This is a genomic window from Pseudobacillus wudalianchiensis (genome assembly GCF_001685015.1).
Taxonomy (GTDB): Bacteria; Bacillota; Bacilli; order Bacillales; family Domibacillaceae; genus Pseudobacillus; species Pseudobacillus wudalianchiensis.
The window spans coordinates 1-57,671 of the sequence record NZ_MAYT01000028.1; the positions used below are offsets into that span (position 1 = coordinate 1).

At 40.0% G+C, this 57,671-nt stretch carries 52 protein-coding genes (1 of these 52 running past the window's edge); 13 read left to right on the top strand and 39 right to left on the bottom strand.

What is annotated here, in order from left to right:
- Nucleotides 1-547: 547 nt before the first annotated feature.
- Entirely contained in the window at nt 548-2,554 is a 2,007-nt protein-coding gene (locus tag A8F95_RS15455; RefSeq protein WP_077247402.1) for a methyl-accepting chemotaxis protein, read from the bottom strand.
- A gap of 278 nt (nt 2,555-2,832) precedes the next feature.
- On the opposite strand from A8F95_RS15455, the gene A8F95_RS15460 reads away from it, so the two are divergent.
- Both A8F95_RS15460 and A8F95_RS15465 read left to right on the top strand, forming a co-directional pair.
- The gene (locus A8F95_RS15460; protein ID WP_065411367.1) at nt 2,833-4,008 is read left to right on the top strand and encodes a YhgE/Pip domain-containing protein; all 1,176 of its coding nucleotides are present in this window, start codon (nt 2,833-2,835) and stop codon (nt 4,006-4,008) included.
- 44 nt (nt 4,009-4,052) lie between these two features.
- The gene (locus A8F95_RS15465; protein ID WP_065411368.1) at nt 4,053-4,592 is read left to right on the top strand and encodes a PadR family transcriptional regulator; all 540 of its coding nucleotides are present in this window, start codon (nt 4,053-4,055) and stop codon (nt 4,590-4,592) included.
- A gap of 462 nt (nt 4,593-5,054) precedes the next feature.
- On the opposite strand, the gene A8F95_RS15470 is transcribed toward A8F95_RS15465, so the two are convergent.
- Nucleotides 5,055-6,329, bottom strand: coding sequence for a Y-family DNA polymerase (locus A8F95_RS15470; protein ID WP_095407480.1), 1,275 nt, complete (start codon nt 6,327-6,329; stop codon nt 5,055-5,057).
- Nucleotides 6,319-6,684, bottom strand: a complete 366-nt coding sequence (locus A8F95_RS15475; RefSeq protein WP_141676286.1) for a YolD-like family protein — start codon at nt 6,682-6,684, stop codon at nt 6,319-6,321. Before A8F95_RS15475 ends, A8F95_RS15470 begins: the two co-directional genes overlap by 11 nt.
- A 245-nt stretch (nt 6,685-6,929) precedes the next feature.
- On the opposite strand from A8F95_RS15475, the gene A8F95_RS15480 reads away from it, so the two are divergent.
- A complete protein-coding gene (locus tag A8F95_RS15480; RefSeq protein WP_245671392.1) occupies nt 6,930-8,381 on the top strand; it encodes an aminotransferase class V-fold PLP-dependent enzyme in 1,452 nt (483 codons plus the stop codon).
- A gap of 305 nt (nt 8,382-8,686) precedes the next feature.
- Here the strand turns inward: A8F95_RS15480 and A8F95_RS15485 are convergent, their stop codons facing one another.
- A complete protein-coding gene (locus tag A8F95_RS15485) occupies nt 8,687-9,268 on the bottom strand; it encodes an LOG family protein (protein ID WP_065411371.1) in 582 nt (193 codons plus the stop codon).
- Between the two features lie 361 nt (nt 9,269-9,629).
- On the opposite strand from A8F95_RS15485, the gene A8F95_RS15490 reads away from it, so the two are divergent.
- Nucleotides 9,630-10,268 (top strand): YitT family protein, encoded by a 639-nt coding sequence (locus tag A8F95_RS15490; protein WP_065411372.1) that lies wholly within the window; start codon nt 9,630-9,632, stop codon nt 10,266-10,268.
- 222 nt (nt 10,269-10,490) lie between these two features.
- On the opposite strand, the gene A8F95_RS15495 is transcribed toward A8F95_RS15490, so the two are convergent.
- Together A8F95_RS15495 and A8F95_RS15500 are read right to left on the bottom strand one after the other, a co-directional pair.
- Nucleotides 10,491-11,420 carry an NAD(P)/FAD-dependent oxidoreductase gene (locus tag A8F95_RS15495; RefSeq protein WP_065411373.1) on the bottom strand — a complete coding sequence of 310 codons (930 nt, stop codon included), beginning with the start codon at nt 11,418-11,420 and terminating at the stop codon, nt 10,491-10,493.
- 308 nt (nt 11,421-11,728) lie between these two features.
- On the bottom strand, nt 11,729-12,160 hold the full coding sequence (locus tag A8F95_RS15500; protein ID WP_065411576.1) for a ferritin-like domain-containing protein: 432 nt from the start codon (nt 12,158-12,160) through the stop codon (nt 11,729-11,731).
- Between the two features lie 318 nt (nt 12,161-12,478).
- Here A8F95_RS15500 and A8F95_RS15505 point away from each other — a divergent pair, with 318 nt between their 5' ends.
- Complete coding sequence (locus A8F95_RS15505; RefSeq protein WP_065411374.1) at nt 12,479-13,711, top strand: MFS transporter; 1,233 nt, start codon at nt 12,479-12,481, stop codon at nt 13,709-13,711.
- Nucleotides 13,712-13,795: 84 nt separating this feature from the next.
- Here A8F95_RS15505 and tlp read toward each other — a convergent pair whose 3' ends face one another.
- The 4 genes from tlp to A8F95_RS15525 form a co-directional block, all read right to left on the bottom strand.
- Nucleotides 13,796-14,032 carry a small acid-soluble spore protein Tlp gene (gene tlp / locus A8F95_RS15510; protein ID WP_065411375.1) on the bottom strand — a complete coding sequence of 79 codons (237 nt, stop codon included), beginning with the start codon at nt 14,030-14,032 and terminating at the stop codon, nt 13,796-13,798.
- A 123-nt stretch (nt 14,033-14,155) separates the two neighbouring features.
- Entirely contained in the window at nt 14,156-14,908 is a 753-nt protein-coding gene (locus A8F95_RS15515) for an ABC transporter permease (protein ID WP_065411376.1), read from the bottom strand.
- A complete protein-coding gene (locus tag A8F95_RS15520) occupies nt 14,905-15,606 on the bottom strand; it encodes an ATP-binding cassette domain-containing protein (RefSeq protein ID WP_065411377.1) in 702 nt (233 codons plus the stop codon). The genes A8F95_RS15515 and A8F95_RS15520 overlap by 4 nt, the downstream gene beginning before the upstream one ends.
- Before the next feature lie 160 nt (nt 15,607-15,766).
- Entirely contained in the window at nt 15,767-18,442 is a 2,676-nt protein-coding gene (locus tag A8F95_RS15525) for a YhgE/Pip domain-containing protein (RefSeq protein ID WP_065411378.1), read from the bottom strand.
- A 519-nt stretch (nt 18,443-18,961) separates the two neighbouring features.
- Here A8F95_RS15525 and A8F95_RS15530 point away from each other — a divergent pair.
- The gene (locus A8F95_RS15530; RefSeq protein ID WP_065411379.1) at nt 18,962-20,707 is read left to right on the top strand and encodes an AAA family ATPase; all 1,746 of its coding nucleotides are present in this window, start codon (nt 18,962-18,964) and stop codon (nt 20,705-20,707) included.
- Between the two features lie 79 nt (nt 20,708-20,786).
- Here the strand turns inward: A8F95_RS15530 and A8F95_RS15535 are convergent, their stop codons facing one another.
- The 11 genes from A8F95_RS15535 to A8F95_RS15580 all read right to left on the bottom strand — a co-directional run bounded on the left by A8F95_RS15535 (nt 20,787) and on the right by A8F95_RS15580 (nt 34,304).
- Nucleotides 20,787-22,208: an amino acid permease gene (locus A8F95_RS15535; RefSeq protein WP_425415009.1), complete on the bottom strand. Its 1,422-nt coding sequence runs from the start codon at nt 22,206-22,208 to the stop codon at nt 20,787-20,789.
- Between the two features lie 238 nt (nt 22,209-22,446).
- On the bottom strand, nt 22,447-24,216 hold the full coding sequence (gene xsc / locus A8F95_RS15540) for a sulfoacetaldehyde acetyltransferase (RefSeq protein ID WP_065411380.1): 1,770 nt from the start codon (nt 24,214-24,216) through the stop codon (nt 22,447-22,449).
- Between the two features lie 46 nt (nt 24,217-24,262).
- A complete protein-coding gene (locus A8F95_RS15545; RefSeq protein ID WP_218060678.1) occupies nt 24,263-25,630 on the bottom strand; it encodes an aspartate aminotransferase family protein in 1,368 nt (455 codons plus the stop codon).
- Nucleotides 25,631-25,964: 334 nt separating this feature from the next.
- Nucleotides 25,965-26,690, bottom strand: a complete 726-nt coding sequence (locus tag A8F95_RS15550; protein WP_065411382.1) for a GntR family transcriptional regulator — start codon at nt 26,688-26,690, stop codon at nt 25,965-25,967.
- 195 nt (nt 26,691-26,885) lie between these two features.
- Nucleotides 26,886-27,788 (bottom strand): selenium metabolism-associated LysR family transcriptional regulator, encoded by a 903-nt coding sequence (locus tag A8F95_RS15555; protein ID WP_065411578.1) that lies wholly within the window; start codon nt 27,786-27,788, stop codon nt 26,886-26,888.
- A 58-nt stretch (nt 27,789-27,846) separates the two neighbouring features.
- Nucleotides 27,847-28,938: a YeiH family protein gene (locus A8F95_RS15560; protein ID WP_077247403.1), complete on the bottom strand. Its 1,092-nt coding sequence runs from the start codon at nt 28,936-28,938 to the stop codon at nt 27,847-27,849.
- 204 nt (nt 28,939-29,142) lie between these two features.
- Nucleotides 29,143-29,286 carry a hypothetical protein gene (locus tag A8F95_RS22635; protein ID WP_176713731.1) on the bottom strand — a complete coding sequence of 48 codons (144 nt, stop codon included), beginning with the start codon at nt 29,284-29,286 and terminating at the stop codon, nt 29,143-29,145.
- A gap of 72 nt (nt 29,287-29,358) precedes the next feature.
- Nucleotides 29,359-30,150 (bottom strand): thermonuclease family protein, encoded by a 792-nt coding sequence (locus A8F95_RS15565; RefSeq protein WP_065411383.1) that lies wholly within the window; start codon nt 30,148-30,150, stop codon nt 29,359-29,361.
- 24 nt (nt 30,151-30,174) lie between these two features.
- Nucleotides 30,175-30,696 (bottom strand): lytic transglycosylase domain-containing protein, encoded by a 522-nt coding sequence (locus A8F95_RS15570; protein ID WP_245671401.1) that lies wholly within the window; start codon nt 30,694-30,696, stop codon nt 30,175-30,177.
- A 195-nt stretch (nt 30,697-30,891) separates the two neighbouring features.
- Nucleotides 30,892-32,400, bottom strand: coding sequence for a glycine betaine uptake BCCT transporter (locus tag A8F95_RS15575; RefSeq protein ID WP_065411385.1), 1,509 nt, complete (start codon nt 32,398-32,400; stop codon nt 30,892-30,894).
- A 335-nt stretch (nt 32,401-32,735) separates the two neighbouring features.
- Entirely contained in the window at nt 32,736-34,304 is a 1,569-nt protein-coding gene (locus tag A8F95_RS15580; protein WP_065411386.1) for a GumC domain-containing protein, read from the bottom strand.
- Nucleotides 34,305-34,555: 251 nt separating this feature from the next.
- On the opposite strand from A8F95_RS15580, the gene A8F95_RS15590 reads away from it, so the two are divergent.
- The 3 genes from A8F95_RS15590 (at nt 34,556) to A8F95_RS15600 (ending at nt 37,283) form a co-directional block, all read left to right on the top strand.
- Nucleotides 34,556-34,906 carry a DUF485 domain-containing protein gene (locus tag A8F95_RS15590; RefSeq protein WP_065411388.1) on the top strand — a complete coding sequence of 117 codons (351 nt, stop codon included), beginning with the start codon at nt 34,556-34,558 and terminating at the stop codon, nt 34,904-34,906.
- A gap of 5 nt (nt 34,907-34,911) precedes the next feature.
- Entirely contained in the window at nt 34,912-36,438 is a 1,527-nt protein-coding gene (locus A8F95_RS15595) for a solute symporter family protein (RefSeq protein ID WP_065411389.1), read from the top strand.
- A gap of 113 nt (nt 36,439-36,551) precedes the next feature.
- The gene (locus A8F95_RS15600) at nt 36,552-37,283 is read left to right on the top strand and encodes a L,D-transpeptidase family protein (protein ID WP_077247404.1); all 732 of its coding nucleotides are present in this window, start codon (nt 36,552-36,554) and stop codon (nt 37,281-37,283) included.
- Between the two features lie 46 nt (nt 37,284-37,329).
- On the opposite strand, the gene A8F95_RS15605 is transcribed toward A8F95_RS15600, so the two are convergent.
- From A8F95_RS15605 to A8F95_RS15635, 7 genes are all read right to left on the bottom strand, one after another.
- A complete protein-coding gene (locus tag A8F95_RS15605) occupies nt 37,330-37,851 on the bottom strand; it encodes a hypothetical protein (RefSeq protein ID WP_065411390.1) in 522 nt (173 codons plus the stop codon).
- A gap of 179 nt (nt 37,852-38,030) precedes the next feature.
- Nucleotides 38,031-39,143: an alanine dehydrogenase gene (gene ald, locus A8F95_RS15610; RefSeq protein ID WP_065411391.1), complete on the bottom strand. Its 1,113-nt coding sequence runs from the start codon at nt 39,141-39,143 to the stop codon at nt 38,031-38,033.
- A gap of 112 nt (nt 39,144-39,255) precedes the next feature.
- Nucleotides 39,256-40,485, bottom strand: coding sequence for a PucR family transcriptional regulator (locus A8F95_RS15615; protein ID WP_065411392.1), 1,230 nt, complete (start codon nt 40,483-40,485; stop codon nt 39,256-39,258).
- Nucleotides 40,486-40,824: 339 nt separating this feature from the next.
- A complete protein-coding gene (locus tag A8F95_RS15620) occupies nt 40,825-41,004 on the bottom strand; it encodes a hypothetical protein (RefSeq protein ID WP_049661710.1) in 180 nt (59 codons plus the stop codon).
- Between the two features lie 235 nt (nt 41,005-41,239).
- A complete protein-coding gene (locus tag A8F95_RS15625) occupies nt 41,240-41,833 on the bottom strand; it encodes an SCO family protein (RefSeq protein WP_065411393.1) in 594 nt (197 codons plus the stop codon).
- A 117-nt stretch (nt 41,834-41,950) separates the two neighbouring features.
- The gene (locus A8F95_RS15630; RefSeq protein ID WP_065411394.1) at nt 41,951-45,100 is read right to left on the bottom strand and encodes an AAA family ATPase; all 3,150 of its coding nucleotides are present in this window, start codon (nt 45,098-45,100) and stop codon (nt 41,951-41,953) included.
- A complete protein-coding gene (locus A8F95_RS15635; RefSeq protein ID WP_065411395.1) occupies nt 45,097-46,242 on the bottom strand; it encodes an exonuclease SbcCD subunit D in 1,146 nt (381 codons plus the stop codon). The genes A8F95_RS15630 and A8F95_RS15635 overlap by 4 nt, the downstream gene beginning before the upstream one ends.
- A gap of 211 nt (nt 46,243-46,453) precedes the next feature.
- Here A8F95_RS15635 and A8F95_RS15640 point away from each other — a divergent pair, with 211 nt between their 5' ends.
- Nucleotides 46,454-46,879, top strand: a complete 426-nt coding sequence (locus tag A8F95_RS15640) for a DUF2621 domain-containing protein (protein ID WP_049661704.1) — start codon at nt 46,454-46,456, stop codon at nt 46,877-46,879.
- A 224-nt stretch (nt 46,880-47,103) separates the two neighbouring features.
- On the opposite strand, the gene A8F95_RS15645 is transcribed toward A8F95_RS15640, so the two are convergent.
- The 3 genes from A8F95_RS15645 to A8F95_RS15655 form a co-directional block, all read right to left on the bottom strand.
- A complete protein-coding gene (locus tag A8F95_RS15645; RefSeq protein WP_425415016.1) occupies nt 47,104-47,595 on the bottom strand; it encodes a CcdC family protein in 492 nt (163 codons plus the stop codon).
- 87 nt (nt 47,596-47,682) lie between these two features.
- A complete protein-coding gene (locus tag A8F95_RS15650; protein ID WP_049661700.1) occupies nt 47,683-48,042 on the bottom strand; it encodes a response regulator in 360 nt (119 codons plus the stop codon).
- 102 nt (nt 48,043-48,144) lie between these two features.
- The gene (locus A8F95_RS15655) at nt 48,145-48,852 is read right to left on the bottom strand and encodes a cytochrome c biogenesis CcdA family protein (RefSeq protein WP_065411397.1); all 708 of its coding nucleotides are present in this window, start codon (nt 48,850-48,852) and stop codon (nt 48,145-48,147) included.
- Between the two features lie 129 nt (nt 48,853-48,981).
- Between A8F95_RS15655 and A8F95_RS15660 the strand changes: the two genes are divergently transcribed.
- Nucleotides 48,982-49,254, top strand: a complete 273-nt coding sequence (locus A8F95_RS15660) for an aspartyl-phosphate phosphatase Spo0E family protein (RefSeq protein ID WP_342669964.1) — start codon at nt 48,982-48,984, stop codon at nt 49,252-49,254.
- An 89-nt stretch (nt 49,255-49,343) separates the two neighbouring features.
- Here the strand turns inward: A8F95_RS15660 and A8F95_RS15665 are convergent, their stop codons facing one another.
- The 6 genes from A8F95_RS15665 to yneA all read right to left on the bottom strand — a co-directional run bounded on the left by A8F95_RS15665 (nt 49,344) and on the right by yneA (nt 53,850).
- The gene (locus A8F95_RS15665; RefSeq protein ID WP_049661696.1) at nt 49,344-49,559 is read right to left on the bottom strand and encodes a YneF family protein; all 216 of its coding nucleotides are present in this window, start codon (nt 49,557-49,559) and stop codon (nt 49,344-49,346) included.
- An 80-nt stretch (nt 49,560-49,639) separates the two neighbouring features.
- On the bottom strand, nt 49,640-50,086 hold the full coding sequence (gene sirA / locus A8F95_RS15670) for a sporulation inhibitor of replication protein SirA (protein WP_049661694.1): 447 nt from the start codon (nt 50,084-50,086) through the stop codon (nt 49,640-49,642).
- Between the two features lie 193 nt (nt 50,087-50,279).
- Nucleotides 50,280-52,286 (bottom strand): transketolase, encoded by a 2,007-nt coding sequence (tkt, locus tag A8F95_RS15675; protein ID WP_065411398.1) that lies wholly within the window; start codon nt 52,284-52,286, stop codon nt 50,280-50,282.
- A gap of 231 nt (nt 52,287-52,517) precedes the next feature.
- Nucleotides 52,518-52,751: a DUF896 domain-containing protein gene (locus A8F95_RS15680; protein WP_065411582.1), complete on the bottom strand. Its 234-nt coding sequence runs from the start codon at nt 52,749-52,751 to the stop codon at nt 52,518-52,520.
- A 113-nt stretch (nt 52,752-52,864) separates the two neighbouring features.
- Entirely contained in the window at nt 52,865-53,521 is a 657-nt protein-coding gene (locus A8F95_RS15685; RefSeq protein ID WP_049661690.1) for a YneB family resolvase-like protein, read from the bottom strand.
- A 5-nt stretch (nt 53,522-53,526) separates the two neighbouring features.
- Entirely contained in the window at nt 53,527-53,850 is a 324-nt protein-coding gene (gene yneA / locus A8F95_RS15690) for a cell division suppressor protein YneA (protein ID WP_065411399.1), read from the bottom strand.
- 156 nt (nt 53,851-54,006) lie between these two features.
- Here yneA and lexA point away from each other — a divergent pair, with 156 nt between their 5' ends.
- Entirely contained in the window at nt 54,007-54,624 is a 618-nt protein-coding gene (gene lexA / locus A8F95_RS15695) for a transcriptional repressor LexA (protein ID WP_049661688.1), read from the top strand.
- 271 nt (nt 54,625-54,895) lie between these two features.
- On the opposite strand, the gene kynU is transcribed toward lexA, so the two are convergent.
- Complete coding sequence (kynU, locus tag A8F95_RS15700; RefSeq protein ID WP_065411400.1) at nt 54,896-56,182, bottom strand: kynureninase; 1,287 nt, start codon at nt 56,180-56,182, stop codon at nt 54,896-54,898.
- A gap of 227 nt (nt 56,183-56,409) precedes the next feature.
- Between kynU and A8F95_RS15705 the strand changes: the two genes are divergently transcribed.
- Nucleotides 56,410-57,129 carry a CPBP family intramembrane glutamic endopeptidase gene (locus A8F95_RS15705; protein WP_065411401.1) on the top strand — a complete coding sequence of 240 codons (720 nt, stop codon included), beginning with the start codon at nt 56,410-56,412 and terminating at the stop codon, nt 57,127-57,129.
- Between the two features lie 161 nt (nt 57,130-57,290).
- On the opposite strand, the gene A8F95_RS15710 is transcribed toward A8F95_RS15705, so the two are convergent.
- A protein-coding gene (locus tag A8F95_RS15710; protein ID WP_176713732.1) for a GGDEF domain-containing protein crosses the window boundary here: on the bottom strand, nt 57,291-57,671 show its end. It continues 1,164 nt past the right edge of the window; 381 of the gene's 1,545 nt are visible here — the last part of the coding sequence; its start codon lies off the right edge, out of view — the gene reads right to left on this strand; its stop codon occupies nt 57,291-57,293.

Below are 57,671 nucleotides of genomic sequence, written 5' to 3' on the forward strand. Positions count from 1 at the left end.
CGTTATCAGCGACAGCTATATTATAATAACAATTATCGACACAAAAGTCAACTACTTTTTTATTTTTTAAAATTGCTAGAACGACTGTTTTTAACAGCCGACAATCAATATAACATGCAGCTAAAAATAAAGTCAATCACATTTTTACTATTTTTATTTCCCAATAACGATTATACATGTGATTTTTTATGATGTCTCTATCAAGCCTACCTGCCTTTTTATCTCCTTTAATTTTTTGAATTAGAAGATCTAAACCACCAATTGATTGAATTCTCAACTGTCAGTACATAAGTAGACATTCCTTATAAGTTTTCTGCCATTCTTCTACCTAATGATCACCTTCTAATTTTAATGGATGATCTGTTTCTACCAGTTTCTCTTTCGATCCTGTTAGTTGGTTTGCTAATGAAATACAGGCATTACAAAGCCCTCTCACTTCATTCTATGAGAGGGCTTTTTTGCATTATCTATTTTCATCACTTATTCTGCTTTCTAACGGGATAGGCAACCCCTTAGTGCCTTATAGCAAAACTGGCTGGCCTATTAGTTATATCTTAAATCTGCTAATGGCTTGTTGAAGCTGATAGCTAAGATTTGTCAGCTGTTCAGCTGATTCTGCAACCGTTTGAATAGTACGCAGCTGTTCAGTGGTAGAAGCACTGACTTCTTCACATGCCGCTGCAGTTTCTTCAGAAGTAGCGGCCATTGTTTGAATCGTTTTAGCTACCTCTTCTTTATGACTCTCTACTTTTTGAACTTCTGTATAAACTGAATCAATAGCTTGCTGCATATCGTCCATTAGTAATGATAATTTTTCAAATGTAGTATCGGTGTCATGAACAACGGTTTCTTGATGCTGGAAGGTTTCACTTGTTTCTATCATTTGTTTGGTTACTCTTTGAGAACCTTCCTGCAGTTCTCCAACAGTTTCTTTCACTTCTTCTGTAGCCCGAGCTGATTGTTCTGCCAGTTTCCGTACCTCTTCTGCCACTACAGCAAATCCTTTGCCATGCTCACCTGCCCGTGCCGCCTCAATGCTGGCATTCAACGCCAATAGGTTGGTTTGGGCAGACACCTCTGTAATGGTTTCCATGACTTGCCCAATGGCTTTAATCTTAGTATCCAATTGACCAATAACTTCAGCCATCGACTGTAAATTCATTTTCCAATCATCAAATGATCCCCTTAACTTCTGCATTTGTTGACGTCCATTCTGGTTCATCCCATTTGCTTGATCGGCAATATTTGTCATAGCAGCTGATTTTTCACTAATCATATTAATTTGGCTGCCAAGACGCTCTGAATTCACACTTACTTCTTCCGCATCTTCAGCTGACTTCGCGGCTCCTATGGCAATCTCATTAATTGCCGAAGCGGTTTGCTCACTTGCTGCATTCGTTTCTTCAGAAGCAGCGCTCAGGCTTTCAGCAGACTGAAGCACATTTGACACAGAGGAGTGAACAACAGAAATCAGATTCCCCATATTGTCTACCATCTTGTTGAAGTAGCTGGATAGCTGGCCAATTTCATCTACTGATACTACTTTTGATCGCACAGTCAAATCGCCCTCTGCCACCTCTTCTATAGCTTTTTTCAAGCTTTGAATAGGATTAATAATCCGATTTAACATAAGATATAAAGTAATAAAAGCTAGTACAATTGTAAAGAGTGCAATCCATATTAATAATCGTTGCAATTCCCCTGCAACGCTGCCTAATGCCTTTTCTGAATAAATCGCTCCTATTTTCCACCCTAAATCAGGGAGAGTATGATAAATATTCACCTGATTTTCTCCATTAAACTCGTAACGAACTACACCCTCTTTTTTCCCCGCTTTATACATCTCTTTAATAAAAGGGTACTTCATTACATTCTTTCCCTGCTCACTAGGATGGACCATTGCGACTCCATCCGAATCAATAATGAAAGGATAGCCATGATAACCTAGTTTACTTTGAGAAATTTTCTCGGAAATAGAGGAAAGCTTAATATCAACCCCAAGTACACCAACGGTCTTTCCATCTTTCACAACCGCCTTTGAAGCAGAAATCACCTGCTCTCCGGAGATTACGTCCACGAATGGCTTTGACCAATGTACCTTATCGGTGTCTTCTACCGCCGCTTTGTACCAAACCCTTGTAGTCGGATCAAACCCATCTTCAAACTCAGCAGATGGCACCATCTTCATTTGCTTCGTTGGAAAAGCCAAATAAATAAAAGAAGACTCTTTAAAGTGTTCCGTAAAAGAACCGAATTCCTCGTCTATCGCTTTTAAATTAAGTTGAGCTCGTTTCGGATCTTTTTCAGAATAGTAGTTGGTATAGTCTTTTACGGCTTTTGAATCTGCCAATTCATATAAACTTCTCTCGTACTGTTGAAGAAAATATTCAATGCTGTTGCCCATTTCGTCAGTAAGCGCTTTGCTCTGACCAATCACATTCTCTTCGGTTTTTTTTGTAATTTGCATGCCGACAATGATCAACATAGCAGCAATTGCCACAATAAAAATGATCATAACCGTACTGATGACCTTCGTTTTAACCGACCTAAACAATGCAAGCACCTGCTCTTTCTAATGTATTCACCTCTTTATTTCGACATTATTCTGCTTTTATTTAATATTTTGTATTGAAGAAATTCTTATATTCTTTCTCTTCATCTATTTTGACACCAGAATAGATGTAATTCTGAAATCAACAGACTCTCCTTCCCTCATACAAAATGATTGACTTCCTAAAAAGAAAGAATTAAACTAAACCATACTCAAATTAAAGTACTTTTATTAAACTATTTAACTCAAAGTACAATCTGACATAAGGAAGGAACACACATATGAAATTTACTCAATTCTTAAAATCCAAAGGCGCGATTGGTGCCATTTTTATGGGAGTTTTCTATGCGATTGCCATGCTGGGTATCTTCTTGCCTGGGTATGCAGCAATACCAGGAAACGTTGATAAATTACCGATTGCCATCGTCAATGATGATGCCGGTGCATACGGGGCAAAGGTCGCCGACCAATTACAAGAAAATTTACCTTTCAAGAAAATCGAGACTGATTTAACGAATAATCAAGCGTTAAAAGACTTAAAAAAAAATGATTTATCATTAGTTGTGCATATCCCTAAAACGTTTTCTACTGATATGCAAAATGGCAAAACGTCATCGAGCATCGATTTTACCATTAATGAAGCGGGAGCGTCTGTCGTTTCATCGACTATGAAGTCAGTCATTACGGAAATCAACAATCAGTTAAGTCAGCAATTCTCACAACAAACAGCCCAGGGTGTATTAATGAATTTTAATGTACCAGAGAAGCAAGCCGCTAAATTGGCAGAAAAAATCGAAACAGCTTATGTAGGAAATGTGGTGACAATCAATGAAGTACCAGGCGGCATGAATAATAATATGCTGCCAATGTTCTTAACAATGGCTGGTTATGTTGGCGCGATGATCGGGGCTATGCAATTAGTAGGGACATTTAAGTCAAGCCGTGGAAAAGCAAGTAAAACACGATTATTCTTTTATGTTCAATTAACAGCTCTATTGATTGCCGTTGTATCGTCACTGCTTGCTGCGGGAGTAGCCTATTTAGTTAACAAACCGAGCGGTGACCTTTTCTTCGGCTTATTAGGACAGCAAATCTTAAACTATATGGTATGTTTCAACTTCACGGCTACTTTAATCTTCCTAGTCGGCGAAGGCGGGATGATATTAAACTTGCCAATTTTACTGATGCAAACATTATCCAATGGCGCTACACTTACACGTGATATGATGTATTTACCATATGAATGGATGAGCCACATTTCACCAATGTACTATTCGGTTCAAGCGTACTTTGCTAACCTATACGGCAGTATTAGTCCAGGTCCCTATATTTGGTCAATGACTGCGGTTGGGGCGATTGCTCTGCTACTCAACATTCTTATCGTGGCGATCGTTCACAAATCATCCCCAGCGGAAAAAGCTGACAGTATAGACAAAGTGGCTAAAATAACAGTATAGCTTTACTAAAAGCATGAACCATTACTCTTAAAGGAGTCTAAAGAATGAGCATCCAAATTTTTATATTAAGCAGGCTAATGAAGGAAAACACCTATCCTTACAAGTTGAAAAAACAACTTTCAGAACCTATTCCCTTAGACCAATTAAGCGGATTAACAGAGAGCAAACTATACTATCACTTTGATTCCTTAGCAAAACAAGGTTTAATTGAGCCAGTAGAAATCATCAAAGAAGAACACCGACCTGATAAACAAGTATTTCAGATTACAGCTAAAGGCCGTGAAGAACTCCCTAAAAAAATCTACAAATTGTTTGAAAGTGCCGAGACGATCAGTGATATGGTAATAGGCTTAGCCAATCTTAAATATGTCGATCGTGAAAAAACATTAAGCATACTAGGAAAAAAATTAAAGGATTTTACGGCTCGCTGGGAACAAATTATGAATTTTGAAAAACCCATTCAGCAAAATAAAGGGAATGAAAACCTTAATAAATTTCTTGGCGGGTATTTTTCTTCGAAAGCGGATCACACTATTTATTGGCTCGAAGAAACCATTAAACAGATTCAAGAAGGTAAAATCTAAAAAAGCAGGCTTAGGCCTGCTTGATATGTAGATAACCCCCTTCTTCAGAAACTTATTTGAAGAAGGGGGTTATTTCTTGTTTCAAAGTATATCTAGTTGTCTTTCTTGAGAAAAGGCGCTATAGATGGACAGAGTAATAATCATAAAGAAACGGCCGTCAACTTTGTCGACAGCCTGAAGCTCGATATATTATTAACAATGCATAAAGTGATAATATGAATAAACTATAATTGAGCAAAACAGAGGGAAGGCGTTAGGAAAAGGAACGCCAAAAAGAAAAGACGATGATCACAATAGCCGTCACTAATGTGATCATCGCACTTCTTCAATTCCTAAAAGCGCTCCTAAGCTAAAGGAAATGGAGAGCGAGGACAAAAGCCCTTCCCTCTTCTCTATTAATATTCAAAGAAATGATGCAGAGCGCCTTATACATACAAATTAAAAGACGAGAACACAACTCTGTCAGCCTTTATGCCCGCCCACATGGTTAGCCCGCTTTAAAAACGTGCCTCCTTTCATTAAGCTGCAAGCCCAAAAAATCGCATCTTTTCCGTAGCGAAGCCTGATAGTATCCATTATTTCATCCAGCATCTGATTCCGCTCCAGCTGTTCATTAGAAGTGAACAGGTCCAGTTGTTCATATATCGCTGGCTGTAATTTGCCGCACACAACATAAATCTGCCGAACCCACTGGCCACGCCAGTAACATTTAAAAATCTGAATAAAATAAACCGTCAATTCCTTCGTGCTGTTTGTTCCTCTATGTAATAACCTTTGATGTTTAAACCCTTTTTCTTCTATGTCTCTTGAATACGCAAGGCCTAATGCCACTTTACCTGCGGCTACATTATTGGCGCGCAATCGCATCGCCACTTCATCGACCATTTCCCGGATCACGAGGACAATTTCTTCTTCCATATAGTAATACCGCTGCAGTATCTGGCTCTTGGAAAAAGACTTTTCTCTCGTTTTTATCTTTTCAGATAAGATGCTGTAGTCCACACCCCAGGCATGGTAATAGAGCTGCAAGCCCATGATGCCAAAACGGTCTTTCAGTTTATGTTTATCAGCGTGTACAAGATCGTAAACGGAGTGGATCCCCATATTGTTTAATTTCTTTATGTATCCGTGCGAAACCCCCCACATATCTCCCAAACGGGGAATTTTCCAAATCGTTTCTTCTATGTTTTGATAAGACCAATAAGCGATTCCGCCAGACGCGTTTTTCGCTTCATTATCAAGGGCCAGTTTAGCTAAAAGAGGGTTATCGCCAATCCCAACCGTGACCACCAGCTTCAGCTCTTTAAAAATCGTACGTTGGATTTTCCTAGCTATTTCAAATTTGTCCCCAAACAGCCTCCATGATGCGGTAACATCCAGAAAAACCTCATCAATGCTGTAAATATGCAAATCTTCGACCGGCACAAACCGCTTGAAAATCTCGATAATCATACTATTTACTTTAAGGTAAAGCTTCATCGAGGGCTCTACGATCATCAAACGTTCATCATTCGGGATCTCGAACATTCTTGATCCTGTTTTAATGCCAAATTCTCCCTTTACCCGTGGAGAAGATGCCAACACGACAGACCCGGGGCGCTTTTTATCCGAAACTACAATGATATACGCATCCAAAGGGTGTATTTTGCGCCGAACCGCTTCCACACTGGCAAAAAAGGATTTTACGTCTATACATAGAATCGATCGCTTCGGCAATAAATCATAATCAATCGCCATGTCCCTCATCCCCAGCCCTAGCAAACTCCATGAACACAATGTCCTCTATCGCAAAGCTGCCTTTTTCCTTTAAAAATAGATAGCCTGATGGATGATTCACCGATTCCACAATCCCTGACACCTGAGTATAAGGCTCGCCAAAGGTATTTAAATAAACGAGCAGAGGCTGATGCGAACTATAAGAAATATGGATCATCCAGTCGAAAAGCTCTCTTGTCTGCTCATCAACGATTACTCTCTTCTTTTGTATTTTTACCTGTTTTAATTGTTCAACGTGCTCAGATAGCCTAAACCCTTGCCATTTCAACATTTTGCGATCGTTATACAACAACGCCAACGCCCCCCACAACATCATTCCATTTTATTCTTATTATAAGAACAAATGTTCTGATCAGCAAATGATTTTTATCATTCTTTTATGACAAATTGGAGCAAGAAAAATAAAGACATAACGAAACTACAAAAAACTCTCATTTACTTTTTAATGAACATACACTCGAATGCCGACGGATGAATATATTTCATTATGGGAAAAGCACAAAGGATGATAAGGAGGGAGTTTAAATCAAAACAACTAGTCATGAACATAACCAGCAAGATTTGGAACGTTATTTTGATCAATTTAGAAAAAACATTGTAGGCGTTGAAGAAACTTTTCATGGCCCGTATGGAGAAAAGAAAATAGTGTATTTCGATTGGACAGCGAGCGGGAGATTGTTCCACCCAATTGAAGACAGGATCATTCACACATTCGGCCCCTATACAGCGAACACACATACCGAAGCTAATATAACAGGCATAACGATGACAAAAGCCTACAAGCAAGCTCTCAACCTCATTAAACGGCATGTAAATGCAAAACAAACTGATGTCCTTGTAACTGAAGGAAGTGGGGCAACAGGGGTTATTAATAAATTTCAAAGAATCATTGGGTTGAAAATTGCAGAAGCCTATCGTCCTTTTATCCAAATAAAAAAAGAAGACAAACCGGTAGTCTTCCTCACCCATATGGAGCATCATTCAAACCATATAAGTTGGCTGGAAACGATCGCCGATGTCGTCGTGGTCACTCCAAATCATAACGGTGAAATTAGTTTAAAGAATCTTGAATCATCATTAAAACATTTTCAAAACAGAAAGGTTAAAATCGGTGCCTTTACTGCCTGTTCTAATGTAACGGGTGTCGTGACCCCCTATCATCAAATGGCAAAGCTCATGCACCAATACGGCGGCATTTGTCTCATTGATTTTTCAGCTTCTGCCCCTTATATAAAAATAAATATGCATCCAAAAGATAAAGAAGAAAAATTAGATGCTATCGTTTTCTCCCCTCACAAATTCTTAGGAGGACCAGGATCTTCCGGCGTTTTAATTTTTGATTCGTCCTTGTATAAAAACAACATACCAGATAACCCGGGAGGCGGCACAGTTACCTGGACAAATCCATGGGGAGGGCGAAAATATATAGATGATATTGAACTAAAAGAAGATGGAGGAACTCCTGGTTTCCTGCAAGCCATCAGAACGGCCCTTGCCATTCAGTTAAAGGAAAAGATGGGAATAGACTATATACTAAAGCGAGAAAAACATCTAACCAGTTTATTGATGAAAGGATTGGCTCATCTAAAAAACGTTGTTGTGCTGGATTCTCATATAAAAAACCGGTTAGGCATTGTTTCGTTTTGTATTAAGAATGTTCATTATAATCTTGCCGTTAAGCTGCTCAATGATTTATATGGCATTCAAGTAAGAGGAGGCTGTTCCTGCGCAGGCCCATATGGCCACTTTTTGCTAAACATAGATCAAGCTCACTCAAAATATATGACAGATGAAATCGACAAAGGAAATTTATCTTCCAAACCAGGCTGGGTGCGCGTCTCCATCCACCCAACTGCAAGAGAAGAAGAGATTCATTATTTGTTATATTCTTTAACAGACATGATCCAAAACATAGATCGCCTTAAAGTTGATTATCAGTACAACGGCAAAACGAATGAATTTGTCCATCGCAAAAGTAAAGATATTTGTCTAGACAAGTGGTTTGAATTATAAATAACGCATTTTTGTAAATCAACAGCAGAAAAACATATGATCAAGGTTGATAGTTAGAGAATAAATGATCCATTTCGGTAAAGAGGTGACAAAAGAAGAGAAGAATGTCCTCTTTTCATAGCCCTATAGGGAAAAGCAGGAAGGAACATTAAACGGTTTGACATTCAACCGTACACTGTTCCTTCCTCACACATTTCCTTGGAATGGAAAAGGCTCCACACGTACTCTCCTTTCATCCTCATTCCGTAAATAATCCCATTCTGCTTATAAATTCCAGCCCTTCAGAATAAACTTTTCTCACACCCTCAACTTTGAGATTTGGTTATGTAAGTTTTAACTGAAGGCGGCTGATAGGTAGTAAATTGATTAAGCAGCCCTTCTGGATCAGTATCCACGATAGCCATGGCACGATATTTTTCCTGTAGAAACTGTTCTTCCGCCATGTGATTAAATAGTGTAACAAGAGGAGTGTAATAATGATTAATATTCAAGAGGCCACATGGTTTCTGGTGTAATCCCAGCTGAGCCCACGTAAAGATTTCAAAGAATTCTTCTAACGTCCCCGGCCCACCCGGCATAGCAATAAATCCGTCCGCTAATTCTGCCATCTTCGCCTTTCTCTCATGCATCGATTCTACAATAATCAGCTGCGATAAATTCTTATGAGAAATTTCTTTTGCATCAAGAAAGCTCGGCATTACCCCAATGACATGTCCGCCTGCTTCCAAAACCGCATCAGCAACCGCTCCCATCACTCCTACGCTAGCGCCTCCGTAGACAAGATCGATTTGACGCTTAGCAAGCTCTTTTCCGAGAGCCTTTGCTCCTTCAATATAAAGGGGCGATGCTCCATTACTTGAACCACAAAATACAGCTAGTCGTTTCATATAAGTATTTCCTCCTTCCATCACTCACTGCTATTCATTATACATACTGATGCACCCTTGATAAAATTAGGATACTTCGATAAAAATGACGTGGAACCCTTTATTAATATGTACATTACTTTCCAAAAAGCTGTGTCTCAAACGCAAATTTCTCAATCATCGTTTACTTATGAATAAATAAACTAACTCCTATGAAGGATTCTCATAACAGAGAAACAGGAAAAAAGTTTTTTTATATCGTATGTAGATATAACAAGTGATCCAGATAAGTAAATGAGGGGGAAACCCTTTTTTCATTAGCAGTGCAGCCAAAAGGGTAAAGTTATATATACTTTATTTGAGGCAAAAGGAGGGAGAAAAGATGAAGGAAAGACAATCACTTACGGCAGACTTATCCATCATTTTAATAGGAAATATTTTTATAGGATTTGCTTACGCCAAGTGGATGGTACCCCATCATATTATAAATGGCGGAGTCACAAGTTTATCTATGATCGCAGATAAAGCTTTACATATTCCACTGCTATATGTAAGCAATGGCATGACAGGGTTATTGTTAATTGTCTCCTTACTATTCTTAGGAAAAGAGAATTTTTTCAAATCTATTGTTAGCAGTTTGTTTTATGCCATTTCGTTTTCCTCGTTCTATAGCCTCCCCTTCCAATGCACGGTTAATATTGGCGTTGACATCTTGCTCGCCTGTGTGTTTATTGCTTTAGGCTATTATTGTTGTATTTCAACAAATTCCTCTACCGTTGGAATGGACGTCATTGCGCTTATCTTGCATAAAAGAAACAACAAGGTAGACATAGCCAAGTCGATTCGTTTTATTAATATCGGCGTGCTAGTCTTCGGTTTTGCTGTCTTTGGATGGTCCGCTATTATCGTTGGCTTTATTTTCACGTATCTTTATTCTTGGATGCTGAATGTATTGCTGAAACAAAATCCATTGCTCGCTTTAAGAAAGCATGTTCATTCCTATATAAATTCCGTTTCCTAATTAGCGTTGATGACTAGGTAGAAAGAGCCCTTAATCCGCTTTCTTATCAGAACATACCGGAGTTTTGCAAATTCGGTAACAGCAAGTGCCCGATGAAATGGATCTTTTGTAAACAACGATCCATTTCATCGGGCTCTCCTTTTATCGATCAATCTACTACTTAGCGTATAGGACTAAGAGAGAAAAATATCGTCTCTCTTCCCTCACTGTTCGCCCTGAAAATTAGGAGGAACAGCCACTTTGATCCCATTCTTCCAATGCAAATTCGGTATTAATTCTTACGCCAGCTTCGTATCCCTGGCTAGCAGCACCGATAAGACTTGTAAATGTGTTCTTCGCGTCTCCAATAACGAATAGCCCGTCAATGGCTGTTTGTCCATGTTCATCTGTTTCATATTCTCCTTTTTCATTTAGAGGAACACCTAGCAGAGCAGGGATCATAGAAGCCTGCTTTTCCCCAGTCGTCACCATAAATCCGCCTTTTCTGCTGACAGCTTCTCCACCTTTTAAAATGACCTGTTCCATTTTCCCATCACTTGATCTGATAGCTGTTATGGGCGTTTCTTTTATATGAATCTTATGCTGCATAAGCTGCTGCTTTTCTTCATCACTGATCTCGGCCTTTCCATTGGTGAAAACGATTAAGTCCTTGCTCCAGTTATAAATAATCTTCACAAAAGGGATTAACGCTTCTCCGTTGCCAAACACAGCGAGCGGCTCATTTTTCCGCTCCCAGCCGTCACAATAAGGACAATGAAACAAGGTTTTCCCATACACTTCCTTTATGCCGGGGATATCCGGCAGATGATCTCTCATTCCCATAGCAGCGATCACTTTTTTACTTAATATGGTGCTCCCCTTTTTTGTTTTTGTCACAAAAAGTCCGTTCGTTTTCTCAACACGCTGAACGACATCTTTTGAGATTTGGACGTTGGGGTAATACTTCATTTGTTCATGGGCAATGTCTCTAATGGCAGAAGGGTGTAATCCGTCTCTCGTCAGAAACCCATGCGATTTAATCGTTACCTGGTTTCTCGGTTTTCCTTCATCAATTAGCGCTACTTTCCTCAAGGACCTTCCTAACACTAAGGCTGCGCTCAATCCGCCAGGTCCACCACCCAAAATCGCTACGTCGACTCTTTCGCTGAACATATGTACCTCCCAGTTCTTCTATTGTTAGTTCTTGACCTCATCCATTTCCCTTTCGTAACAATAAAAAACATGCTCCCGCTAGCATAAAACAGCTTCTTTTAACAGTCATACAAAAATAATGTTTCCTATTCGCTTTGTTTTTAGCACAATCCCTTTTTGAATTTTTCACATAAATAAAATTGCATTAACATGTATAGAAAATGGAAGGTTAATGGTTCTTGCAGAGGAAGCTAATGTTTTTTCCTCTAAAGATATAAAAAAGCGCGAGAGACCCTGCTTGAGCTAGGAAACTCTTGCGCTTTTGTGCTTTAGCTTCTTCCTTTCGTAAAAAAGTATAAAAACCAAACGGCATGATTTTGTTCATCTGCTGCCGCTCTGCGAAAGGTTTCCCTAATATATTGGCTAGGGGCTCTATCGGCGATGTCTAAATAAAAGTCTACTGTTTCCTGCTCATCTTTTAAGGCAAATTCTAACCCTTTCATGTATTTATTAGGACAACGCTCTAAAATCTTAGGCTGCGGCTGACGCCCAGTTAATTGGGTATACATTTGCACAAATTGTTGAAAATGCCTTTTTTCATCCTCGCGTATTTCAAGGATTTGTTGTCTTACCCCCTTACTGGGAGCCATTTCGGCTAACTTTGCATAACATTGAATAGCAGTGTATTCCCCATTAATCGCCTTTTCAATGTTGGCAACCAACTGATTCGTCTGTCTATCTGCAGCATTATAATAATACATCTCAGACATCTCTCTTCCCTCCCCATTTTATTCATACTATCTTACGAATCTTAAGTGGAAGAAGTGCAACATTTTCTGTTATATTCAATTCTTTCTATATAGCAGCATAGCTACAACTTGAATAGACTATCTTCTTTTATTTTGCATACCCTATGTGGTATTATAAAATAAAAAGTAGACCTAATAAGCCAGCCTATAATCGTTAGGAAAACCATTAATAAATTCGTTATATGTACTTACGACTCTTCATGATAAGAAAAATAGGATTCAAAAGAAATGAATGATAAAAAATTAGTCGTCTTCTAGGAGGTGAACCAATTGGGGAATAGTAAAGTAGGAATAAAAGAAAACTTTTTGCCATTTTCTTTATTAGTTGTCATTAATTTATTTATAGGTTCTATGGTTGGGCTTGAAAGAACGATTCTGCCTCTTATAGGGGAAGAACAATTTGGCATTGCTTCAGCCAGTGCGGCTTTATCATTTATCATTAGCTTTGGCTTTTCCAAAGCGGTTATTAATTTTTTTGCTGGAAATCTGGCCGATCGAATCGGACGGAAGCAAGTCCTGTTGCTAGGCTGGGGGGCCGGATTATTCGTTCCGTTACTCGTCATTTTTGCACAGTCTTGGTGGATGATTGTCTTTGCTAACATCCTTTTAGGAATCAATCAGGGATTTACATGGTCTATGACCGTAAACATGAAAGTCGACTTGGCAAAACCTACACAACGCGGATTAGCCGTTGGATTAAATGAATTTGCTGGTTATATTGGAGTCTCTTTATTTGCCCTTGTTTCGGGATATGCAGCCTCTGCTTATTCCTTGCGGCCTGAGCCATTTTATATCGGTATTGTCATTGTCATAATCGGATTCCTCCTTTCACTTATGGTGAAAGATACGGAGCAACAGCTGCAACTTCAAATACAAAAGCAAGCTGAACCGACTACAAATAATTTAAAAATGGCATTTTGGCAAACATCCTGGAAAGATCCAAATCTCGCCAGCATTAGTTTTGCAGGATTATCCACTAATTTAAAAGATGGCATGGCCTGGGGACTATTCCCCCTCTTTTTCGCTTCGAAAGGATTAACCGTGGGGCAAATCGCTGTTATTACAGCTGTTTATCCTGCGGCGTGGGGTTTTTTCCAGCTTTTTACAGGGTTTTTAAGCGATCGAGTTGGACGAAAATACTTCATTACCAGCGGCATGTGGCTTCAAGGGCTTTCTCTCTGGTGGATTCTATTCGTTCACACCTATCCGTTATGGATTACGGGAGCTATCCTGTTAGGAATGGGAACGGCGATGGTATACCCTACACTCATTGCCTCTATTAGTGATATTGTTCCTCCCAGCTGGAGAGCTTCGTCTACTGGAATTTACCGTTTCTGGCGTGACAGCGGCTATGCTTTTGGTGCACTAATCAGCGGCATTATTGCTGATGTTCTAAACGTACATTGGGCCGTTGGCTTAGTGGCACTTCTTCCTTTAATGGCAGGAGTGTTGACAGCTGTTCAAATGAAAGAAACATTAAGAAAAACTGAGAAGACTTTTTAGTTTTCTAAACACCAATGCAAGATAATGATAAAAACACTATGTAAAGTTTTAGATAACAAAAAGGACGCTAACGCGTCCTTTTTGTTATCCTTCTATTTGCCCGTTTTCACGCGCTCTTGCTTCATCCTTGATTTCTTCGCGCATGCCAGCGATGCTCTCTCTTCTATTTTCATTCTTCTGTTCGATTGCTTCCCGTTGGTCCGGACCAGCATTCATCATTGTTTCTTCTGCTCTTTCCATATTCCCGATTGTATTTTGCACCATTTCCTGTAATCTTTCTACATTGTTTGATCTGTCATCCGGTTTTGGTCTGTTGTTCATGACATGATCCTCCTTTTCAATAGTGATACATGCACTATCTTTTCCGATCTTACGGTTTTTTATGGAGGTAATTTATGGGTTTATATTTGAATTTTACACATAATTATATTTGTTCTTAACTGCTTATTCCTTAAAGATCAGCTGCTCGTATTCATTAAATAATGCCGGATAAACAAGTCTGCTTAAAATAATGCTCGTTAAAGCTGCTGCTGCTAGCAATGAAAAAACGATAACGAGCTGAAACCGCACGGCTTCGGCAGGATCTGCTCCGCCGATGATTTGCCCTGTCATCATTCCGGGCAGCTGGACAAGTCCCATTGTTTTTGTACTTTCAATGGTAGGAATCATGCTGGCGCGAATGACATCTTTTAGAATAGCTGCCATCGCTTGTCCGGCTGTTCCTCCTAGTGAAAGAATGACAGCAATTTCTTCCTTCCGATTCCTCACTTCTGCTCGTAATCGGTTCAAAAATAAATTGGCAATCACCATAGAGCTGCCGATGATCATTCCGCTGAATGTAATCACATATCTTGGAGCAGGAGGAATAATGTTTAAGCCCATTAAAAACAGCATGGTGACTGCTTCAATGGTCAATAATGTCACGATCACCCGCCACATTAGACCTGGAATTTGATGCTTCTTTTTTACGATATTTTGGGCGGCAGCCAGGATCATTAATAGAATCATGAGCACCATAAAAAATGGATTGTCCGCAGAAAATATAAAGGTCAGCACGTAACCAATAATCAGCAACTGAATGGAAGAACGAACCGTTGCAATAACAATATCCTTTTCTAGCCCAAGTTTAAATCCATTCGACAGCAAGATCGCAAGGCCAACAAAGACAAGGGATAAAGATAAAGTAAATAAACTCATGGCTCTATCTCCTCTACATGCTCTCTCTGTAAAAACAAGCGGGTCTGCTCTTTCTCTGGACAGGAAAAAAATAAAGAAGTATCGGCTTGTTCAATAATTTGCCCTTCCACAATGAGCCAAGTGAAATCTCCCACTCTTCTCGCCTGCTCTAAATCATGTGTCACCCATAAAATCGTATTTTGCTTCTCTTTATGTATTCTAATAATTAACTCCTCAATTTCTCTTGCAGCTATCGGATCCAAGGCTGACGTTATTTCGTCCAGCAACAGAACCGCCGGCTCATTGACGAGAGTTCTTGCTAAGGCTACTCTTTGCTTTTGGCCTCCAGAAAGTTCTCTGGCATCACGCTTTAATATATTCTCCGGCAGTCCAACATATTGAATTAAACGCTCTGGTTCTTCAAAAGAAAAATGATGCAGACGGGCGGCACTAAGTAAATTATCAAGCACTGTACCGGGAAGCATGGGAGCGGTTTGAAAAGCAAGACCAACATGGCGGCGAAGCTTCTTTATATCCCACGTCCGCACTTCCTTATCCTGTACCCAAATTTCACCTTCATCAGGGGTTGATAAAAGATTACATAAAGATAAAAGCGAGCTTTTCCCTGATCCCGAAGGCCCCACAATTGTAACGACGGACCCGGCTGGCACTTCTGCTGTAATATCTTGCAGGACTCTGCGTTTTTCTTTGCCATCCATATAAAACTTCCCAGCCTGTTCAAAGCGAATAGCTGCCCTTGATTGTACTTCGTTAATGTCTCTCCCTCCTCATCTCTTTCCTTTCTTCATTATATAATGAATGAGAAAAAAGTGCCCTAAAAACCATTTAGTACGGCTTTTGAGGCACTCTATTTCATCATCAAGAGAGAATTTTTGTCTTCTCAGCATTTTTAGCTAACTTACTCGTGATCCCGCTCAATGGCTTTTTGAATGCAAGAGCAAAGAGGATCATGATCACAAAGAAAAATAGAAGAGCCAGTAAATCTCTCTGGACGATGTCTGGCACTATGCCTCCCACCGCTTCCCGAAGCAGGCTGACTGCGTAGGTAAATGGCACAAACGGATTAACCTTTTGAAAAAACATCGGTGTCAGGCTAACAGGAAATGTCCCTCCTGAACTAGAAAATTGCAGAACGAGGATAATAATGGCCAATCCTTTTCCGATGTTCCCAAAAACAGAAACAAGTGTATACGTTATCGTTACAAATACGATACTCGTTAAAATGGCAAATAGGACAAACCAGAATTTTTCCACTACATAGGCGTGGAGAAGGAAGATATCTCCTAGACTGACGATAAAACCTTGAAAAATGCCGATCGTTAAAAAGGTCAGCAGCCTTCCGAAATAAACGTGATAACTTCGATACGTATTTTCTACATCTTCTATACCTGTTCGGAATAAGGAAATAAGCAGCATCGCTCCTACCCAAAGAGACAGCGTCGTATAAAAAGGCGACATCGCTGATCCGTAATTTGGGATGGGAAACATCCTTTCTTCTTTTAATTGGATCGGTTTCGTTAAAAAGTCGCTTTCTTTCTTCACATCATTTTTCAACAGCTGAATAATGTCTCCTAAATCCCTTTCACTCTCAAATTTTCTTATTTTATTAGCAGCGTCATGGATGGAGTTTTCTATTTCAGGCAAGTCTGTCCGGATAAGATCAGCCGCCTGGTCGACTGCTTTTTCCATTTGGGGAAGCTTGGTTTGAATGATGCGGGATACTTTTCGTATTTCTTGTTCCGCTGTCGGCAAATCGTTCCGCACAAAATCAGCAGCTTTATGCACTTTTTCTTCGACGGACGCCAAATCATTCTTCACGAAAAGAGCCGCTTCGTTTACTGCTGCTGTAAATTTATCCATTTTGCCCCCTATGGCAGAGGCTGCCTGGTGAACCTCCTTCTGGATACGCGGCAGCTCGCTTTTCATTCTTTCTAATTCCTCTAGACCAAATTGTACGCCTGATTGGGCGTCACGGAGGATCAGCTGAATATCCGGCAGCTTTGCTTTGGCGAATTCCAACGCTTCCGACGAGGCAGTAGCGGTTTGCTTCAGCTTAGCCAACGATTGATTGACTCCTGGTACGATTTCAGTATCGTAAGCTTCTAAAATGTTCCCTAGCGCACCGCTAGCTGATACGGCCAGCGTGCGCAGCCACTCAACCTGTTCTTTTGTCGGCTCCTGCCCATTTTTAATAGCTGTTTCAACTTTGTCCAGCACGTCTGTTTGCTGCTGAAAGTTTTGATTGATCTCGTTTAGCCGGCCAATAACCTTACTTAATCGGCTTCCCTCAGTATATCGGTTGAGCCTAGTAAGAAGGCTTGTTGTCCTTTCCATTACAGCAGAGCCTGTTTGCAGGCGTGTTTTTAAAATCTCTGCTGTTTGAATTATTTTTTGCGGGTCGTAATCTTTCATTTGGATCGCTTCGATCAGCTGAGCTGTAGAATCTGCTGTTTGCTGCAAAAGAGATACATTCTGCTTAATGACTGGGGCAACCGCATTAAAAGCTCCATCGTTCCTCTGTAAAAATTCATTGAGCTGACTGGCAAAAGCGCTTCCCCCTTCAGCCATTTTTGCTGTCTTAGGAAGCTCTTGCTGGGCAGCCTTAATGATTTCGTTTGCTTTTTGGGCATCCTCTATTCCTTTATTCAGCGCTTGTTCTACTTTATAAAAATTTGCATCCATCTCGACAACTTTTTTGGCGGCTAGTTGGATCACAGGCAGCTTCTTTTGAATAAGCAGCACTTCATTTCCTGCTTCCCGCAGCTTAGGGAGGCGCTCTTCCACCTTTATTATACTGTTTCCCAATTGGCTAACTTTCGGAAGCTGCCTCTCCAGTGCCACAATCTTTTCGCTTTTCTCTCTTATTTCCGGCATTTTCTCATCAAGAACTAGCACTTGGTTCCCCATTTCCCTTAATTCGGGCAGCCTCTTTTCCAAGGCAAAAATCTTGCTTTCTATATTTCGGATGGTGGGCAGTTCTCGTTCGAGCTCAATCCCCACCTTGTTAAACTCCGTTAAAACAGCTTCGTTAACTGCACGCGTAAAATTCTCGCTAATTTGTCCGACTACGCCAGCTGCGCCTTTTTCAGTAATTTTCGGGGCTACAGCATTAAGCTTCTCGTTGACGATATAAATAATCTCTGCTCGGTTAGGCTTTTTAGACAGCACACTAGCAATTTTACTTGAGAAATCTGGCGGTATGAGCAAACTTGCATAATATTCTCCGTGTTTAACTCCCCGCTCAGCTTCTTCTCGAGAGACAAATGTCCAGCCTAACTTTTTATTTTCCTTTAAGTGATCGACTAGCTCTTCTCCAATAGCTAATTTTCTCCCTCTGACCTCCCCGCCTTTATCAAGATTCGTTACCGCTACTTTTAGCTGGGATGTATCTTTGTAGGGATCCCACATCGCTTTTATATTCACCCAGGCATAGACAGAAGGCAAGATCATGATGGCGACAGTGAGCAAAATTCCTGTCGGCACACTAAAAATCCTTTGCCAGTCCGTTCTATAAATCTGAAAAATCTTCTTCATGCATTTTTCACCTAACTTTAAAAACAGTTCTATTCGTAAACGAATTGTCTTTATTTTGGATATAAATAAAAATTCTATCCTCACACCTTTTGTATCCACCTATCTTTTAGCCGTTATTGCCAAACCGTCTCGTTGGTCATTCGCAAGTATAAAGACAACATAGAGTATTGGCCGCCGGTGAAAGAGTCCATGATAAATGAAAAACTTACGACGCAAACAGTTTATTAATCATATCGATGGCCAATTATTTCAAACGTTTTAAAGTGATAGACTAAAATTATTTTTCTTCTTTTTTACAATTTCTAAGCATAATTGTGGACATAGTCCTATCTATCTTTATACAATCATTTATAAATAGCCATATTATTTTTAAGTCTTTTTGCCCGTTTATTTATTAGAACATTTGATTGGTTGACTATTTTTCTTTAATTTGACAATATATACATTACTTTTTACCCATTTATATATAAGTTTAAATACTTATAATAGAAATATATTTTATTTAGGGAGTTGAATTGAGTGGAAGCTAAGTCCAATTTAATGAAGAAGCTTTTTCCGCTGTTCGCCTTAATCGCCATCATCGTGGCGGCGATTTCTTGGTCATTAAAAGACGTTGATAAAGCAGTCACGGTTTCTTTTTCCTCTATGGAAAAAATTATTCAAGAACAAAAGGGGGCCCCTGTTTCCTTGCAGGAAAAACCAGATGGCGCTCTTTACCTTACGACTAAAGATCACCAATATGTCTCTTATACTTCTCCAGGAAGCTCATCCGTAGACAGATTGGTTGAAACATATAATATTCGTTACTCTTATTCTAATAAAGGACCTTACGACAATTGGATTATCGGCGGTGTGTTAGTTGCCGTTATTGCAGGAGCTGCCATTCTCTATAAAAAAGGACGCTCTGGTGCTAATTCCTCGACAAAAGCGATGAAAAACAGTTTGTCTAAAGCCCGTCCCCTTCCTTCCATCACCTTAGATGATGTAGGCGGTCTTTCCATAGAAATGAAAGAGGAAATTAAGCAAACGCTGTCTATATTAAAGAACCCTGAACGCTCAGCTGGAATCGGCGTAAAACCGCCAAGAGGCATTTTGTTATACGGACCTCCTGGAACTGGTAAAACCTTGCTTGCTCAAGCGATTGCAAAAGAATTAAACGCTACCTTCTTTTCAGCAAGCGGATCGGCTTTTACTGAATTATTTGTCGGTGTAGGCGCTTCTCGTGTACGCAGCTTGTTTGAACAGGCGAGAAAGCAAAAACCGGCTGTTATCTTCATTGATGAGGTTGATGCGCTTGCGGGCCGTCGTAAAGCTCACGGCGGCGAAGAATCAGAAAAGACATTAACAGAATTGCTCGTTCAGCTTGATGGCGGACATTCAAATGATGATATTTTATTCATTGCCGCAACTAATAGAAAAGATATGCTCGATGAAGCTTTTCTTCGCCCGGGACGTATTGATTTCTCTTTCCTCGTACCGTTACCAGATACAAAGGGCAGAAGAGAAATTATTGACATCCATATTAAAGGCAAGAATCTCGCTGAAAATGTCCATGCTTCACTTAGTGATTTAGCAGAAAGCACATCTGGATTTTCAGGTGCAGAGTTAAGCTCACTGTTCGAAACAGCCAGCCGCAGTGCTATTCGCAATAACCGAGATATGATTGAAAAGAGTGATCTTGATTATGCGTTGGATCGTACCATTCTCGGAAGCACTTCCCGAACGCTGCAGGATCCAGAAACAAAACGCCGCGTAGCCATTCATGAAGCAGGCCATGCTTTGGTCGCTGCTGCTACTAAGCCAGGATCCGTAAGAAAAGCAACGATTATTCCAAGAGGACAGGCACTCGGTTATGTAGCGCCGATCCCGAAAGAGCTTCACTTATCTACCGCAAGCGAGCTGCTTGATCAAGTAGCTATGATTCTTTCAGGCGGTACAGCCGAACGAAAGTTTCTTGGTGAACACAGCATCGGCGTAAGCGGTGATGTTCAACAAGCGAAACAAATCATTGAACAAATGGTGGATATGGGTGTGCTGCAAGATGGCTTTACCTTAACGTTTGTCAAGATGGAACGGGAAACTAAAATGCAGGATTTATTCCAAAAAGCCCTGTCCATCTCTGAACAGCTGATTTCGGAACGTGAAGAACAATTCCATGAATTAGTGGACGCTTTATTGAAGAAGGAAACGCTCGAGGGCTGGGAAGTAGAGCAAATCGTCAATGGCATGGCTGCTGTTGAGGATAAAGAATTAGTACTTGCCTAACTTTCAACCCTATGATAAAACAAGAAACCCTGAATCTAAACGATTCAGGGTTTCTTGTTTTACAGAATATGTGCTTGTCCTATAGATCTTTTACTTTTTCCGGATTTGGCATGTTCGATATCATAGGCATTTCTTCTTCTTTCTGACTTATCTTCTTTCGCCGCGTTACAAAGAAAGAAGAAATAACTATGATGCTAAACAACGACGTAAAAATGAATTGTGGACGCTGTGACTCAACAAATGCCATTAAGATTAATACAAATACCATGCCAGCAATCGTCGCATACGTTAAATAAGGGAACAGCCACATTTTAACCTTAAGGGCTTCCGGGTTTTCTTTTTCAATTCTTTTCCTTAAACGCAGGTGAGAGATCGCAATAACTAAATAGACAAGGATACCAACCCCACCCGAAGAGTTTACTAGGAAGAAAAATATTTTATCCGGGGACGTATAACTAAAAATGGTGCTAATAAAAGCAAATACTGTGCTTCCTATTACCGCAAAAACAGGAACGCCATTTTTACTTATCTTTGAAAACACTTTTGGGGCGTCTCCTCTCTGAGCAAGAGAATATAGCATACGAGAGCTTGTATAAAGTCCTGAATTCAAGCAGGAAAGCAAGGCTGTGAGGACGACTATATTCATAATAAGTGCTGCAGACGGGATTCCGATCATTTCAAGTACAGACACAAATGGGCTTTTTAATAATCCCGCTGAACTCCATGGCAACAGCGTTACTAGGATAGCAATAGAGCCGATGTAAAAAATTGAAATACGCCACACGACACTATTCAGTGCCTTTCTTACTGACTTCACGGGATCAGAAGTTTCGCCTGCTGCGATAGCCGGAATTTCAACCCCTACAAAAGCATGAAATACAATCGCAATACCGACAATGACTGACTCTATCCCGTTAGGTATAAAACCGCCTAAGTCAGTAAGATTAGACATTCCTGGTGATTTGATGCTTGGCACGAGCCCAAAAATAATGGCTGCTCCTAAGCATAAAAATAGAATAATGCTTACTATTTTAATAATAGAAAACCAGTATTCGAATTCACCAAATGATTTAACGGAAAAAATGTTGGTCAGCTTCAGCAATACAATTAAGCTCAGACTGATTAACCACACCGGAACCGAAGGAAGCCAATCATGGATAATGGCTGCCCCTGCTACTGCTTCTAACGCTATAACAATAACCCAGAAAAACCAATATAACCAGCCTGTCGTATAACCTGCCCACTCTCCAATCCCTTCTCTTGCGTAGACGGCGAAGGAACCCGTGTTTGGATTAACGGTCGCCATTTCTCCAAGCATTCTCATGACGAAAACAACGATCAGACCAGCAAACGTGTAAGATAAAATAGCACCGGGACCTGTTTTACCAATAATAATACCGCTTCCTACGAATAAACCAGCTCCAATAACTCCACTTAAAGATATCATTGTTAAATGTCTTTGCTTAAGACCAGCTTTTAGTTCTTCTTGTTGATGCTCCAAGTTATCCACCAACTTTCGGTATTTTTCCGTGAATGCTTATTAGTAAGCGTTTACATATCGATTTACTAAGTATAGATAAAACCCTAACTCTATCCAATTCAAACATTATTTTACCATATAGATGGTTTGTTGAAGAGTAGCAAGCAAGCAACGGTAATAGTTTTAATAACCTTTTTTCGAAGAGAGAAAACATTTTTTTAAAAAAAGGGGCTTTTTTTAAAAAAGCCCCTTTTATTGATTACCAGTTTTTGTGATCGAGATGTGCATACTTTTCAAGAAGACGAGTTGGCATTTGCAGTGCGTCTTTTCTGAATGGCGGCGCTAACTGAGTGCCGTCTACTAAAATATCAATAACTGTTGGTTTATCAGATTTCAACGCAGCAGCAAGAGCTTTTTGAAGATCTTCCGGGTTATCTACGCGAACGCCTTCTGCCCCCATGCTCTGTGCTACTTCAGCAAAGTTTGGTCCTTCAATATCAGCTCCAACAAAACGGTTGTTGTAGAAGTCTACTTGGTTTTTCTTTTCTGCACACCATGCACCGTTATTAAATACGCAAGCAATAACAGGAAGTTTTTGTTCAACAGCCGTACTTACTTCATGCAAGCTCATACCCCATGCGCCGTCCCCTACGATGGCAAGAGCTGGGCAATCAGGTGCAGCTAATTTTGCTCCAATGGCTGAAGGATAAGCAAAACCAGTGTTTCCGAATGTTAATGCTGCGATATGCTTACGCGGTTGTTTAAATTTCAAATAAGCATTAGCTGTTGAAGACGTGTTACCGATATCAGATGTCACAATTGCCGTTTCTGGAATCGCGCGAGAAATTTCTAATAGAGCTCTTCTTGGGTTCATTGGGTTCCCTGGCACCATTGCAAGATCTACAAGCTCTTGCTCCCACTCTTGTTTAAGTGCAGCGATTTCTTGAATACGTTGTTCGTTGCGTTCGTTTGTCTCACGCTTTTCTTTTAAGCGTTTTAAAATTTCAAGGCTTGCATCTTGTGCATCGCCTAAAACGCCCACTGCAATAGGATGCGTTCTTGCAATGTTACGGTGGTTGATGTCGATTTGAATAATTTTAGCATTTTTAGGGAAATAGTCAATGTCATAGCACGGCAGTGTTCCAAAAACAGACAATCTTGTACCAATTGCTAAGAGAACATCAACATCTTTCAGTGAATTCATTGCTGCTTTTGATCCCATGTAACCGATTGGTCCAACTGCAAGCTCATGATCACAAGGGAATGCATCATTGTGCATGTATGAAACAGCCGCTGGTGCGGATAAGTACTCAGCAAGTTCTACTACTGTGTCTATTGCATTCGCATCTACTGCCCCACGGCCTGAGATAATGGCAGGTTTCTTAGCTTGTAGTAACAATTCAACAGCTTCATCAATTGCTTTAGAATCACCAAAACCTTTTTTCTCAACACGGTATTGAGAAGGCTCTAGGATGTAATCTTCGATTTCTCCGTAGAAATAGTCACGTGGGATATGATAAAGAACCGGTCCTCTTTCTGCATAAGCAAGACGGAAAGCTGTACGCAAGCAATCTGCCACGCGGCTTGGGTGTGTTACTTTTACAGTTGCTTTTGTGATTTTTTCGAATACAGAAGCTTCGTCACACTCCTGGAAACCGTCCCATCCAATTGTCTTCGTTCCAGCAGTTGGAGCGATGATAATCATCGGTGTATGAGCCATGTTTGCAGAAGCAACTGATGTAACCATATTTGTAATACCAGGTCCGTTTTGGCCGATAATAACTCCAGCTTTTCCAGTTACTCGAGTGAAAGCATCAGCCATATGACCAGCACTTTGCTCATGACGGACAGGGATGAATTTAATGCCGGCAGTCGGCAGCAAATCAAGCATATCCATAAACGCTGATCCTAAAATTCCATACATTTGATCGATGCCTTCTGCAAGAAGCGTTTCAACAATTGCCTCACTCGGTGTCATTTTAAGCTTTTTTGTTTGCAATACTTCTAATTCTTTTTCTACTTTTGCCATTTACAATCCAACCCTTCTCTTCGTTATTTATTGTATATAAATAAAATTATTTAGTTTCATTAAAAACTTCAAAAATGGTATTAACGACGAAATGTAAATCCTCTTCTGTAGAAGAAAGCGGCGGTGCCACAATCAGCACATTGTTAAAGCCTGGCACAGTGTCGCCATTTCGACCGATAATTAAGCCTTTCTCTTTACACTTGGCAACAATGCCGCCAATTACATCGTCTGCAATCGGTTCTTTTGTCGACTTGTCTTTTACTAGCTCCACCCCGTATAAGAATCCCTTAGAGCGAACTTCACCAACAAAAGGATGGTCAGCTAGTTGATTCAGCTTGCCTAAAATGGTTTCCCCAAGACGGGCTACTCTTTCAACAATGTTTTCTCTTTCAATGATTTCAATATTTTTCAGTGCCACTGCACAGCTTGCCGGATGTCCCCCATATGTAGAAACATGACGGAAGTGGTTATCGGCACCTGTTGCTTTAAATTTTTCATAAATGCGGGAATGCACCGCCGTTGCGCCAAGCGGCAAGTAGCCGCTAGTGAGTCCTTTCGCCATTGTTACGATATCCGGCTGTACACCTTCTGAATGCATAAAGCCGAACATTTTGCCTGTACGCCCAAAGCCGGAAACGACTTCGTCGACGATGAGAAGCACATCATGCTTTTTACAAATCTCAGCTACTCTTTGCATATATTCACCTGAAGGAACAATGACTCCGCCCCCCGAAATAAACGGCTCCATGATGACCGCAGCTACAGTTTCAGCGCCTTCCCATGTAATCATTTGATCGATTTGGTCAGCAGCTACTTTGTCACAATTTGTTACTTCCTCTCCAAATGGGCAGCGATAGCTGTAAGGAGGCGGAACATGGAGGAAGCCTGGCGCACCTGGATCATACTTTACTCGTCTATTCGCCTGAGCGGTAGCGCTCATTGCTCCAAGAGTAGACCCATGGTAAGCCCGATATCTGGAAATGAATTTATATTTCCCCGGGTTTCCATTTTGCTGATGATATTGCCGCGCAATTTTGAAGGCGGTTTCATTTGCTTCCGATCCGCTATTTGAGAAAAAAGTTTTATATGAGTCCCCTAACAATTCACTAATCTTTGCGGATAGCTCAATCGCCGGCTGATGGCTCAGCGTAAGCGGGAAATAAGAAAGTCTTCTCATTTGCTCTGCAGCTGCCTCAACGATCTCTTCACGTCCGTGGCCTAAATTTAGGCACCATAGCCCTGAAACACCATCTAAATAGCGTTTTCCTTCAAGATCCGTGAACCAAGCCCCTTCTCCTGATTCAGCAATCATTGGCTTGCCGCCTTCTACGTGTCGGCTCATCGCATGCCATAAGTGATTGTTATCCTGTTCAATCAGCTTTTGATTATCTTTGACTTCCAATTGAGTCATCATGTTTGCCCCCTTTAACCAGTTATTGATCACTAGCTTATCTATTAAACTCAGCTGCTGCTGCAGCGAATTTACCAGAACGACGCTTTTTTATAAGTACTTCCCCCGTCTCCCCCTTGTTCCTTTTTGTCACATCCTGTCATCAGGTCGTCCGTACCAGTTTGTGTATGTCCTTGTTGTTATTTATATTAAAACACACGTTTTGAAAATATTCAATCAATTCTAAAAATATTATTTATTGAAAATTCTCTTTATACTTATCTGCATTTTTAATAGACAAAGAATAAAGGGATGACCGTCAGAGAGCAGACTTGCACTTTGTACGGCTGCCCTCTAGCTAACTATTCTTTTTGCTTAATTTCATTCGGAATGAATACATATCTGATCGGAAAGAAGCAACATAATATTCAATTAGCCTCCCAGAGTGATCCATCAGTTTCCGCTCTGTGTTTAAGACGTTAAATGAGTCTGGAACCTCTAACAGCTCAGCGTCCTCGGCACTTAAAAAACCACTTGTGATCAATTGCTCAGCCTCAGCAAATTGAATACCGAGATTTTCTTCCATCAAATCAAATAGAGTTCCCTTATCAATATCAAGCTCAGCTAATTTACTGCCGATTTCGACAGGATAATATTGCACTTCGATCGCCAGCGGAATATCGTTAGCGTATCGGACCCTTTTGATAAAATAGGCTATTTTAAGACCCGTAGCTTCAACAATGTCATCAGGCGGGTTCACCACTCCGTGCGTAACAAGCTTAGCTCCGGGCTCCATGCCCATTTTCCGTATCGTTTCAGTTGTACTCGTTAAGGAGCCAAGCCAATCTTGAATTGCTTTTGATGAAATAAAGGTACCTTTTCCATGAACTTTTTCCACGATGCCTTCCCGAACAAGATGAGCAACCGCCTCTCTTACCGTACTTCTGCTCACTTCATATTCATCCATTAACTGCCGCTCACTCGGAATTTTGTTGCGATAGTGGCCCTCATTAATCAACCCTTCTATTTTGTTTCTTAGTTGAATATGAAGCGGCACCGGATCTTTTGGATTTAGCTTCTCCACGTGAATACCCCTTTCCCTTTAGTTTTTACTTTTACAAAAAACTAGTGGCCCTAGATTACAAACAAAGTGCCCTTTTCATTTTACATGCTAAACTTTCCTTCTCTCCATCTTATGACGATTTCACAAATTTGTAAAATTATCCTGCACAAAAACAGGTGTCGACAAAATTCTATCTAGGAATTTTGTCGACACCTGTTAATGACATGCACTGCTAGACTGTGAGAAAACAAGCTCAATTAACTTCTCGCTTGTTAGCTGCAATGCCTCTTCAAAATAAACCATATAAAATTGTCTTGTTAATTTCACTCCATCAATCTTTACTTCTTTTAAAGTGCCCAGCTGCAATTCTTTTTTTACAGCTGACTTTGAAATAATAGAGATGCCAATATCTGCCTCTACTGCACTCTTAATAGATTCAGTATGTTCCAACTCCAATACTGTTCTTAAATTATCAGGATTTACTTCATTTTTTCTTAAGCTGCCTTCGATGACTTGTCTCGTTCCAGAACCTTTCTCCCTAATAATGAAGGGCAGCGTAACCAGTTCTTCTTTTGATATACTGTTTCCTTCGACGATGTTGGAAGAACAAGAAGCGATCAAAATTAATTCATCTTCTTGAAACGGCACTTGTTTCAAATTAGGGTAAGACAGCATCGATTCAATAAACCCCAAATTTAGTTCGTGTTTATAAAGCTTTTCAATAATTTGTTCGGAGTTACACATTTTTAAGTGGACATCAACGAGCGGATAAAGCTTTTTATAATTGGCAATTAAAAATGGGAGAACGTGCTCACCGATGGTAAGGCTGGCTCCAATATTTAAATGGCCGGCTACTTCTCCCTTAAGCTCCTGCAGTTCATTTTGAATCTCATTCATTAAGAATAGCAGTTTCTTCGCTTTCTTATATAGTATTTGTCCAGCCGGTGTTAATTCGACTTTTTTCGTTGTGCGTTCAAATAGTTTAGTTTGCAGCATCTCTTCCAAATGTTTAATTTGCAGACTGACAGATGACTGAGAGATATGTAGCTCCTTTGCCGTCTGCGAAAAGTTTTTGTTGTTTGCTACTGCATAAAATAATCGCAAATACTCTAGGTTCATTTTTCCGCTCCCCTCTGTTCCCTCTTTCATTATAAATGAACACCAGGGGATTTTTTACTTAAATCATACGAAAGATAAATAAAATCAAAGGAGAGAGCGCTAACAGTCCTGCAAAACCAACGACTGCTACCCCTACTGGCTTCAATCCTTCCTTTGCAAAATCTTTGTAATTCACATTCAATCCAAGCCCCGCCATTCCCATTGCAAGCAAGTATACGCTTAATAGCAGTAAATAGGTGACGATACTTTCGGGAACGATTTGAAGCGTATTAATAAAGCTAGCAAATAGAAAACCAAAAATAAACCAAGGAATCGGCAAGCTTTTTAGCCCCTTCTCCGCCAGTTCTTTTCTATTCATAATAAAACTAATTAATAGGGCGACAGGTATTAATAAAAGCACTCTTCCAAGCTTTACGATGACAGCAGCCTGGCTGCTTTCCGCTCCTCCTGGCACAGCTGCTGCCACAACATGGGCAAGCTCGTGAAGGGTCGCTCCTGTTAATACACCATACTCATACTTACTAATTGGCAAATAGGGAAATAAGAAAATATACAGCAGGGCACCGACTGTCCCTAAAATAGCAATACAAGAAACAGCAATCGCTGTATGTTCTTGTTTATTTTTGATGATCGGTGCTACTGCAATAATGGCAGCAGCACCGCAAATTGCTGTACCTGCTGCAATTAACATCGATAAATGTTTGTCTAGCTTGAATACCTTGCCTAGCAAAAGAATAAATAACATTGTGAACGTAATAACAAGCACATCTGTTGCCAATACAGCGTAACCGGCTGCTACGATATCGAGCAAGTTTAAACGGAAACCGAGTAAAATAATCCCTGCCCGGAGCAGTACTTTGCTGCTAAATTGAATGCCTTCTTGATAATCAGGCTTAACTTGAATTGTGTTTTTCCAAACCATACCGATCAAAATAGATAGAATCATAATTCCCATAATTTGAAAAAATGGCAGTTTGGCAATGAAGCCCGCTGTAATAGCGATAAGTAAAGTTAAGGCAACTCCTTTTATCACTCTTTGGAACTTACTTTTTTGTGCTGGTCTTTCTTGTGGAGCAGGTTGTAATTTTCGTGCTTCCAATCCGATCACCTCCGTATTAGTTAAATTAAACGTATCACAGTTTTCATTCATTATTATTTTGATTATGTGATAAGTGTTATTGCATTCTCTCATGGAAAGAAAGGATCTTCTTGTTTAGCTTTTCACCGTTCTCTCATTGCAAAGACTTCCTATCCCCATTCTCGTCTAATGACTTAAGTGGATGCTCAGTTCGTGAAAGGAGGCACTTTCATTAATCGATACAAAAAAACGACCTATCAAGGCCGTTTTGTAAAGTCACTTCTTTTTTCCTTTTTCATCTTCTTCTCTCGCTGGCGGTCTTCTCCCCCACCAAAATTCATGAACACGCTGCAACCGCTCCTGACGTTCTTGCTCTGTCATGCCCTCTCTTTGTTCTGGCTTGTTAGGTTTACTCATCATGTACCCCTCCCCTATTTTATTTTGTCATACCATCTTATGCCTCATAGGGAAAAAAGTGCAGGTGATCCTTTCTTATCTTTTAGCTGCTCTAAAACCAGCCGCTTCTGCTTCCTCTTTCGTACAAAACATTTGTTCCGGCTTCGTTATTTCATATGACTGATTTCCAGGCACATGATAAATTCTTTCACCTGAACTCGAAATATTGCCTTTGATTTGACAGTCACCCGCTGGAGAGGCACTCTCTTCTTTTTTAGAAGGCTCTGCATTATACCCGCGATCCGTCACATAATCTTCCACTGACCAAATGCCGAGCCGTTGCTCACGTGCTTTTTGCTGCACTTGCTCAAAGCGGTCAACATACTTCGTATTCGGCGGAAAGATTGCTACCCGCGCTAGTCCTTTTGCAATTAGCTGCTCATTCACAAGCTGTCCATCGAGCCATACATAGGCAAGCACCCGGCCATAACGGTCACGCTCTTGCACATCCATTTCTAAAGCTACATCCTGACCTGTTAACAATTTTTTCGTAAAAGCCGAAGCTTCTGGACCAAAAGGCTGAACCCCTAGGCGTGGATGCTTCGTTTCAGGCGTATCCACGAGCGTCATTCGGACTCGTTCTTTTTTACCGTTCGATAGCTTAACATCAAAAGTATCGCCATCAACTACATACACGACAGTGCCTGTCAGACGATTCTTAGATTCCGTTTCGCCTTTATAGGCTTCTAAAGATGAATGCTCCTGTTTTTGAACATCCTCTGTGCTTTCCGGGGATTGTTTTGAAGTATCTGCTGGCTGTTGTCCAGCCGCACAGCCGCTCATAATAAATAAAATAGCCAGGCATAAAATTAATATAAATCTGCTCATAATAAATCTGTTTTCCTCATTTCTCTATTTATTAGCTGTATAGGCATAAAAATAATGCAGCACTTCTTCTACATACTTTTCACTATGATTATAAGAGTAAATGGCCTTGTTCAACTGGCCATCAGCTGCCCCATGAGCCCTCAAGTAAGCAGCTGCACTAAAAATGGCATCTTCCACATCAAAAGGATCTGCTTTCCCATCACCATTAGCATCAACTCCATACCCTCCATACTTTTTAATGACGGCAGGGTTAACCTTGTCTTTTTCAGGAATATTTCCTTTTCCGAGCCCGCTGCATGATGGGTGGCTCCAGCCTACAAACGTACACGGCATAAATTGTAACGGCCCCTCCGCTCCTACGGGAGAGATCATAGGATCCATTTTCGAAAACTTAGTCTCTACTCGGTGATGGGCCGCCAACAACTGCCATGGCACACCATATTCCTTCTCTGCCGCTTGATATATGGGGATAAATTCCTTTGGGATGGATGGTTCAATAGCTGTATTTGTAGGACCGCCCTGTTGATGAAGCGCGGCGTATATCATCACAATCATAAATAACAAAAAAAATAATTTTCTTTTTACCGATTTTTTAAGCTTCCTCTTCTTCATGCTGTTCTCCCTACTAGAAAGTCGATTCGTCATTTATATTAGAGAACTATAGAGAAATCTGCAAGCAATAACGATACCGGGCAAAAAAAGGACCGCTCTGCATCCAGCAGAACGGTTCTTTTTAAGACGTTACTTTTTAGAAGGATGAAGTTCCTTTAGCATCTCTTTTCTTTCTTTCGCTAATGATCGATATAATGACACCATCATCAATATCATAATCGCTGAGAACGGAAGGGCAGCTATAATAAGAGCATTTTGCAGTGCCTGCAGCCCTCCACTGTATAAGAGAATAACCGCTACAAGTGATTGAGCCACACCCCAGACGAGCTTTACCCGATTTGAAGGGGTAAGTGAACCGTGGCTTGTTTGCATTCCAAGTACAAAAGTAGCGGAATCAGCGGAAGTAATAAAGAATATACCCACTAAAGCAATCGCTACTACCGACAGAACAGAAGACCATGGAAGCTCATGAAAAATAGCAAATAACACTTCTTCTGTTGCATGCTTCGTTAAATCTACGGCACCCGACATTTGCAGGTCGATTGCTGAAGAACCAAATACGGCAAACCAAAAAAAGCTCACAAGCGCCGGCATAATAAGAGTACCAATTAAAAACTCCCGAATCGTTCTTCCTTTAGATACACGGGCGATAAAGATACCGACAAATGGCGACCAGGAAATCCACCAGGCCCAATAAAAAATAGTCCAGCCGTTAATCCATGTGCGATGTTCCTCATTTAAGGGAGCAATCCGAAAGCTCATTGCTGCCAAGTTTTGAAGATACGCACCAATTGTATCGGTAAACAAATTCATAATAAACATCGTTGGGCCAAGAATAAGCATAAGTACCAGCAGAACAGCAGCTAAAACCATATTCGTGTTGCTTAATATTTTAATTCCCTTTCCTAGCCCGCTAAGAGCGGAGGCGATAAATAAAACTGTTACAACAATAATAATAATCAATTGAACAGAGAAGTTAATCGGCATACCAAATAAGTAGGAAAGGCCACCATTAATCTGGGCTGCACCAAAGCCAAGTGTTGTAGCTACTCCGACTACTGTCGCAAATACAGCCATTACATCAATCGCTGTACCGAGCGGTCCCCTTGCCTTCTTTCCTAAAATGGGCACGAGTGTAGCACTGATTAAGCCAGGCTCCCCTTTGCGGAACTGGTAGTAGGCCAACGCCAGTGCCACAACAGCATAAATAGCCCAGGCATGAATGCCCCAATGAAAAAATGTATAACGCATTGATTCTTTTACCGCTGCATCTGATTCTGCTTTTGCTAAAGGAGGATCAATTGCAAAGTGGCTCAATGGCTCCGCTGCCCCCCAAAATACTAAGCCTATTCCCATACCTGCACTAAACAGCATAGCAAACCATGTAGAAGTAGAATAATCGGGCTTTTCTCCAGGCTTACCTAACCTGATAGCTCCTACAGGGCTAAAGATCAACAGTAAACAAAATAATACAATAATCGAAACTAGGATTAAATAATACCAGCCAAAAGCTGATGTAATAAACGTTTGAACGTTGCTTGTTACTTGCTCAAATGTACTTGGCGCTGCAACACCAAATACAACAGAAGCGAGCACTAATGCGATGGTAATCCAAAATACATTTGAAATTTTTTGCACAAAATTCTCCTTTCCTTTCTTAAGCTGAGTAATGCACATGGGAATGGGCAGTATGGATGCAGATTTTCTCTGCGCTTATTCGACAACCTTTATAACCCTAACAAATATTCGAGAGTCAATCAAGTGAAGCGAGCTTTTCTAAGGACGAAAAAGCTCTGCCGGCTAATGCTGGCAGAGCTTTCAGGCTGTTGACAAATCCTCTCTTCTTTGTTTCTTGCCTGGCTGCCCAATACGTGCGACCTTGATGATCCTTCCACTCTTTTCCAGGCTTTTACACTTTAAAAGATATATGTTTTCAATCAACCTGAGATGTTGAAAATAGACTTTGCCTATGATTATAGCTCATTAACATAGGAAGTTCTTTCTTTTTCCATTTCACTCTTATACAACTGCGCCAATCCATACGTTCGCTTTTCCGTCTCAGAAATAGCGCTTCTCATTTGTTTTTCTTGTTGTCTGACTTCTGCTAATTTTTCTGTAAACTTTTCAATTTTACGCTGAATCTCTTGCTTATTAAGATGGAGTTCTGACAGCTCAGCATTCGAACGATGAATTTCTTGTATGAGATTTGGCTCATAATCATGATACTTATCTAATACTAACACTGCCATCTCATCAAACAATCTATCAATTTTCTTTTCAATTTGTGCTTTTGTCGTTTGGTGGTAACTGGATTTAATAAAGGTAGTAACAGACCCAATAATCCCTTTTTTTATGTTTTCCTGTTTTGCTAATTTTGATTCAATTTTCTTTAAATCTTCTTGCAAACGGTTGTTTTTCACACTAAGTTCACCGAAATAAGGGCGAGCTGGATCCTGCTTTAAGAGCTGGGTTAGTTGTTCATGAAGCTGCAGGTTATAGGTTTCTGTTTGACGGAATACAGCTTCCGCTTCCTTTAATTCCTCGCGTAAAATATCGAGCCCTTTTTTCCAGTCATTTTGTTTTTGTACCATTTCATTTACCGAGCGGAGCATTTTTCTATATTCAGCAAACCGCTTGTTCCAAGAGTAGGTAACGACAGCAAGCTCCTCATCTTCCTCTTCTTCTGTTTCTTTGTCTGCTAAATAAGGCAAGAGCGTTTCCAGTAAAACCATAGGAAGCAATCCTTTATTAAACAGCAAATTTTGATAGCGATACAGAATGCCGTCTCCTTTAAAAATAAGCGATAAGAGTACGTCTGGATTCATCATCCATGAAAAATAAGCCGCTTCCTGTGGTTCAAGAACAGCTGCAGGGCGTTTTGTTGCGAAGCATTGAAGCAAATATTTATAAAAGCCGAATCCTGTTTTTTCGACAATTGCCGTGAAGACAGAAAAAGGATCTTGTATTAAAAGCAACTGCAGCTCTTCTTCTGTCCACTCTGCTAAATGAATACGGTCCTTAACCTGCTCCTGCTGGTAGGAAGGCATATGCTCAACAAATTTTAAAATCTCTTCTACCCAAATAACGGTTGGTGCTTCTTTATCATTTTTCGATTGCTGGGCATTCATATGAACATATAGTTGTGTCATTTCCCAATGAACTAGAAACTCTACTTTATTCTTATTGGCAAACTGCTCAAACACACTCGAAAAGTCTTTATATTGTTTTTGAAGCTGTTGAAAAGCCTCTTCTGCAATTTCATCGCATTGTTTCACGACTTTATACGGATCATCAAGCAGACGCATGGAGAGCTTAAGCGTTTTGCTTAACTCTAGCAATAAGTCTAATTGCAGCTCTTGATCTTCCACTACATTTAGCTTGTCTGCTTCCCGCTTCAGCCAATCGTAAAAATGAGCAGATTGCTCTTTCGAGACGAGATCTTTTGTTTTAGAAGAAACGAGATCCCAAAAGTTTAAATTATGCAATATGACATATACAAATCGTAAATGAGTTCCTTTAAGTGACACAAGTGAATGTGCCAATTGTCGGCCTTCTATCATTATTTATCCGTCCAATCTGTTCAAGTTATTTGGTTATTATTATATATCAAAATAACAGAAGAAGACATTAACGCCAAGAAAATCGCTTATAAACAAGCGATTGTCGAATTATGTCTAAAACTAATCAGTCTGATTTTCTTGAAGATATTGCTAATCAAGGAAAAATTTCTTAAAATTGGTGTATAATTCTGAAATTTAAATAATTTCAGGAAATTTATCTTAGGAGGATGTTCATGGGAAATCAAAAATTAACCCCCTTACCACTCACCGAAGAGAAAACCACTTACGAAAAGATTGCCGGAAGCAAAGAATTTAAGCACATGGTCAAAACGAAAAATAAGTTTCTTGTCCCTCTTTCGATCTTCTTTCTGCTATTTTATTTTTCATTGCCGCTTCTTACGTCTTATTCAACTATCTTGAACAAACCGGCGATCGGTTCCATCTCCTGGGTCTGGGTTTTCGCTTTTGCTCAATTTATCATGACTTGGTCTCTTAGTATGATTTATGTAAAAAAAGCCAATCAATTTGATCAAATGTCTGATGATATTTTAAGTGATTTTCAAGTAGAGAGAAAAGGAGATTAATCATTATGAGTATCATTGGCTTAGCGTTCTTCGTTGGAATAGTTGGATTAACACTTGTAGTCACATATTTTGCTGCCAAACGGACGAATACCGCAAGTGAATTTTATACGGCGGGCGGCGGGCTTACAGGCTGGCAAAATGGATTAGCTATTGCTGGAGATTATTTGTCAGCAGCCTCCTTTCTCGGAATAGCTGGAGCTATTGCTCTCAATGGCTTTGATGGTTTCTTTTTTAGTATCGGCTACCTCGTTGCCTATTTGGTTGTGCTTTATCTAGTAGCTGAGCCACTTCGTAATTTAGGTAAATACACACTGGCCGATATGATTAATGCCCGCTTTGACCAGAAGAAAATAAGAGCTACTGCAGCTCTCAGTACAATTACGATCGTAATCTTTTATATGATCGCCCAACTTGTCGGAGCAGGTGCGCTCATCCAGTTGCTATTAGGGATTGATTATTGGATTGCTGTCTTAATTGTTGGTGTCATGATGACTGTTTACGTACTGTTTGGAGGAATGACCGCCACGAGCTGGGTACAAATCATTAAAGCTGTACTGCTAATGATTGGAACCGTTATCATTTCTGTTCTCGTACTAATGAAGTTTCATTTTAATATTTTCGAAATGTTCTCTGATATGAAGTCAGCTACTTCACATGGGGAAAACTACTTGAACCCCGGGATCAAATACAAAGACCCCATTGATACGATGTCCATCACCATGGCTTTAGTATTTGGTACAGCTGGACTTCCACATATTCTCATGCGATTCTTTACTGTAAAAGATGCAAAAACAGCAAGAAGCTCTGTTATTTACGCTACTTGGATTGTCGGTGTCTTTTATATCCTTACCATATTCCTTGGTTTCGGTGCGGCAGCTTTTGTAGGGGCTGATGAAATCATTGCTGCTAACGCCGCAGGAAACATGGCAGCACCTTTGCTTGCCCAAGCGTTAGGCGGGGATATGCTCATGTCATTCGTATCCGCCGTAGCGTTTGCTACTATCCTGGCTGTGGTAGCCGGACTGGTTTTATCAGGTGCTTCCGCCTTTGCCCATGATATTTATGGTCAAATTATTAAAAAAGGACAGATTACTGAAAAACAGCAAATGCTCGCTGCTCGCTATGCGTCCATTTCAGTCGCTATATTTTCCATTATACTCGCTTTGTTTGCACAAAAAATGAATGTGGCCTTCCTAGTTTCCCTTGCCTTTTGTGTCGCAGCTAGTGCTAATCTTCCTGTTATTTTATACACGATCTATTGGAAGCGCTTCAATACAACGGGTGCCGTCTCTGCCATGTTAACAGGACTGCTTTCAGCTCTTATCTTAGTAGCGATTAGCCCCAACGTATTAGGTCCAGAAGGAACAGCTATTTTTGTCGGCAATCCGATCTTCCCGTTAACGAATCCAGCAATCGTTTCAATTCCAGCCGGATTCCTTGCTGGATATATCGGCACTGTACTTTCTGCTAAAGCGGATGCCCGCAAGTTTGCTGAGGTGTCTGTAAAAGCAAATACCGGCTTTAAAGGTTGAGATAAATAAAATAAAGTCTACTTGCAACAGCCCTAGTGCTGTTGCTTTTTATTCCATTTTTGGTACCTTTGCTGTTAGCATCATAGTATAATAGTTAAAAACAGGAGGAACACATGAAGAAATTATTGGTACCGATTTTATCCGTTGTTTGCTTCGCCTTTTTATTTCCTTCTCTGCCCTCCGCTGCTGACAGCCCTGCTTTCGAAAAAAAGCTAACAGAACAATTATCTCTTGTTCAAGACAGCCATCAGTTCATTGTAGTGGAAGGAAAAACAAACAGTTACCAGGCTTTGCTGCGGACATACGAAAAGAGAGGAAACAAATGGGTACAAGTTCATAAATCAGCTGCTGTTATCGGAAAGAATGGATTGTCTAGCTCAAAGAAAGAGGGAGATGGCCGGACGCCTGTTGGCTTATTCTCTATTGGTGAAAGCTTTGGGTTTGCTTCTAAACCAGCTAATCTAAAAATGCGCTACACTCAGACGAATAACTATCATTATTGGATAGATGACCCAACTTCGCCTGACTATAATAAGTGGATATATTATAGGGGCAATCCTAATAAGCGTTGGAAATCTTATGAACGGATGAACCATTATTTATACAAATATGCCGTCATTATTAATTACAACCGTAATCCTATCATTAAAGGCAAAGGCAGTGCGATCTTTCTCCACAGATGGCGTCAGTCTACGAGTCCAACAGCCGGATGTGTGGCTCTCAGTGAAAAACAACTATTAAATGTTATGCGCTGGATTGCTCCATCTAAGCAGCCAAAAATTATTATTGGAGACCAATCTTCCATTTTAACGCAGCTAAAGGCCCGCAATACCCCAGCTAAGTGACGAAGTAAGCTATGAAGAAAGAGCGATCATCACGAGATCGCTCTTTCTACAGTTGTGTTATACTATTTTTCACAAGAGCTAAACTACTGTTCAGCTCTTGTTTTAATTTTCTTTCTTTTTGAACAAACTTAGCAGATGGTTCTTGGGGATGCAAGGCCAACCGAATATATTGCTTGTAAGTGATATGGGCATCAAGCAGCGCTGAATAAGCTTCCATCATTTCTTTAGGCGGATCCGGCAACTCGGATAATAAATCATGGCATTTTGCTGATTCCTGTTCTAACGACTGAACCATTTGCTCGTCTTGAACATATTCAAAAGAATTGTTTTTTCCAGCTACAATTCCTTCTCCATAACGACTGACTATCCCTTGTCCACTTGAATAGCTGGAAACAATTGTTTCTGCCTTGAACGCATTCCTATCCATTAACTGATAAATGACTTTTAGTTTATCTGCGTAAGCCTGTTCAATCTTGTAATCTGTATAATAATAAAAGAGCGGCGCAAAAAAAAGAAACATAACGAGAATAGTTAGAGGAAAGAGTTTTGTAAAATAAGTTGTTTTCATAAAAAAGCGTTTGCCAAATATTTTTCATCACCTAGCCTTTTACTAATCGCATTTTCCATCTAATAAAAATTATATCATAGCGGCCTTGCTAAAAAGTCAGGCTTTACAGTATTTAACAGAATTGATACATTTGTAAGGTTAAAAAAAAACCTGTCAAACAACGACAGGTTTTTTTATCATTACGCTAATTCTTCTACTGCTTTAAATTCGTAACCAAGATCTTTAGCTACTGCTTCATAAGTTACATGACCTTTATAAGTATTTACACCAAGTTTTAATGCAGGGTTGTCCTGAATAGCTCGGTTAAATCCTTTATTAGCGATTTGTAAAGCGTAAGGAATTGTAACATTCGTTAATGCCACTGTAGACGTACGTGGAACTGCTCCAGGCATGTTAGCAACTGCATAATGGACAACGCCGTGTTTTTCATAAGTTGGGTTGTCATGTGTTGTTACGTGATCAACTGTTTCAAAAATACCACCTTGGTCTACTGCTACGTCTACGATTACAGATCCTGGAGACATTGCTTTGACCATTTCTTCTGTAACAAGCTTAGGTGCTTTTGAACCTGGAATTAATACCGCTCCAATAACAAGATCAGATTCTTTCACTGATTCAGCGATATTCACTGGGCTGGACATTAATGTTTGCACACTTGAGCCAAAGATATCTTCAAGCTGACGAAGACGATCTGCGCTTAGGTCAATGATTGTGACTTCAGCTCCAAGGCCAGATGCAATTTTTGCTGCATTTGTTCCAACCATACCGCCGCCGATTACAGTTACTCTACTTTTCTTTACTCCCGGTACTCCGCCAAGAAGGACACCTTTGCCTCCTTTGTTTTTCTCAAGGAATTGAGCACCAATTTGCGCTGCCATACGGCCTGCCACTTCACTCATTGGTGAAAGTAAAGGAAGAGTGCGATTCACTGACACTGTTTCATAAGCAACACCCGTTACCTCATTTTCTACTAGTGCCTTTGTTAAAGCTGGTTCTGCTGCGAGATGAAGATACGTAAATAACAATAAATCTTTACGGAAATATTGGTATTCCGACTCAATCGGCTCTTTTACTTTTAATACCATTTCTGCTTGAGCCCATAAATCTTTAGCTGAATCGATTAGTTGTGCACCAAATTCTTGGTACTCTTCGTTAGTGAAACCGCTTCCAAGACCTGCATCCTTTTCTACTAATACTGTATGTCCAGCATTCACTAGAGTAGTAACACCAGCTGGCGTGATTGCAACGCGGTTTTCATTGTTTTTTATTTCCTTAGGAACACCAATAATCATCTTAACATCTCCCCTTCTTTTCAATATACGTCTATATTATGATAAATTTGGTATTATTTCATCATTGTAAATAAAAAATTCAGAGAGATGTTTTTGTGTTTTTCTACAAACTTTATTCCTCTAGTTGTTGAATGAGTAAATCTAAATATAAAGTAATTTTTTGATTGGCGTCTTTTAAGTTAATCCCCGCTATCTCTGCTATTCTTTTTAATCGATAAGCAAGCGTGTTAGCATGGATATGTAATGCTTTTGCTGCATCATTCACATTTCCGTCGTGCTGTAAGAAAACAAAAATCGTTTCTTGCAAGTTAGCATGGTGGTCTCGATCATAGTTACTCAACTTTTCAATTGCTGGATTTTTATAGCCAGATCCCTTTCTAATCGCAGCAAGATCTTCAATAAATTGAAACACACCGAGCTTTTCATAGCTAAAAATGGCGGCAGCGGCTAATGGAAACTGCTGTTTGACCTTCAATACATATAACGCTTCCTGATAGCTTTTCGCTAACTCTAGCGGATTATCAGTTGTACTGCCTGCAGCTGCAACAATTCCTGAGATTTTCTGGCGTTCCTTAATTTTAGCTGTCAAATTGTTGACAAAATCAGAAATAGCCTGTTCATGATCTTTGTCAGGCAGTCTTACTAGTAAAATCAATTGCCCATTATCAAATGTTCTTGCTACGATAGGAAGCTGCTGCATCGTTTCCACCAGATAATTTGTTTGCTGTTCAACGGGTTGACTAATAGGCTTTAAAAAGTCAAAAATAACGACAGCTAACTGCCCTTTTAACATAAGATTGTACCGCTCATTTACTTGTTCCAAGTCTCTAAGCCGGGTGAAGTGACCTGTTAGCAGTTTCCAAAAAAGTTCTTCATAATTCTTTTCAGTTTCTGTTTTCTGATTTTGACGTTGAATAAGCTGATTTTTTACTGCCTTGGCTGCTTCCTGCAAGATAAGGATTTTCTCTTCATTAAACGGCTTGCGAGGATGAGCCCAAATAAAGCCTACTACTTCCTTATTCTTCCGCACCGAAATAGCTACACGTTCTCCTATTCCTACCTGGTCAATTTTAGGAACGATCACCGGTTCTTCTGTTTCAAATAGCTTCGGTATAGCGCCAACCTTCCATAAACTATTAATAACATTTTCCGGCACACGCCTGCGCATAATAGTCGCAATTCTAACAGGATCCACTTCATCCTCATGTCGGCTATAGGCGATAATACGATGATTATTATCCTCTATGGTAATCGGACACTCGAGTTCCTCACTGATTAAATCAGCAAGTACTTCAAGGGACTCATATTCTTTAGAGAAAAAATTTCCAGTTAATTTTTCCACCTAACCACTTTCTTTCTATAGTTTCATTCTGTACAAACATTATATTATTAGACAGCTCCGCTTGAAAGCTCTTTTTAACTGAATAATCCATTCAATTATAAAACTTTTTATTTTAATGCTTCACCAAAGATAATGGAAGGCATTCTCCTGCAGCGAAAATCTACAATGAAGCAAAACAGAGCCTATGTTAAGAGATATATTTCCCTTTAACAGGAAAACGGAGCTGCCGGAAATAGGCACACTCCGTTAAAATGCTGAAATTATAAGATTAGCAGACAATCTACTAAATTGGCAGGTAAATGGGAAATGAATACTAGAAGGCTAGTGATCGGGAGAATATTAATATTTTCGTGAGTCGCAATTCGGGCAAATATAAACGTCTTCTGCGTCGAAAATGGAGCCGCACTTCGTTTGCTCAAGCACCACAAATGCTTTTTTTAAGTCAGCACGGACTCCTTCCCACCCGCACTCACACTTCACTTGGTTAAACGAACCAAACTTGTAAACACCATAGTTCATAAATTTCACCCCTTTTTAAAATTTTCAGAAAAACTTCTGTGTAACTATCTTACCCAAAATGAAGGAAAAAATCAATTAAACGATTGTGAATTTTTTGTTAATTTTACAAAGTCAAGTCTTGTTTTTATTTTATTAAATGATTTTTTCGCCATTTTTTTCGCTTTATCTAACAAAATGAAGAAGGCTGTTTCCATAGCTAAACAGCTGGAACAACCTTCTCCTACAACAGAAAACCTTAGTCCTGTTCAACCAAAGTCTTCACATCTTGAACAATCTCTTCAAAAGGAACTTCTTCTGCCCCGCTATAATTTTTTACTACTGTGCCTTCTTTATTCACTAAATAAAAGCTTGTACCATGCATGACTTGGTTCGAGTTCGGGTCAGGAACTGCCAGTGTTTGAAGGTTTTTTTCTGCAAACTCACGAATGTATTCCGGATCATACCCCGTAAGTAAATCCCATTTTTTCTCATCAGCTTCAAAGTGAGAAATGTAATCCTTTAGCTTTTCAGGTGTATCAACTTCCGGGTCTACACTGAAAGAAACGATATGATAATCCTCTACCCCTTCTTTCTCCAGCATTTTTTGAAGATCCGCCATATTCTTTGTCATTGGTTGGCACACTGTCGTACAGCTAGTAAAAATTAAATCAGCGAGCCATACTTTCCCTTTTAAATCATTCAAACCCACTTTTTCATTATTTTGATTTGTATGTTCAAAGTTTTGCATTTTGACATCCATATTACTTTCAAACTCTTTCTTGCCACAGCCAGCGATAAGTAACACAATCGAAAGCGCAGCTACGATAAAAAAAGAACGCAAGTGCTTCAAACTGTTTTCCCTCCTGCAATTTTCTAATTAGTCTAACGTAATGTTATGGCATATGGACAATAAATACAACGGGAAGCCCTTTATTATCTTGAATAATTTATGAACAGCCCTGTCCATTTAGACCATTTGCGGAGAGGAAAGCGATAATTGAAAATGTGTATAGCTGCCGCTTTGTGTAGACATAACCTCAAGCCGAGCGTCAATTCTTTCTTTAAGCTCCGGCACATGGGAAATGACACCGACGAGCCGGCCAGAATCTTGGATCTCCATCAGCGCTTCAATCGCCTGATCCAGCGACTCAGGATCAAGCGTACCGAATCCCTCATCAATAAACATCGTTTCTAAGGAGACACCGCCAGCATACTGTTGCACGATCTCTGCCAAACCGAGAGCAAGTGCTAATGCCGCTTTAAAGCTTTCACCGCCCGACAGCGTTTTTACGTGTCTTTCTTGGCCAGTGTACTGATCAAAAATAAGCAATTCAAGGCCACTTTGGGCATTTCCTTTGGCCCGGTCTGTTTTACGATGCATCGTGTAGCGGCCGCTCGTCATTTTAACGAGGCGTTCATTGGCTACAACTAAAATATCATCAAGAAAAGAAGCGAGCACATATCTTTCAAATGTTAGTTTATGCACGTTCTTCCCATGCGTTATATCATAAAGATGACCAATTAAGCTATAGTCTTGTTCTAGCCCTCGTAAGTGTTTATTAATTATTTCTACTCTTTCTTCAATCCGCTTGCAGCTGCTAATTAAATGGTTAAGAGCTAAGCGTTCCTTGTCTTGTTTAGCTAGCAGCTCATCAACTTCAGCTTTTTTGGCCATTAAAGCGGAAAGATCCGGCTTCTCAATACCAATAAGGCTCTCTGTGAACTCTTGCAATAGATCGGATACAGAACGAAAATGCTCATTAAAAGAATGGATATCCTGCTGTAGCTGTTTGAGCTCTGCAGACGTCCGTTTACTAGCTGAGTAATGTTTAAAATCATGGAACTGGTGTTCCTCCATTAGCTGTTTAAACCGGATACGTTCTGTATTTAAACGCTCTTTTTGCTGAGCAATCGTACTTTCTATTTCCTTTAGCCCAGCTTTTGCCGCGGCGAGTGCTGTTTCTGCAGCCTGCTTTCTTTTTAGAGCTTGTTCTAACAGCTTAGCTAAAAATTCATTTTTTTCTTCCGCCTGCTTTACTGCCCGCTCATAAGCGGCCATTTGTTGAAGCGGCAGAGGAATCGTTTTCAGCAAGTCTTCTACCTGTGACTGTTTGGCCGCATATACTTCCCGTGCTTTTAGCTCCTCTTGTTGACAGCTCATCAATTCTGCACGCAGCTCTTTCCACTGCCCATTCAACCGATTGCGTTCTTCGGTCCACTCTTTTTTCTGCAAAAGCTTCTCATTCGCCTGGTGAATCGATCGCTCAATAGCTGCTTGATCAGCTGCCAATTGCCCTTTTTGATCAGCTATATGTTCCCAATCTACTTTTAAAGCGGCTTCTATCGTTTCTTGCATAAGTTCTTCTAATACTTCTCTTTCTTTTTGCAGATGAATTTGAGTGCGGGCAAGTTCACCAGCCGCCTCATGCAGCTCTTTCTCCACTTGTGCCACTATTTGTTTAGCCGCTTCAATTTCTTCTTTTTCCGGAGCATCTCCATGAGCTTTCGCCGGATGTGGATGATGGCTAGAACCACAGACAACACATGGTTTCCCGGCGACAAGTGATTGCGCTAATATACCTGCCTGTTGTTTTTGCCAATCCCCCTCCAGCTGTTCCACATGGAATCTTGCCGCTTGCAGTTTTTGCTCTTTTTCTTCGTTTAATTGTTTGTTCCGTTTTTCCAGCTCTTCCAGATGAGTGATTCGTTCTGTAATCTTAGCTATTTTTTCAATTAATTTCATCTGGGCTTCCACTTGATACTTTTTCTTTTCTTCGTCGTACAAAGCTTGCTGCCAATGATCTAGTGAAGCTAGTTCCTCTTCCAGTTTTCCTATTCTTGTTTCCATTGTCATGGACTGGGCAGCAAGCGATTCTCTTTTCTTCTCATATGTCTTAACTTGGATCTCTAAGCGATTCAGCTCGGCTTTTTTTTCATCAAGCGAATAGATAGACTCTTTCAGTGCTAGCAGCTTGTTCAACTCTTCTGCTGCTGTCTTTCTCTCTGCTTCTCTAGCCTGTTCTTCTTCCCATTGTTGTGCGGCTTTTTCTAGAGTTACTTGATAATCAGCTGTGGCGGCCTGAGCTTCTTCCGCTCTTTTTTCATCGTCATCAAGATGTTTTTTTAACTGTCGGCATAAATCTTCCTGATGGCCTAATTTTTCTGCCTTCTCTGCCCATTCAATTTTTTCTATCTTTTGATTTATTACGGGTTTTTTAGCTTCTAACTCTCTTTTTTCAACTTCTAACTCCTCTTTACGGGCGATCTGCTGAATAATATGCTTTGCTTGATGAATATTCCTCGTTAATTCATCACGGACGTTTTGTTGCTGTTCAATCGTCTCGGTCATTCCAGTTAATTTTTCTGTTAATACGTCAATATCTGTTTTTAATTGTGAAAGGATCGCTATTTCATTACGGGGCTCTTGATTGAGCAGCTCTGTCATTTCAGCAGTTGAAGGTTCAATACTGTCTAGTAATTGAGTGCGCTCTTTTTGTCCGTTTTCCACTTTCTTTGCTAATTCATCTGCTTGCTGCTTTAATTTATCTTCTATTAATTTATAAAATTGAGTGTGGAAAAGACGCTGCAGTACTTTTTCCTTCTCTTTACTGTCTGAGATCAGAAGCTTCCTAAATTCTCCTTGTGGGATCATCAGTATTTGTCTAAATTGATTGGCATCAAGCTGAATGATTTCTTTAATTTTCTCATCTACATCCCGAACGTTGGCAGCAATTAACTTTTTTTCTCCTTGGTCGTTAATTTCATAAAGTTCAGCCTTTGCCGTAATCGTCCGAACCCCCTCGCCACGCTCTTTTTTCTTCTCTTGCTGGGGGGCACGATAGATTTGGTAATGGCGATTCTTCAAAGAGAATTCTAAATGCACTTCCGTTAACATGCTGTCTTTGGCGAACTGGCTACGGAGATCCGTTCCTGTTCTCTCTTCTCCACTTGCCCGGCCATATATCGCAAAACTGATGCCATCAAAAATAGTCGTTTTGCCGGAGCCAGTTCTGCCTGAAATGACAAACATCGTTCGATTCTCCAGTTTTCTGAAATCAATTTCTTCTCTTCCTGCATAAGGGCCGAATGCCTGCATAATTAATTTAACGGGCCTCATCTTTGATTCGCCTCCAGCTGTGCCTCTTGAATAACTTTCTCCATAATTTTTTTCTTTTCATCTGTAAAACTATCTGTCGTCATCTGACTGTAAAAATCAGCAAAAAGGGCAATATCAGATTTCTTCTCTTCACGATTCATTTCATAGCTTTCTTTTTTGCGCTGATCAATGACGTCAATCTGCCTTTCAAGATGCAGAATATTAGGATAAGCCTGCCGTAGTTTCCCCATCGGATCAATAATAGCTCCTCGGTCAAGCAAGGTTACTTTTAAATAGTCTTCTGCAGCTTCTCTTTGAATACGGGCAGGATCCAGCAGCTCTTCCATTGTTCCCTCTATCGCACGCATATCCCTCTTTGGCTGAAGCGTTTTTTCTTCGATTGAAACGGTTCCTTTTTCATCAACGGTCACAATAGAAATACTTTTACGCTGCTTTACTTCAGAAAATGAATATTTCAGCAAAGAGCCGGAATAACGAACTTTCTCATGTTTAATCGCATCAGGACTATGTAAGTGGCCAAGTGCCGTATAATGAAACGGGGCAAATAAGCTGGCATCGACACAACCCGAGCCTCCTACGGACAAGGTTCTTTCCGAATCTGTCGTCTTTCCTCCCAGGACAAAAGCATGACCAACGAAGATATTTACTTCTCGATGATTCATTTCTTTTTCTAGTCTTCCTATTAAACATTTCATGGCGTCTTGATGGGTATGAATCGAATCATCTCCGAGCAGCTGACGGATCGTGCCTGGCTCTGCATAAGGTACACAATAAAAGTTCACCCCATTAATCCGAACAGGTGAAAATTGATCATCGACCTTTCCTTTTAAATAAAATTGACTATGCTGAAACCACGAGGAGCCGAACGAAAGGCGTTCAGAACTATCATGGTTGCCTGAAATCGCTACAATCGGTGTCTCCAATTCTACATTAATTTTAAATAACATCTCATTTAATAATTCAACAGCGCTCGTTGGCGGCACGGACCGATCGTATAGATCACCAGCAATCACTACGGCATCTGGTCTCTCTTCTTCTACTACTTTAGTAAACTGAAGCAAAACCTCGCGCTGTTCCTCTGTCATATAAACACCGTGAACAAGTTTTCCTAAGTGCCAGTCCGCTGTATGTATAAACTTCACTTCTGTCACCTCTAATCAAGTCTCTCTCTTCATAGTATCGAAAATTATCAGGAAAGCAAATTGCTTTTCTTTCTGTAAACGGACAGTATATTGAATTTTTCATGCTTAAAAGCTGTTATATTTTAGCAAGAGGCCGGTATTTACGGTTGTATCCATTTTCTCCTTTGTCTATAATTAGTAGCGATAGAAGAGAAACTTGGAGGTTAGCGTCATGCTGCAAGGTTGGTTTTCTTACTTTATACTTTTATGGGTTATCATCCTAGTTGGCAGTTTTGCCATCGGCGGATTTTTTATGTTTCGCAAATTTTTAAAACGGCTGCCTAAATCAGATGGAAAATCAGACATGGATTGGGAAGAATATTATGTGGCTCAGACAAGAAAACTGTGGAATCAGCCGGAGAAAGAGTTGTTAGAAGAATTAGTCAGTCCCGTACCTGAACTTTTTCGGGATGTGGCACGCCAGAAGATTGCTGGAAAAATCGGTGAATTAGCGTTAGAAGAAAAAGCAAGAAAGATTACACAAGATTTAGTCATACGAGGATATATCGTGGCTACTCCGAAAAGAGATCATAAGTTTTTACGTAAAAAACTAAATGAAATGAAAATTGATTTCACTCCTTATAAACACTTATTTTAAAAAAAGAGCTTGCGGCAATAGCGCAAGCTCTTTTCAGGCTGTTGACAAACACTCGCTTTCTTCGTTGCTCGCCTAGCTGCGGTGCTCATGACCCTCATGGTCACTCTGCTCCTCGCCAGGCTTCGCGCCTCCAAAGACAAGCATTTTTAATTAACCTTAGATATTGAAACTAGATCTTGTCTGTACTCTCAAAAGAACTTGTGGCAATAGCACAAGCTCCTTTTTCATGAAAGCGGATTTTCATTAAGTGACTCTTCATCTAATTTTGTCCGCAGGCTGCGATATTGCCGATACATAGCAATCCGCCATGGAACAATCATTGAAAAAGCAAGAATAAAAAACATTCCGCTTAATTGACCAAGGTGAATAGTGGAGCTTAATACGACCTTGCCGACAATTCGGATAATTAATAAACTCATTAAAATAATCGGAAAGGCTTTCGACCGCTTTAAATAAATATCATCATCGCGAATTTCAAAATTTGAAGTTTTAATTAATAAAATGGAGAACAACATGCCTACGACTACGGCTTCCAATAATTCCGACGGAGTCACCCTAAACTCCGGCAGGACAAACATTAAGGCCCCTGTACTCATAAAAAGTGGCGGCAGCATAATTTTATTAGCCGAAGTGGGTTTCTTCGCAGCTTTCATACGAACAAATATGACTGTGATCCCCATAACTACCGCTAAAACGGATGAAGCAAAGAGCATCATCTTCATCATTCCTTATCTTAAACATTTGCTAAGTTATTATAATCAATTTTTCATGAAAAGACAAAAGCTGTTTTCTGTGAAAACAGCTTAATCAAGCAAACGGCGTAATGCTTCATTTACACGAACCTCATCGAAGGGCTTGGTAACAAAGTCTTTTGCTCCCGCTTCAATTGCTTCCATTACCATCTTCTGCTGCCCCATAGCTGAACAAATAATAATTTTTGCTTCAGGAAATTCTGATAGGATTTTTTCAGATGCTTGAATACCATTCATGACCGGCATCGTAATATCCATAATTACAATATCTGGCTTCAATTTTTGATATTGCTGCACCGCTTCCTCACCATTTTCAGCTTCTCCTAAAACCTCATGTTGTAAATTTGTTAGCATATCTATCAATGTCATTCTCATAAATTTTGTATCATCTACGACTAATACCCCTGCCACTGGCCGAATGCCTCCCTCTCCACTGGGAAATAATGTTACGACTCTCTTTATCATAAATAATACATGTTTATGGAGAGGAAGGCAATCTATACATAAGCAAAATTAAAATCCAGTAAAGTCCCCAAACAACGGACTTAGGAATATAATAATCTTTGTCATCCAATCGAAGAACAGGACAATCCCCATTACAATCATAATGTAACCGCCCACTTTCATAATGACCCTGCTATGTTTTCGAATCCACTTCATCCGTCCGATAAAGAAAGAAAGGATAAAGAAGGGAATGGAAAACCCTAGCGTATAAGCAATCATATATAAAAGTCCTGATCCCGGATTGCTTGCTGCTAGAGCAAAAACAGACAGGAGAATTGGGCCTGTACACGGCGTCCAACCAGCAGCAAAAGCGAGGCCTATTAACAGCGAACCTAAGTAGCCTCCCGGACGGTTTTTAAATTCCAGTCTTCGCTCCGTCATCATAAACTTCGGCTGTAAGATACCTGTAACGACTAAACCAAAAAAGACAATAAAGATGGCGCCGATTTGCCTAATCAAATCTTGATATTGTGACAAAATATTGCCGACAAAGCTTGAGGCAAAGCCTAAAGATATAAAGATTAGAGAAAATCCCAGCAAGAAAAAGAGCGTATGCAGCAAACTCCTCCGTTGTAGCATTTTATTCTCATTTTTTAGTTCACTGACACTCATGCCGGTAATATAAGAAAGAAATGCGGGATAAAGTGGCAAGCAGCACGGCGAAATAAAACTGAGAAACCCTGCACCGAAGGCTAAAAAAAAGTTAAGATCATTCAATGAAACCTCCTGCCTTTCATTGATATTGTAACAAAGTTTTAAGCAGGAATCGAAAAAAAGAGATATGAATAATTTGTGTCTGCTTACTTTTGAGGAAAAAGAAAATTCTTAAAAGGAATAACTTTGTTTTTGAAAAAAAGTAAAAGATTGGGTATACTAGAGAAACCGATAAACACTTCCCAATTATTATTACAGAAAGGACCTTCTGCCGTGCACAAAGACGACCTATTGGATGCTATCGAGAAAAAGCGGTTGGAGCTATTTCAGATTGTCACCATTAAAGGATTAAACTCTCCGCTTGCCGTAAAATGCAGCCAAGAGCTTGACCTTTTATTAAATGACTATGACCGCAAATACGTTCATTCCTCTCCCTCTCTTTACCAAAAACAAATGCCAAATTAAAAATGAGCAGAGTTTAAAACACATCTGCTCATTTTTTGCGTTCATTTTTACAAAATCTAAAAATAAAAGCACTCATAACTGAGCGCCATTTATTTATTATCAAATTGCTTGTTCATTTGTGCCATCATTTGATTTATTTTTTTCTGCGAAGGCTTTTGGCCCATTTGCATCATCATCATTCGCAGCATTTGTTCATTAATTGGCGGATTCTTCTTTAAATAGTCCATCATGTATTTACGGGCTATAAAAAATCCTAGCGCAACTCCGGCAGCTAAAGCCAGAATCCCGACGAGTACATACCACATAAACTACTTCCTCCTTCATGTCGTCTACTAAAAGTTTACTAAACCAAAAGACATTATACAACATGAAAGAGAAATTTTCTTTACTTAAATAAATTTTCTTTCTTAATCGGCGCAAGCCAGCCATAATTCTTGCGTTCAAAATCGACAGCAAACAAACAAGCATTCAATTTTTTTAGGGAATAAAAGAAAACAGTTTCCGCTTCATAACTCCCTAACGCTTTTAAATGCAAACATTTCTCTTCAGCGGATAACATCGCTTTTCCTTTCTTTTCTGGAAGCTCAATCGTGAAAAGATTATTTTTTTCGACGGCAAAGCTGTCTTTATCCATTAAGGCTTCTTTTAAAACAGAGGCAAGAGACCGCATTGAAAATTCTTTCGTAATGTATTGAATTTGTTTCTCTACTATACTTTTTTCATTTTTCTTTCCTGTAGAGCTTTCAAAAAACAACTGAAAAAAGTTTTGCTCACGCCCGTAAAAGTAATGAGCGAATTCTTCTCCAATCCAATAAATTTGATAGGTTCTCATTAATTTTACCTCCTGCTTGTCCTTTTCCCCATTATAAGAAAGAACCCTTATCAAAGTTGTTGAATTTTGGAAAAAACGTTCACTAGTTTTGTCGATTCGGTTCTAATAGGCGATTCCGGAATCGAAAAGTTTGTTTCCTATACGAAAAAGCCAGTTTGCTCAACGAACAAACCGGCCTTCTATATCTATTTTCTTACTTATTTAACAAAGCTTTTGCTCGGGATACGACATTTTCAACCGTAAATCCGTATTCTTCTATAACCTTGTTTCCTGGGGCAGAGGCACCAAATTGGTCAATCGCGATCATATCTCCTTCATCCCCTGTATAACGTTCCCAACCTAGAGAAGCACCCATTTCGATAGCGAGACGCTTTTTCACTTCTTTTGGAAGAACAGAACGTTTATATTCTGTGCTTTGCTTTTCAAAACGGTCCCATGACGGCATGCTGACAACCGCCGCATCAATTCCTTCTTGTTGAAGCACTTTTTGCGCTTCTACCGCTAAGCTGACTTCTGATCCTGTAGCCAATAACAGTAAATCAGCTTGCTCTTTTTGAGCTGCAGACACAACGTATGCTCCTTTAGCTACTCCTTCTTCTGCTGTTTCGGAAGTTCCTTGGATCGTCGGCAGATTTTGGCGAGTCAACACGAGAACAGTCGGTGTTGATTTAGATGAAACGGCTAACTTCCAAGCGGCTGCTGTTTCATTTCCATCTGCTGGACGGATCACAGAAAGATTCGGCATAGAACGAAGGGCAGACAAATGCTCAATCGGCTCATGCGTTGGGCCGTCTTCTCCTACCGCGATACTGTCATGAGTAAATACATATGTGACAGGCAATCCCATTAAAGCAGAAAGACGCATTGCTGGACGGACATAATCAGAGAACACGAAGAATGTGCCGCCGAACACTTGCAGTCCGCCATGTAGAGCCATGCCATTCATAGCAGCTCCCATTGCAAACTCCCGAACGCCGAACCAAATGTTACGCCCCTCATAAGCAACCGATGAAAAGTCTTTCTCATTTTTAATCGTTGTTTTATTAGAACCCGCCAAGTCAGCCGATCCACCAATGAAAGTTGGAAGATTTTTAGCAATCGCATTTAACACTTCTCCTGATGAAGCACGGCTCGCTAACGCCTTTCCTTCTTCATAAGTTGGGATATCTTGATCCCAGCCTTCCGCTAGCTCGTCATTAATAGCGGCTTCAAGCTGTTGTCCAAGCTCAGGAAATTGCTTTTTATATTCTGCAAACAATTGCTCCCACTCTTGTTCAACTGCTTTTCCTCTTTGAACAATCGACTCTTCAAAACGGCTGTATACCTCTTCAGGTACATGGAAATCTTGTTCAAATGTCCATTTATAATTTTCTTTCGTTAATTTTAGTTCATCTTCACCAAGCGGAGCACCGTGCACATCAGACTTGCCTGATTTATTAGGGGAACCATAGCCGATCACAGTCTTTACTTCAATCATTGTCGGACGTGTTTCATCCTGCTGTGCTGCTTCAATCGCTTTCGCAATCTCCTCCATGTTGTTTCCATCTTCCACGCGGAGGTATTGCCATCCATATGCTTTAAAGCGATCTTCTACGCTTTCAGAGAAAGATTTATTCAGTTCGCCGTCAAGAGAAATATCGTTCGAATCGTACAGAACGATTAAACGGCCAAGCTTCAAATGGCCGGCAAGAGATGCAGCTTCAGAAGCCACTCCTTCCATCAAGTCTCCATCACCGCAAAGTGTGTATGTATAATGGTTTACTACTTTATACTGATCCTTATTGTAAACGGCAGCCAGGTGTCTTTCAGCCATTGCCATACCTACAGCCATCGCAATTCCTTGTCCAAGCGGACCTGTCGTTGCCTCCACGCCGTCTGTATGTCCGTATTCTGGATGTCCTGGTGTTTTGCTGCCCCATTGACGGAAATTCTTAATTTCATCCATTGATAAGTCATAACCTGATAAATGCAGCAGGCTATATAAAAGCATAGATCCATGGCCCGCTGATAAAACGAAACGGTCACGGTTAAACCACTTTGAATTTTTAGGATTGTGGTTCATATAACGGCTCCAAAGCGTATAAGCCATTGGAGCAGCCCCCATCGGCAAACCAGGGTGTCCGGAATTTGCTTTTTCAATCGCATCTATGGAAAGCGTGCGGATCGTATTCACTGCTAGCTGATCAACTGTATCAAACATGGAAAACTCCCTTTCATTACAAATATTGTTCCTTCTTAATATATAGGTGTTTCTCAAAATATACAAGATGTCTGCGAAGATCTATTAGATCAAGCTGTTGACAAACAGCTTCTTTCTTTATTGTTCATCTGTTTGTGTTGCTTATTCTCTTCTAATTACAGCGTTTTACCTTACAATTCATCTTGTTTATTTTATTTAAATAGCAAAAAGAGCTGGTTTAGGCCAGCTCTTTTAATGCATTTTTTTTCGATTTTGAATATCTTTAATTTTTTTAGGCGTTACTTCATTGCCTTCAGGATCAAAAACCCGGACTGTTTCCACTGTATTCTTCATTGAGGTACGAAAGGCAGTTAAATATTCTTGACGCAGGTTCGTCTGCTCGGCCTTTTCCTCAGGAGTTAATCCTTCCGTTTTTGATTTCTTAGAAAGTTCATTAATACGGGCAAGTTTCTCTTCAGAAAGCATAGTTGGGGTTACTGCTAATTCAGTTTTAAAATTAGCAGACTCTCCTTTCTTCTTCTTCATTTTATTGATGGCTTTATTGTATTAAAAAGGGAAGGAACAAACAAGAAAGATGCCTATTCAAGCTCTTCTTCAGCTTGTTCGGCATATTCTTTAAATCTTCTATGAACGGTTGCCTTAGATACTTGATAGCCAAATCCTTTTAAAGTAGCGGCTATCTCCTCAAACGTTAAATTATTGCGGCGCAGACGAACAATTTCTTCTATTGGTACTTCTTTTCTTTCCCTGCCGGCCGGATTTCCTCTGTTTTTTAAATTCTCTTCTGGACGAAAGCCATTTTCGACAGCTCGCTTCATCCCCCGTTTTATTTTTAAATTGTGAATTTTCCGCTGGTACTCCTCTACCATACTCACAATTTGAATAACCATAGAATCTGATTCAGAAAGCTGCAATTCACCGTCGTCCGCAATACTGAATACTTTTACTTCCTCTTTAAACAAGCAATGCAATAAAGCGATCTTTGCATTGCCTCTTCCAATTCTCGTTTCATCTTGGATGAGCACAGCATCAATCGGTTCTTTTTTTACTTGATCCAATAAATCAAGCATTCCCGGCCTGTCTAGCTCATAGCCGCTCACCTGCTCTTTAATCACAGCGGCTACTTCATATCCCTTTCTTGCAGCAAGGCTCAGCAGTTCTTCTTCCTGACGCTGAAGCGAGGTTTCTTGAGTTTCCTTTTTAGTACTGACACGGCAATAAATAATCGCTTTCACTTATATTACTCCCCTTTAAATGCAACTTGGCCTCCGGTGTGAGAGGAGTGCGAAACAATCGGGATAACAAGAGTATCTCCCGGCAATATTTTCACAGAGTGCAGCCTGTTTTCTTTTTGTACCCACATGATAAAGTCTTCTTCTTTCATTTCTTGTCCGCTATTATACTCTTTCGCGATGCTCCAGAGAGAATCTCCTTCTTGTACGGTGATTTCTTTGTAAGGAATTTGGTCTTCACTCACACTAAAGATTAGCATTATTCCCGCTATTATTGTAACAGTCATAAATAAAAGAACAAAAAAATTCTCTTTAACAAATACTTTCACCACTAAACATCCCCTTTAAGCGAATACTCGTTCGTATGTTATTTTTATTTTAGTAAGAACATCTGTTTGTGTCAAGATTTTATTCGAACTTATGTTTGTATCCTAAAAACCGACATGGTATAATACAGGAAATAGATAAAATCTAAGAGGTGCTGACAAATGACTAAATTATCAAAGAGGCAGCAGGATATTTTGGACTTTATAAAGCTTGAAGTCAAATCAAAAGGCTATCCGCCTTCTGTGCGGGAAATTGGTGAAGCCGTCGGACTCGCATCCAGTTCTACTGTTCACGGCCATCTTGCTCGCCTAGAGAGCAAAGGGCTAATCCGCCGCGATCCAACCAAACCGCGTGCTATCGAAATATTAGAAATAGAAGAAATGGTACCGAGACAAAAAGTAATCAATGTGCCATTAATCGGGAAAGTAACAGCAGGAATGCCGATTACCGCCATCGAAAATATTGAAGAATACTTCCCTTTGCCAGAGCGGCTTGCACCAGCCGATGAACACGTATTTATGCTGGAAATTATGGGTGACAGTATGATTGAGGCAGGAATTTTGAACGGCGATTACGTTGTTGTACGCCAACAGCAGACAGCCAAGAATGGCGACATCGTTGTAGCCATGACCGAAGACGATGAAGCAACTGTGAAACGCTTCTTTAAAGAAAAAGACTTTATTCGCCTTCAACCTGAAAATTCATCTATGGAACCAATCATTTTGTCTTCCGCTACTATTCTTGGAAAAGTCATTGGTGTCTACCGAGATATTCATTAATAACGAGGTAAACTCCTTTTTGCTCCCGTTGCTAAAAGGAGTTTTATCTTTTTTAGAAGAATACTAGAGTGTTAATCTATCCTATGACCAAACCGAAGACGATATGATTGTTCTAGTTAAGAAATAATGATATTTTTTAAAAAGAGCGTAACCGTGCTACTTCCACATATCTTGAAGTCAAGGGATAGCTAGATTACTAGAGTGACATAAAAAAGCCCCTAACCATTCAAAGGCCAGAGACAGAACAAACCCCGATTAAGCTTTCTATCCATTACGCAATAATGCCGCGTTCATTTTCAAATTGCTTGTATTGTCCTTCTTCCATAACCTTCTTTAAAATTCGCACGGCTTTCCATACATCTTCATACGAATTATATAAAGGAACAGGAGCAAAACGAATGCCATTCGGCGCTCGAAAATCCGGGATCACCCCATTCACTTTTAGCGCCTTGCAAATCCGTGCTGCTTCTTTATGTTCCAAATAAATGTGCCCCCCACGTCTTTTATCCTCTAACGGGTTGCCTATGTTAAAATGCACATCCGCTAATTCCCGAGAAATTAGCTTCATCATATAGCTTGTCATACATAAAGACTTCTTTCGAAGATTCGCTATACCTGCTTCCGCGAAAATGTCCAGCGAACCAATCAATGGCGCCGCACTTAATATATGAGGTGTTCCAATTTGATAGGCGCCTGCCGTTTCTGCCGGTATCATCGTATGCTCCATATCAAATTGTTTGTCTTTATTCGAACCAAACCATCCGGCAAGACCCGGGGCTTTGCCAAAGTGTTTTTTATTTACGTATAACCCGCCAACGCTGCCTGGTCCACCGTTTAAGTATTTATACGTGCACCAAACTGCAAAATCTACTTCCCATTCACTCAACTGGTGTTCTATTGCCCCAATCGAATGGCAAAGATCAAAGCCAATGAGAATACCACGCTCATGGGCTGCTTTTGTGAGGCGCTTTATATCTAGAATTTGTCCGCTTCGATAGAGGACACTTGGTAAAACGATTAAAGCAACTTCTTCTGTCATCGCTTTAATTACATCCTCCTCTTCGATTAAACGCTTATCCCGGCTTTTTACACGGATTAGATGCGTTTCTGGATTATAGCCTTTCATCCTAAGCTGGCTTTGCAGTGCATATATATCAGAAGGAAAAGTAAGTTCATCCGCCAGTATTTTTGTTCTTTCGCCTCTCGGTTCATAAAAGGTTGCGACCATTTGATGCAAATTGGTCGTGGTAGAACCAGTTAAGACGACTTCTTCAGAATTTGCCCCGACTAATGGCGCTACTTTTTCTCCTAACCGTTCGGAAAGGTTGTACCATGGATCATCCCCTTCAGTCCAGCCATCAATACCAAATTGTTTCCATGAATCCAGCAAATCGAGTAACGATTTTTCTGCCCGTTTCGATAGCACTCCTAACGAATTCCCATCAAGATAGATACTCCCCTCTTGAAGATAAAATTCCTTGCGAAATGGCGCGAGCTTATCTTGTTGATCAAGCTGACGAACATACTCATATGAAGAATCAAAGTGCTTTTCAATCATTTACTTATCCCCTTTATTGTCAAGTAATTTATTCTCCCCATTCCTACTATAACGAGAAAAGCAGAAAACGTCATGTCTTGCCACAGCATTGAAAAACTAAAAGATCCGTCAGGAAAAAATAATGAGCATGTCTATAAGCAGGACTTATCACACTAGATATAGGTAGATAGTTGTATCTTCTTTCCTTTTCATGAGATAATTGGTACATAAATTAGGAGGATACTTATATGTCATTGTTTATTTTTGGATCTTTGTTATTGATATTTCTTATTTTTATCTATCCTTTCCTAGACGTAAAATATACAAAAACGTTAAAGGAGAAAAAGGATACTGCTTCAAGATTACGCTATTTTAAATTCGTCATCTATTCAGAATGGACAGTAGTCGCTATCATTCTTTTATTTACCTCCCTTTTTACTACAACGCTTAAAGATATAGGTCTAGTCTTTCCAGATCAGCATCGTTCAGAGGTTTTAGGAATGATTTTCGGCTTTCTCACAGGGGTTGCCGTTTTAATCTTTGTTCTAATGAAACTTCCTTTTTACCAAAAGCTATTAAATAAGCAAGTATCAGAAATTGATTATTTGCTTCCCACGAGTAAATCGGAGAGAAATGTATCTATTTTTGTAGCAGTGACCGCTGGGATTTGTGAAGAAATTATTTACCGGGGGTTTGTGATTCATTACCTATCAAACTGGTCAATCGAAATGAGCACTCTTCAAATCATGATTATCTCTGCTGTTATTTTCGGTTTTGCTCACATTTATCAAGGGTGGAAAGGCTTCCTTCTCACAGGATTAATCGGCTTCGTATTGGCTCGTTCCTATTTAGCGACCGGCTCCCTTTTGTTTCCGATCATTCTTCATATTATAATTGATATGCGTTCTTTCTTATTTAGCAAGCCATTGCCTAAAGAGACTAAAACCACTTTTGATAAAAGCCTTTAATTTTTACTACAAGAAAAGCCCTTGATGTGATCTTCGCACAAGGGCTTCATGTAAGTGTATGTTTTACGTTCTTGAGGGTGGCCTTGCATTCTAAACGCAGCCACCTTTTCATATGAAAAATGGCAGGCAAAGTAGACTTTCTCTATCCTCTCCACTATATATTAGATTGAATATTTATTTTGTTTAGATTTAGATTTTTCTTTATACATTTCTATATCTGCAAGCTCAACAGCTTCCTCTACAGAAACATTCGTTCCCGTTTTATAATAATAGCATCCATAGCTAACTGAGATGTTATATGGCTTATTCTGTAATCGCTTCATTTCTTCAAAAGCATTCATTATAGTATCCCATATTTTATGGACGTCAGACATTTGCTTATTAAAAAAGACGATGATAAATTCATCTCCGCCATACCGAAAAAAGACGTCTTCTTTTTCTATATGCTTGGTAATTTCCCCACAAACCGTCTTGATTAAATTATCCCCTTCAGAATGGCCGTGTCGATCATTTACCTCTTTTAGATTATTTATATCAATAAA

Coding starts and splice junctions, on each gene's coding strand:
- A8F95_RS15460 (WP_065411367.1), top strand. CDS start 2,833: ATGAAATTTACTCAATTCTTAAAATCCAAAGGCGCGATTGGTGCCATT.
- A8F95_RS15465 (WP_065411368.1), top strand. CDS start 4,053: ATGAGCATCCAAATTTTTATATTAAGCAGGCTAATGAAGGAAAACACC.
- A8F95_RS15470 (WP_095407480.1), bottom strand. CDS start 6,329: ATGGCGATTGATTATGATTTATTGCCGAAGCGATCGATTCTATGTATA.
- A8F95_RS15475 (WP_141676286.1), bottom strand. CDS start 6,684: ATGATGTTGTGGGGGGCGTTGGCGTTGTTGTATAACGATCGCAAAATG.
- A8F95_RS15485 (WP_065411371.1), bottom strand. CDS start 9,268: ATGAAACGACTAGCTGTATTTTGTGGTTCAAGTAATGGAGCATCGCCC.
- A8F95_RS15490 (WP_065411372.1), top strand. CDS start 9,630: ATGAAGGAAAGACAATCACTTACGGCAGACTTATCCATCATTTTAATA.
- A8F95_RS15495 (WP_065411373.1), bottom strand. CDS start 11,420: ATGTTCAGCGAAAGAGTCGACGTAGCGATTTTGGGTGGTGGACCTGGC.
- A8F95_RS15500 (WP_065411576.1), bottom strand. CDS start 12,160: ATGTATTATTATAATGCTGCAGATAGACAGACGAATCAGTTGGTTGCC.
- tlp (WP_065411375.1), bottom strand. CDS start 14,032: ATGAACAACAGACCAAAACCGGATGACAGATCAAACAATGTAGAAAGA.
- A8F95_RS15515 (WP_065411376.1), bottom strand. CDS start 14,908: ATGAGTTTATTTACTTTATCTTTATCCCTTGTCTTTGTTGGCCTTGCG.
- A8F95_RS15520 (WP_065411377.1), bottom strand. CDS start 15,606: ATGGATGGCAAAGAAAAACGCAGAGTCCTGCAAGATATTACAGCAGAA.
- A8F95_RS15525 (WP_065411378.1), bottom strand. CDS start 18,442: ATGAAGAAGATTTTTCAGATTTATAGAACGGACTGGCAAAGGATTTTT.
- xsc (WP_065411380.1), bottom strand. CDS start 24,216: ATGGCAAAAGTAGAAAAAGAATTAGAAGTATTGCAAACAAAAAAGCTT.
- A8F95_RS15545 (WP_218060678.1), bottom strand. CDS start 25,630: ATGATGACTCAATTGGAAGTCAAAGATAATCAAAAGCTGATTGAACAG.
- A8F95_RS15555 (WP_065411578.1), bottom strand. CDS start 27,788: ATGAACCTAGAGTATTTGCGATTATTTTATGCAGTAGCAAACAACAAA.
- A8F95_RS15560 (WP_077247403.1), bottom strand. CDS start 28,938: ATGAATGAAAACTGTGATACGTTTAATTTAACTAATACGGAGGTGATC.
- A8F95_RS22635 (WP_176713731.1), bottom strand. CDS start 29,286: ATGATGAGTAAACCTAACAAGCCAGAACAAAGAGAGGGCATGACAGAG.
- A8F95_RS15565 (WP_065411383.1), bottom strand. CDS start 30,150: ATGAGCAGATTTATATTAATTTTATGCCTGGCTATTTTATTTATTATG.
- A8F95_RS15570 (WP_245671401.1), bottom strand. CDS start 30,696: ATGATATACGCCGCGCTTCATCAACAGGGCGGTCCTACAAATACAGCT.
- A8F95_RS15590 (WP_065411388.1), top strand. CDS start 34,556: ATGGGAAATCAAAAATTAACCCCCTTACCACTCACCGAAGAGAAAACC.
- A8F95_RS15595 (WP_065411389.1), top strand. CDS start 34,912: ATGAGTATCATTGGCTTAGCGTTCTTCGTTGGAATAGTTGGATTAACA.
- A8F95_RS15600 (WP_077247404.1), top strand. CDS start 36,552: ATGAAGAAATTATTGGTACCGATTTTATCCGTTGTTTGCTTCGCCTTT.
- A8F95_RS15605 (WP_065411390.1), bottom strand. CDS start 37,851: ATGAAAACAACTTATTTTACAAAACTCTTTCCTCTAACTATTCTCGTT.
- ald (WP_065411391.1), bottom strand. CDS start 39,143: ATGATTATTGGTGTTCCTAAGGAAATAAAAAACAATGAAAACCGCGTT.
- A8F95_RS15620 (WP_049661710.1), bottom strand. CDS start 41,004: ATGAACTATGGTGTTTACAAGTTTGGTTCGTTTAACCAAGTGAAGTGT.
- A8F95_RS15630 (WP_065411394.1), bottom strand. CDS start 45,100: ATGAGGCCCGTTAAATTAATTATGCAGGCATTCGGCCCTTATGCAGGA.
- A8F95_RS15640 (WP_049661704.1), top strand. CDS start 46,454: ATGCTGCAAGGTTGGTTTTCTTACTTTATACTTTTATGGGTTATCATC.
- A8F95_RS15645 (WP_425415016.1), bottom strand. CDS start 47,595: ATGATGCTCTTTGCTTCATCCGTTTTAGCGGTAGTTATGGGGATCACA.
- A8F95_RS15665 (WP_049661696.1), bottom strand. CDS start 49,559: ATGTGGTATGTACTCGTCGGGATTCTGGCTTTAGCTGCCGGAGTTGCG.
- sirA (WP_049661694.1), bottom strand. CDS start 50,086: ATGAGAACCTATCAAATTTATTGGATTGGAGAAGAATTCGCTCATTAC.
- tkt (WP_065411398.1), bottom strand. CDS start 52,286: ATGTTTGATACAGTTGATCAGCTAGCAGTGAATACGATCCGCACGCTT.
- A8F95_RS15680 (WP_065411582.1), bottom strand. CDS start 52,751: ATGCTTTCTGAAGAGAAACTTGCCCGTATTAATGAACTTTCTAAGAAA.
- lexA (WP_049661688.1), top strand. CDS start 54,007: ATGACTAAATTATCAAAGAGGCAGCAGGATATTTTGGACTTTATAAAG.
- kynU (WP_065411400.1), bottom strand. CDS start 56,182: ATGATTGAAAAGCACTTTGATTCTTCATATGAGTATGTTCGTCAGCTT.
- A8F95_RS15705 (WP_065411401.1), top strand. CDS start 56,410: ATGTCATTGTTTATTTTTGGATCTTTGTTATTGATATTTCTTATTTTT.